The 57,671-nt window shown below is 68.1% G+C and carries 55 protein-coding genes (2 of these 55 cut by a window edge); 40 read left to right on the top strand and 15 right to left on the bottom strand.

What is annotated here, in order from left to right:
- The 5 genes in view from QF777_05525 to QF777_05505 are tightly spaced (at most 18 nt apart) and all read right to left on the bottom strand, a layout consistent with a single transcriptional unit that may run on beyond the window.
- Positions 1-85, bottom strand: partial view of an acyl-CoA dehydrogenase family protein gene (locus tag QF777_05525; protein MDP6911008.1) — the start only. It extends 1,049 nt beyond the left edge of the window; the window shows 85 of its 1,134 coding nt (coding positions 1-85); its start codon is at positions 83-85; its stop codon lies off the left edge, out of view.
- 11 nt (positions 86-96) lie between these two features.
- Positions 97-582 (bottom strand): MaoC/PaaZ C-terminal domain-containing protein, encoded by a 486-nt coding sequence (locus QF777_05520; protein MDP6911007.1) that lies wholly within the window; start codon positions 580-582, stop codon positions 97-99.
- Complete coding sequence (locus QF777_05515) at positions 579-1,121, bottom strand: MaoC family dehydratase N-terminal domain-containing protein (GenBank protein MDP6911006.1); 543 nt, start codon at positions 1,119-1,121, stop codon at positions 579-581. The genes QF777_05520 and QF777_05515 overlap by 4 nt, the downstream gene beginning before the upstream one ends.
- On the bottom strand, positions 1,118-2,287 hold the full coding sequence (locus tag QF777_05510; GenBank protein ID MDP6911005.1) for a CaiB/BaiF CoA-transferase family protein: 1,170 nt from the start codon (positions 2,285-2,287) through the stop codon (positions 1,118-1,120). The genes QF777_05515 and QF777_05510 overlap by 4 nt, the downstream gene beginning before the upstream one ends.
- A gap of 18 nt (positions 2,288-2,305) precedes the next feature.
- On the bottom strand, positions 2,306-3,499 hold the full coding sequence (locus QF777_05505; GenBank protein MDP6911004.1) for an acyl-CoA dehydrogenase family protein: 1,194 nt from the start codon (positions 3,497-3,499) through the stop codon (positions 2,306-2,308).
- Between the two features lie 69 nt (positions 3,500-3,568).
- Here QF777_05505 and QF777_05500 point away from each other — a divergent pair, with 69 nt between their 5' ends.
- Together QF777_05500 and QF777_05495 are read left to right on the top strand one after the other, a co-directional pair.
- On the top strand, positions 3,569-4,975 hold the full coding sequence (locus QF777_05500; GenBank protein ID MDP6911003.1) for an OB-fold domain-containing protein: 1,407 nt from the start codon (positions 3,569-3,571) through the stop codon (positions 4,973-4,975).
- Between the two features lie 24 nt (positions 4,976-4,999).
- Complete coding sequence (locus QF777_05495; GenBank protein ID MDP6911002.1) at positions 5,000-6,196, top strand: acetyl-CoA acetyltransferase; 1,197 nt, start codon at positions 5,000-5,002, stop codon at positions 6,194-6,196.
- A 10-nt stretch (positions 6,197-6,206) separates the two neighbouring features.
- On the opposite strand, the gene QF777_05490 is transcribed toward QF777_05495, so the two are convergent.
- Both QF777_05490 and QF777_05485 read right to left on the bottom strand, forming a co-directional pair.
- A complete protein-coding gene (locus tag QF777_05490; protein MDP6911001.1) occupies positions 6,207-6,914 on the bottom strand; it encodes a maleylpyruvate isomerase family mycothiol-dependent enzyme in 708 nt (235 codons plus the stop codon).
- A 27-nt stretch (positions 6,915-6,941) separates the two neighbouring features.
- On the bottom strand, positions 6,942-7,868 hold the full coding sequence (locus QF777_05485; GenBank protein ID MDP6911000.1) for a PAC2 family protein: 927 nt from the start codon (positions 7,866-7,868) through the stop codon (positions 6,942-6,944).
- Between the two features lie 104 nt (positions 7,869-7,972).
- On the opposite strand from QF777_05485, the gene QF777_05480 reads away from it, so the two are divergent.
- Genes QF777_05480 through QF777_05470 form a run of 3 tightly spaced genes read left to right on the top strand, consistent with a single transcriptional unit; the run spans position 7,973 to position 12,235 of the window.
- Positions 7,973-9,211, top strand: a complete 1,239-nt coding sequence (locus QF777_05480; GenBank protein ID MDP6910999.1) for an MFS transporter — start codon at positions 7,973-7,975, stop codon at positions 9,209-9,211.
- Positions 9,212-9,240: 29 nt separating this feature from the next.
- Positions 9,241-11,580 carry an arylsulfatase gene (locus QF777_05475; protein ID MDP6910998.1) on the top strand — a complete coding sequence of 780 codons (2,340 nt, stop codon included), beginning with the start codon at positions 9,241-9,243 and terminating at the stop codon, positions 11,578-11,580.
- Positions 11,581-11,611: 31 nt separating this feature from the next.
- Positions 11,612-12,235: an isochorismatase family protein gene (locus QF777_05470; GenBank protein MDP6910997.1), complete on the top strand. Its 624-nt coding sequence runs from the start codon at positions 11,612-11,614 to the stop codon at positions 12,233-12,235.
- 31 nt (positions 12,236-12,266) lie between these two features.
- Here QF777_05470 and QF777_05465 read toward each other — a convergent pair whose 3' ends face one another.
- The gene (locus tag QF777_05465) at positions 12,267-13,538 is read right to left on the bottom strand and encodes a SulP family inorganic anion transporter (protein MDP6910996.1); all 1,272 of its coding nucleotides are present in this window, start codon (positions 13,536-13,538) and stop codon (positions 12,267-12,269) included.
- Between the two features lie 23 nt (positions 13,539-13,561).
- On the opposite strand from QF777_05465, the gene QF777_05460 reads away from it, so the two are divergent.
- From QF777_05460 to QF777_05445, 4 genes are read left to right on the top strand one after another with little or no spacing between them, the layout of a single operon-like run.
- Positions 13,562-14,410, top strand: a complete 849-nt coding sequence (locus QF777_05460; GenBank protein MDP6910995.1) for an NUDIX domain-containing protein — start codon at positions 13,562-13,564, stop codon at positions 14,408-14,410.
- Positions 14,411-14,428: 18 nt separating this feature from the next.
- On the top strand, positions 14,429-14,929 hold the full coding sequence (locus QF777_05455) for a hypothetical protein (GenBank protein MDP6910994.1): 501 nt from the start codon (positions 14,429-14,431) through the stop codon (positions 14,927-14,929).
- Positions 14,913-15,584: a DUF3159 domain-containing protein gene (locus QF777_05450; GenBank protein MDP6910993.1), complete on the top strand. Its 672-nt coding sequence runs from the start codon at positions 14,913-14,915 to the stop codon at positions 15,582-15,584. The genes QF777_05455 and QF777_05450 overlap by 17 nt, the downstream gene beginning before the upstream one ends.
- Positions 15,581-16,432 (top strand): SDR family oxidoreductase, encoded by an 852-nt coding sequence (locus QF777_05445; GenBank protein ID MDP6910992.1) that lies wholly within the window; start codon positions 15,581-15,583, stop codon positions 16,430-16,432. Before QF777_05450 ends, QF777_05445 begins: the two co-directional genes overlap by 4 nt.
- A 34-nt stretch (positions 16,433-16,466) precedes the next feature.
- Here QF777_05445 and QF777_05440 read toward each other — a convergent pair whose 3' ends face one another.
- Positions 16,467-17,690, bottom strand: coding sequence for a cytochrome P450 (locus QF777_05440; protein MDP6910991.1), 1,224 nt, complete (start codon positions 17,688-17,690; stop codon positions 16,467-16,469).
- A gap of 98 nt (positions 17,691-17,788) precedes the next feature.
- Here QF777_05440 and QF777_05435 point away from each other — a divergent pair, with 98 nt between their 5' ends.
- Positions 17,789-18,775 (top strand): alcohol dehydrogenase catalytic domain-containing protein, encoded by a 987-nt coding sequence (locus QF777_05435; protein MDP6910990.1) that lies wholly within the window; start codon positions 17,789-17,791, stop codon positions 18,773-18,775.
- A gap of 22 nt (positions 18,776-18,797) precedes the next feature.
- Here QF777_05435 and QF777_05430 read toward each other — a convergent pair whose 3' ends face one another.
- Positions 18,798-19,376 carry an HD domain-containing protein gene (locus QF777_05430; protein MDP6910989.1) on the bottom strand — a complete coding sequence of 193 codons (579 nt, stop codon included), beginning with the start codon at positions 19,374-19,376 and terminating at the stop codon, positions 18,798-18,800.
- 317 nt (positions 19,377-19,693) lie between these two features.
- Between QF777_05430 and QF777_05425 the strand changes: the two genes are divergently transcribed.
- Entirely contained in the window at positions 19,694-20,644 is a 951-nt protein-coding gene (locus tag QF777_05425) for an ABC transporter ATP-binding protein (GenBank protein MDP6910988.1), read from the top strand.
- Complete coding sequence (locus tag QF777_05420) at positions 20,637-21,482, top strand: ABC transporter permease (protein ID MDP6910987.1); 846 nt, start codon at positions 20,637-20,639, stop codon at positions 21,480-21,482. The genes QF777_05425 and QF777_05420 overlap by 8 nt, the downstream gene beginning before the upstream one ends.
- On the opposite strand, the gene cofC is transcribed toward QF777_05420, so the two are convergent.
- On the bottom strand, positions 21,479-22,066 hold the full coding sequence (cofC, locus tag QF777_05415; GenBank protein ID MDP6910986.1) for a 2-phospho-L-lactate guanylyltransferase: 588 nt from the start codon (positions 22,064-22,066) through the stop codon (positions 21,479-21,481). The genes QF777_05420 and cofC overlap by 4 nt on opposite strands.
- A 22-nt stretch (positions 22,067-22,088) precedes the next feature.
- Between cofC and QF777_05410 the strand changes: the two genes are divergently transcribed.
- From QF777_05410 to QF777_05355, 12 genes are all read left to right on the top strand, one after another.
- Entirely contained in the window at positions 22,089-23,165 is a 1,077-nt protein-coding gene (locus QF777_05410) for an NAD(P)H-dependent glycerol-3-phosphate dehydrogenase (GenBank protein ID MDP6910985.1), read from the top strand.
- A complete protein-coding gene (locus QF777_05405; GenBank protein ID MDP6910984.1) occupies positions 23,162-24,706 on the top strand; it encodes a hypothetical protein in 1,545 nt (514 codons plus the stop codon). Before QF777_05410 ends, QF777_05405 begins: the two co-directional genes overlap by 4 nt.
- Positions 24,707-24,759: 53 nt before the next feature.
- A complete protein-coding gene (locus QF777_05400; GenBank protein MDP6910983.1) occupies positions 24,760-25,452 on the top strand; it encodes a ribonuclease HII in 693 nt (230 codons plus the stop codon).
- Positions 25,453-25,472: 20 nt separating this feature from the next.
- On the top strand, positions 25,473-25,892 hold the full coding sequence (locus QF777_05395; GenBank protein MDP6910982.1) for a hypothetical protein: 420 nt from the start codon (positions 25,473-25,475) through the stop codon (positions 25,890-25,892).
- An 11-nt stretch (positions 25,893-25,903) separates the two neighbouring features.
- Positions 25,904-26,233: a hypothetical protein gene (locus QF777_05390; GenBank protein MDP6910981.1), complete on the top strand. Its 330-nt coding sequence runs from the start codon at positions 25,904-25,906 to the stop codon at positions 26,231-26,233.
- 46 nt (positions 26,234-26,279) lie between these two features.
- Positions 26,280-27,494: a serine hydrolase domain-containing protein gene (locus QF777_05385; protein MDP6910980.1), complete on the top strand. Its 1,215-nt coding sequence runs from the start codon at positions 26,280-26,282 to the stop codon at positions 27,492-27,494.
- Positions 27,494-28,147, top strand: a complete 654-nt coding sequence (locus QF777_05380; GenBank protein ID MDP6910979.1) for an RNA methyltransferase — start codon at positions 27,494-27,496, stop codon at positions 28,145-28,147. Before QF777_05385 ends, QF777_05380 begins: the two co-directional genes overlap by 1 nt.
- A 9-nt stretch (positions 28,148-28,156) precedes the next feature.
- A complete protein-coding gene (locus tag QF777_05375; GenBank protein MDP6910978.1) occupies positions 28,157-28,555 on the top strand; it encodes a hypothetical protein in 399 nt (132 codons plus the stop codon).
- Positions 28,552-29,871: a hypothetical protein gene (locus QF777_05370; GenBank protein ID MDP6910977.1), complete on the top strand. Its 1,320-nt coding sequence runs from the start codon at positions 28,552-28,554 to the stop codon at positions 29,869-29,871. Before QF777_05375 ends, QF777_05370 begins: the two co-directional genes overlap by 4 nt.
- A gap of 34 nt (positions 29,872-29,905) precedes the next feature.
- Positions 29,906-30,718 (top strand): hypothetical protein, encoded by an 813-nt coding sequence (locus QF777_05365; GenBank protein MDP6910976.1) that lies wholly within the window; start codon positions 29,906-29,908, stop codon positions 30,716-30,718.
- Between the two features lie 10 nt (positions 30,719-30,728).
- The gene (locus QF777_05360) at positions 30,729-32,426 is read left to right on the top strand and encodes a DNA polymerase Y family protein (protein MDP6910975.1); all 1,698 of its coding nucleotides are present in this window, start codon (positions 30,729-30,731) and stop codon (positions 32,424-32,426) included.
- 112 nt (positions 32,427-32,538) lie between these two features.
- Positions 32,539-33,066, top strand: a complete 528-nt coding sequence (locus QF777_05355; GenBank protein ID MDP6910974.1) for a phosphoribosyltransferase — start codon at positions 32,539-32,541, stop codon at positions 33,064-33,066.
- A 25-nt stretch (positions 33,067-33,091) separates the two neighbouring features.
- Here QF777_05355 and QF777_05350 read toward each other — a convergent pair whose 3' ends face one another.
- Positions 33,092-34,552, bottom strand: a complete 1,461-nt coding sequence (locus QF777_05350; protein MDP6910973.1) for an amidase — start codon at positions 34,550-34,552, stop codon at positions 33,092-33,094.
- Positions 34,553-34,581: 29 nt separating this feature from the next.
- Positions 34,582-34,956, bottom strand: coding sequence for a helix-turn-helix domain-containing protein (locus tag QF777_05345; protein ID MDP6910972.1), 375 nt, complete (start codon positions 34,954-34,956; stop codon positions 34,582-34,584).
- 73 nt (positions 34,957-35,029) lie between these two features.
- Here QF777_05345 and QF777_05340 point away from each other — a divergent pair, with 73 nt between their 5' ends.
- The 14 genes from QF777_05340 to QF777_05275 all read left to right on the top strand — a co-directional run bounded on the left by QF777_05340 (position 35,030) and on the right by QF777_05275 (position 52,218).
- Positions 35,030-35,902 (top strand): xanthine dehydrogenase family protein subunit M, encoded by an 873-nt coding sequence (locus QF777_05340; protein MDP6910971.1) that lies wholly within the window; start codon positions 35,030-35,032, stop codon positions 35,900-35,902.
- The gene (locus QF777_05335; protein MDP6910970.1) at positions 35,899-36,390 is read left to right on the top strand and encodes a (2Fe-2S)-binding protein; all 492 of its coding nucleotides are present in this window, start codon (positions 35,899-35,901) and stop codon (positions 36,388-36,390) included. The genes QF777_05340 and QF777_05335 overlap by 4 nt, the downstream gene beginning before the upstream one ends.
- A complete protein-coding gene (pucD, locus tag QF777_05330; GenBank protein MDP6910969.1) occupies positions 36,387-38,693 on the top strand; it encodes a xanthine dehydrogenase subunit D in 2,307 nt (768 codons plus the stop codon). The genes QF777_05335 and pucD overlap by 4 nt, the downstream gene beginning before the upstream one ends.
- Positions 38,690-39,958: a Zn-dependent hydrolase gene (locus QF777_05325; GenBank protein ID MDP6910968.1), complete on the top strand. Its 1,269-nt coding sequence runs from the start codon at positions 38,690-38,692 to the stop codon at positions 39,956-39,958. Before pucD ends, QF777_05325 begins: the two co-directional genes overlap by 4 nt.
- Positions 39,955-40,938 carry an N-carbamoyl-D-amino-acid hydrolase gene (locus tag QF777_05320; protein ID MDP6910967.1) on the top strand — a complete coding sequence of 328 codons (984 nt, stop codon included), beginning with the start codon at positions 39,955-39,957 and terminating at the stop codon, positions 40,936-40,938. The genes QF777_05325 and QF777_05320 overlap by 4 nt, the downstream gene beginning before the upstream one ends.
- Positions 40,935-43,565, top strand: a complete 2,631-nt coding sequence (locus QF777_05315) for a molybdopterin-dependent oxidoreductase (protein ID MDP6910966.1) — start codon at positions 40,935-40,937, stop codon at positions 43,563-43,565. Before QF777_05320 ends, QF777_05315 begins: the two co-directional genes overlap by 4 nt.
- Positions 43,566-43,570: 5 nt before the next feature.
- Positions 43,571-44,614 carry an amidohydrolase family protein gene (locus tag QF777_05310; protein MDP6910965.1) on the top strand — a complete coding sequence of 348 codons (1,044 nt, stop codon included), beginning with the start codon at positions 43,571-43,573 and terminating at the stop codon, positions 44,612-44,614.
- 13 nt (positions 44,615-44,627) lie between these two features.
- Positions 44,628-45,629 (top strand): LLM class flavin-dependent oxidoreductase, encoded by a 1,002-nt coding sequence (locus QF777_05305; GenBank protein MDP6910964.1) that lies wholly within the window; start codon positions 44,628-44,630, stop codon positions 45,627-45,629.
- Positions 45,626-46,957, top strand: coding sequence for an 8-oxoguanine deaminase (locus QF777_05300; protein ID MDP6910963.1), 1,332 nt, complete (start codon positions 45,626-45,628; stop codon positions 46,955-46,957). The genes QF777_05305 and QF777_05300 overlap by 4 nt, the downstream gene beginning before the upstream one ends.
- Positions 46,958-46,988: 31 nt before the next feature.
- Positions 46,989-47,225, top strand: a complete 237-nt coding sequence (locus tag QF777_05295; GenBank protein MDP6910962.1) for a thiamine-binding protein — start codon at positions 46,989-46,991, stop codon at positions 47,223-47,225.
- Between the two features lie 138 nt (positions 47,226-47,363).
- Positions 47,364-48,443 (top strand): BMP family ABC transporter substrate-binding protein, encoded by a 1,080-nt coding sequence (locus tag QF777_05290; protein ID MDP6910961.1) that lies wholly within the window; start codon positions 47,364-47,366, stop codon positions 48,441-48,443.
- Positions 48,444-48,596: 153 nt separating this feature from the next.
- Positions 48,597-50,192, top strand: coding sequence for an ABC transporter ATP-binding protein (locus tag QF777_05285; protein ID MDP6910960.1), 1,596 nt, complete (start codon positions 48,597-48,599; stop codon positions 50,190-50,192).
- A 32-nt stretch (positions 50,193-50,224) separates the two neighbouring features.
- The gene (locus QF777_05280) at positions 50,225-51,289 is read left to right on the top strand and encodes an ABC transporter permease (protein MDP6910959.1); all 1,065 of its coding nucleotides are present in this window, start codon (positions 50,225-50,227) and stop codon (positions 51,287-51,289) included.
- On the top strand, positions 51,286-52,218 hold the full coding sequence (locus tag QF777_05275; GenBank protein MDP6910958.1) for an ABC transporter permease: 933 nt from the start codon (positions 51,286-51,288) through the stop codon (positions 52,216-52,218). The genes QF777_05280 and QF777_05275 overlap by 4 nt, the downstream gene beginning before the upstream one ends.
- 30 nt (positions 52,219-52,248) lie before the next feature.
- Here QF777_05275 and QF777_05270 read toward each other — a convergent pair whose 3' ends face one another.
- Both QF777_05270 and QF777_05265 read right to left on the bottom strand, forming a co-directional pair.
- Complete coding sequence (locus QF777_05270) at positions 52,249-53,517, bottom strand: PLP-dependent lyase/thiolase (protein ID MDP6910957.1); 1,269 nt, start codon at positions 53,515-53,517, stop codon at positions 52,249-52,251.
- Positions 53,518-53,531: 14 nt separating this feature from the next.
- Positions 53,532-55,115 carry a pyridoxal-phosphate dependent enzyme gene (locus QF777_05265; GenBank protein MDP6910956.1) on the bottom strand — a complete coding sequence of 528 codons (1,584 nt, stop codon included), beginning with the start codon at positions 55,113-55,115 and terminating at the stop codon, positions 53,532-53,534.
- Between the two features lie 136 nt (positions 55,116-55,251).
- Here QF777_05265 and QF777_05260 point away from each other — a divergent pair, with 136 nt between their 5' ends.
- The gene (locus tag QF777_05260; GenBank protein ID MDP6910955.1) at positions 55,252-55,974 is read left to right on the top strand and encodes a hypothetical protein; all 723 of its coding nucleotides are present in this window, start codon (positions 55,252-55,254) and stop codon (positions 55,972-55,974) included.
- 70 nt (positions 55,975-56,044) lie between these two features.
- On the top strand, positions 56,045-57,671 hold the beginning of the coding sequence (locus tag QF777_05255) for an error-prone DNA polymerase (GenBank protein MDP6910954.1). 1,724 nt of this gene lie beyond the right edge of the window; only the first 1,627 of its 3,351 coding nucleotides appear in the window; its start codon is at positions 56,045-56,047; the stop codon falls past the right edge of the window.

Genomic DNA, 57,671 nt, shown 5'->3' with positions numbered 1-57,671 from the left:
CACGTACCGAGTCCGCGGCGTCGGCGCACAGGCTGCGCACGGCCTTTCGCAGCATGTCCTGTTCGTCGGTGAAGGCGAGGTCCACGGTCGGGTCTCCTAGGGTCGCCAGGCATCGCCACGGCGAGCCCAGGGATTGTCGTTCTCGTCGAGGGGGAGGGCCACCCGGGTGGCGCACGTGGTGGCGGCCACCTCGCCCACCATGAGGGCCACGTCCAGGTCGACCCATCCGCATCCGGCATCGTCGACCTCGGTACCGGTGACGGTGGACGTGAAGACCATGTGATCGCCGGGAAACACCGAGGTGTTCATGCGGAAGGTCATGCGGCCCAGTCGGCCGGTGGGCCCTGTCCAGTCGGTCACGTAACGCTCGAACCAGGCTGCCTGATTCGGGGTATTGAGGAAGATGTCCTGCGTCCCGTTGCGGTTAATGGCGAAGTCACGGTCGTGGTGCATGGGTCGCCAGTCCCGTGATGCCAGTGCGCCGAGCACGACCGTGGTGGCCGTCACGTCGACGCCCAGACCGGGCAGAGTGTCACCGATCGCGACGTCACCATGGACCAGTCGAGTCACGGGTCGGTTCACGAGCCGACTCCTTTCTCGGCGTCGGCGCGGCGGTAGCCGAAGGCCGTGTAGGACTCCACGCCCAGCAGGGTGTCGTCCTGGTTCAGGTACTCCACGTCGATGGTCCAGAAGCGACCGTGGCCCAGTCGGGTCGTCTTGGGTTCGCTGACCGATCGGAGGATCTGGCGGGACCGGACCCGGTCGCCAATGCGGACCGGGTCGTGGAACGTGTTGGTGTTCGACGAGATGATGGCCTCGGGCAGGTGGAGGTCGTCCTTCAGGTCAAAGTGGGCTTGCAGGGGGACCGCTGGTTCGGTGCGGCCCGGCGACCAGTGGTGGGGGCGGAACCAGACCGACAGCATGGTCGGCGGGGCGATCGGTCCGTCGGTGAGGTTGTCGGCCACCGTCTCGTCCCAGAACAGCGGGTTGCCGTTCTCGACGGCAGCGCACGTCGTCCAGATGTAGCCGTGCTCGACCGGGAAGCCGCCCTCTTCCTCGTACTGGACGAGCCCGATCCGGTCGGTGACCTCTTCGGTGATCGGGGCCAGTTCCGTGCTCATGCAATTATTCCTTCGGCTCGCAAGGAGGCCAGTCGGTCGGCACTCACACCGACGGCGGCCAGGATCTCGTCTGTGGCCGGCAAGGCCATGTCGTAGACGGGTAGATCGGCAGCGTCGACCTGCCCGGCTAGTGGGGCGGCCACCTGGGCAATGGTTCCGGCCGTTGGGTGGGTGACCTCGGTGAACGCCCTCCGGGCCCGGAATTGCTCGTCGGTTAGGAGTTCGGGTACGTCCAGCACCGCGGTGACGCACGTGTCGGCCGGCCCTAGGAGGTCTACCCACTCATCGCGGGGGCGCGAGGCGAAGGCCCCCGTGAAGTCGGCCCGCATGGCATCGACCGCATCGTCGTCGTACTGCAGTCCGGCCCACTGGTCGCAGCCCAAGATGCGACACAAGTTGGCGAAGAAGCGGGGCTCGATGGCGCCCACGGCCAGCCAGCCGCCGTCGGAGGATTCGTAGAGGTCGTACCAGGCGTAGCGACCGGTGAGCAGGCCGTGGCGGGGTCCGGGCTCGGTGCCGTCGGCCAGGTATTCGTCGATGGCCAGCGACATGAGCGACAGGACTCCGTCGGCGATCGACACGTCGAGGTGGGTGCCCTTGCCGGTGGTCGCCCGGGCGGTCAGTGCGGCACAGATGGCGGCCACCGCGTGCAGGCCACCGCCCGCGCTGTCGGCCACTGTCGCACCGGGAAGTGCCGGGCTGCCGTCGCTGCCACGGCCCGAGCAGTGGAGGTAGCCACCCACGGCCAGATAGTTGAGGTCGTGGCCCGCCCACTGGGCCCGGGGGCCGGTCTGGCCGAAGCCGGTGGTCGAGCACAGCACGATGCGGGGATTCACGGTGCAGAGGGCCTCGTAGCCGATTCCCAGACGGTCGACAACGCCGGGCCGGAAGCTCTCGATGACAACATCGGCATGGGCGGCCAGTTGCAAGAAGGCGTCGCGTCCTCCGTCGGACTTGAGGTCCAGCAAGGCTCGGCGCATGCCCCGGTGTGCGCTGTAGGCGTAGGCCGGTGGGTTGATCTGCACGTCGGCGTCACGCGGAACCGGCCCCACCTTGATGATGTCGGCACCCCAGTCGGCCAGCCAGCGGGAGGCGCGCACCGCGGGCCCCACCGAGGCGAGGTCCAGCACGGTGATTCCGTCGAGAAGAGGGCGGTCGGTCGTCATGGTTGGATGCCCGTCGGGCTAGAAGTTCTTGGGGAGGCCCAGGCCGCGGCGGGTGATGATGTTCTTCTGCACCTCCGAGGTGCCGCCGCCAATGGTGTCCAGCACGGTGTACCGGTAGGTCGACTCGGCTCGCCCCGCCATGGGGGCTTCCTCGGTGCCGACCCGAAGTTGGGTGCCTGGACCGCCTAGGTCCATAGACGCGTCGGCGAGCGTCTTGGAGAACTCGGTGGTGAACAGCTTGTACTCCGAGGACTCGATGGTCGGCGGTGCGCCACCGTTGGCCTCTGCCTTCACTGAGGCGTCGACGACCCGCAGGCCCATCCCCCGGGCTACCTCGGCGGTGGTGGCCAGACGGGCGATGCGTGAACGCACCTTCGGATCGTCCTTGAGTGGCTGGCCGTCGCGGCAGGCCGAGCGCACGTGGTCAATCAAAAGGTCGAGGCGCTGCTTGATCGGCGAGAAGGTGAACATGGTGAACCGCTCGAGGTCGAGGGCCTGGGAGATGTATTGGAAGCCGTGGTCGAGCTGACCGACTACGTACTCGTCGGGGACGAATACGTCGTCGAAGAAGACGTCGTTGGTGCGCTCGTCGCCCATGGTCCAGATGCCCTGCACGGTGATGCCGGGATGGTCCATTGGCACGAGGAACAGGGTGATGCCCGAGTGCTTGGGGGCGTCGGGGTTGGTGCGGGCGCCCACCCAGTACCACTCGGCGAAGTGGGCCGACGTGGTCCAGGTCTTCTGGCCGTTGAGGGTCCACCCTCCCTCGGTCTCGACGGCCTTGAGCTTCATGGCCGCCGCGTCCGAGCCGGCCTCGGGCTCGCTGTAGCCGACGGCGAATTCCACCTCGTTGGCCAGGATCTTGGGGAGGAACTCCTCCTTGAGGAATTCTGATCCGTGGGCGATGAGGGTTTTGCCGATGATTCCGACGCCCTTGCCGATCTGGGGGCCACCCCGCCCGGCGAGGGCCTCGTTGAGGATGTACTCGTAGACGCCCTCGCCCTCCTGGCCGCCGTACTCTTTCGGCCAGGTGATGCCCAGCCAGCCCTGCTCGCCCATCTTCTTCATCAGCGCTCGGCGTTTGGGCGTGTCGACGATCTGGGCCATGTTCTCTCTGGTGGGGTCAAACACGTCGGGGTCGTCGTTGGCGTTGAGGAAGGCCTCGACCTCGGCCCGGAAGGCCTCCTGTTCGGTGGTGAAATCGAAGTCCATGGGGCGTCCGGTCTTGTGGAAGGTAATCTGACGGTCCGTCAGATCTGTACGGTATCGGAGGGGAGACGCATGAGCATGACCAGAGGAATCCTTGCCTACGGCGCCCACGTGCCGTACCGGCGTCTCGACCGGGCCGAGATCGCATCGGTCATGGGAGCAGGGGGTGGTAGGGGTCATCGTGCCGTCGCCTCCTTCGACGAGGACACCACGACCATGGGTGTGGCGGCGGCCCGCCGGGCGCTGCGGGCGCTCGACAACACAACGCCGGACGCTCTCTGGTTTTCGACGGTTGCTCCGGCGTATTCCGACAAGACCAACGCCACGGTGATGCACGCCGCCCTCCGACTCGACTCCACGATCTCCGCATTGGACTTCGGGGGCGCCCAGCGCTCCGCTGTGGGCGCCCTGCGTGCCGCCCTGACTGCTCCGGGCCGGACCCTGGTCGTGGCCTCCGATATCCGGATCGGCCTGCCGACCGGCCCCGAGGACGGCGGGGGTGGTGACGCAGCGACGGCCATCCTCACCGGATCATCCGACGACGGTCCGCTGCTGGCCGAGTACCTCGGTGGGGCCACGGCCACCGGTGAGTTCACCGACCGCTGGCGAACCCCGGGAAACGCCCATTCGCGTACTTGGGAGGACCGTTTCGGTGAGCAGGCCTACCTACCTCTCGTACGAAAGGCCTGGGCTGATGCCCTAGCCGCCACCGGTCTCACCGTCGATGACGTCGATATCGCCGTGGTCACCGGATTGCATGGTCGGGCCACCAAGAAGGCCGCGTCCGGCCTCGGCGTGGCCGTGGCTGACGACCGGGCGGATACCGTCGGAAACGCTGGAGCTGCTCATCCCTCTCTCCTCCTAGCCGACGTGCTGGACGGGGCCGAAGCCGGCGCCGTGGTTGCCCTCGTGGTACTGGCCGACGGGTGCGAGGTTTTGTTATTTCGGACCACCGATGCGCTGGCCTCCGGCCGGCCGACCCGATCGGTGGCCGCTCAGGTCGACAATCGGACCGACGTCGCCTACACCCGCTACCTGACGTGGCGGGGCTTGCTGGAGATCCAGCCCCCCAACCGGCCCGAACCCAACCGACCCTCCTCGGCAGCTTCCCTTCGGCGGACCGACTGGAAGCACGGCTTCGTCGGAGCAACCGACCGGACCACCGGAATCACCCACCTGCCGCCCAGTCGTGTCGGCATCGCCGGTGGAGCGGTCGACGACATGGACCCGGCTCCCATGGCCGACGCCACGGGCACCATCGCCACCTTCACCGTGGACCACCTCGTCTACTCACAGAGCCCACCGGTGGTTTTCGCAGTGGTCGACTTTGACGGTGGCGGTCGCATGCCCATCGAACTCACCGACGCCGACCCAGCCGAGGTGGCCATTGGTGACCGGGTGGAGATGACGTTCCGTCGGATGTTCACGGCCGATGGGTTGCACAACTATTTCTGGAAGGCCCAGCCCGCTCGGGGCTGACCCGCAGCGGAGAGGAGCGCGCACATGGCATCACACGGGATCCTGGATCGAGTGGCCATCGTCGGGATGGGGTGCACTCCGTTTCGCGAACACTGGGACCGCTCGTTGGACGACCTGCTCATCGACGCCCACGGCCTGGCCCTGAATTCGGCGGGCATAGTCAAGGACGACGTCGATGCCTACTGGTACGGCACGTCGCAGTCGTCGGCCTCGGGCATCTCACTGGCCATGCCGCTTCGCCTCGAGAACCGTCCGGTCACCCGGGTGGAGAACTACTGCGCCACGGGGTCCGAAGCCCTACGCCAGGCCTGTTACGCCGTGGCGTCGGGCGCCTACGACGTGGCCGTCGCCATTGGCGGCGAGAAGGTCAAGGATGGCGGCTACCAGGGCCTCAACGCCTTCCCGATTCCCACAGACGGGACCAATCGAACCCTCACCGCCGCGGCCATGTTCAGCCTGATGCTGCCCGCCTACGCCGAGCGTTACGGAGTCGACGAGGAAAAGCTTCGCTATGTGGTGGCCAAGATCGCCGAGAAGAACCACTTCAACGGAGCTCGCAACGATCTGGCCCAGTTCCGACGGGAAATGTCGGCTGAGGCCATCTGCGAGATGGCCGCAGTGGCCGGTCGCCTGTCGGTGTTCGACTGTGCCGGTGTAGCCGACGGAGCGGCAGCAGCCGTCGTGGTGCCCGCGGAGCGGGCGACGGACTACACCGATGCCCCGCTGTACGTGAAGGCCCTCTCGCTGGTGGCCGGTAACGGGTCGGGTCTCGTGGACCCGGCGTTCGACTTCACCACACTGCCCGAGTGCGCGGAGGCTGCCGATGACGCCTACGCCCAGGCAGGGATCACTGATCCGCGGACCGAACTGGCCATGGCTGAGGTGCACGACTGCTTCACCCCGACTGAACTGATACTCATGGAGGATCTCGGGTTCAGCGAACGAGGCGAGGGTTGGAGCGACGTGCTGGACGGCCGGTTCGCCCTCGACGGGGACCTACCGGTCAACACCGACGGCGGGCTTAAGAGCTTTGGCCATCCGGTGGGGGCCAGCGGACTTCGCATGCATTACGAGGCGTGGCTCCAACTGCGGGGCGAGGCGCCCGCTGATCGTGTTGTGACCACGCTGGACACCCGTAGCCGGGCACTGGTGCACAACCTCGGGGGCTACCCGGGCGAGATTGTGTCCTTCGTGGGCATCTGGGGCACCGAAAAGGACTGACTCCCCGGGGTCAGGGAGCAAGGGCCAGCCAGGCGTCGAGGACGGTCTCGTCGCCGAAGACCTCCAGCGTCGGCTGACGACGGCCCCATACCAGCAGGTTCAGGTCCGAAGCTGTGCCACGTGCCGCAGCATCGCCCTTGGCGTGCTGGTGTTCCACCACCAGTTGCTCACTGGTCGACGACAGCAGCCATTCGCCGTCGCCATCGGTGCGGTGCAGGTGCAGGGTCGAGGAGGGATAGCCGCCCACCGGGCCGCCAAGTTGGTGTCGCCACGCCACGTCGAGGATCTCGTCCACGCCGTCGTGGGCCAGTTTGGCATCAAGCGGAGCGGCGTCACCCACGGCGTTTTCGGCGTCCCAGCGGTGGATGTTGTTCTCGTGGGCCATACGTCGGACCACCCAGCTTGCGGTCCGGTCCTCCTCGGGACACCAGTTCCAGCATGGCGCCGTCGGCTCCACCGAGGCCAGCAGGGCCACCAGGCGGCTCAGCCGGTCGCTGGCTGTCGAGGGGTCGTCGGGGTCGGGCCGGGCCGGCTTGTCCGACGAGGCGGCCTCTATCTGGGCGGCCATGAAGCTCCACACCCCGGCCATGTGGTCGACCAGGCCAGCGGCGTCCCAGTCCGGACAGTGCTCGATCCGGGCGGAAGGATCCAGTTCGGCGGCGGCCAGCAGGGACCGCCCTTCGCGTTCGACGGCGGTCAGGAGAGTGTTGCGGTCCATGGGCTCAGTCTCGCCCACCAGACCGGTTCAGTCCTCGTCGGGGTCTGTGGCCCCGTCGGCCAGCCCGTCCTTCCGGTCGACGCGTTGATCCTGGTCGCGCAGGAAGGCCTCCAACTCAGCGGCCAGGTCGTCGCCCCGGGGCATCAGGTCCTCGCTCTGGTCGACCTGGGCCTCAAGACGTCGTACGTGGGCCGTGACCTCTCCGTCGCCGGCCACCGCCTGATCGACTCGGACCTGCCATTCCGATGCTGGACCGTCCAGGTCGGCGAACGCGGTGTCCACCCCGCTGACCTGCTCGAAGCGTCGGAGCAGGGCGCGGGTTGCCTTGGGGTTGGGAGAGTCCGGCAGGTAGTAGGGCACCGACACACGCAGCGAGATGACCGGAACACCGGCCCGGTCCAGGGTGTCGTGTAGGACGCCGACCACGCCGGTCGGTCCCTGGTAGGAGGGTCGGTCGAGGCCCAGGCGTTCGGCCAGTTCCTGGTTGGTGCTGCTCCCGGTGACCGCTGGGGGACGGGTGTGGGGCGACATGCCGCTCATTGATCCAAGCGTGACCACCAGCTGGGATCCCGTGCGGGTCGCCGCGGCCCGGAGCGCGCCGGTGAACGTCCGCCACCGCAGGTGAGGCTCGACGCCGGCCACTAGCACCAGGTCTCGTTGGCCCTCCGGGGTACGGGCGGCCAGTACTCGGTTGGATGGCCATCGGACCCGTCGGGCGCCACCATCGTCGAACTCGACGATCGGCCGCTCCTGGGTGAAGTCGAAGAAGGTCTCGGGATCGACGTCGCCCACCTCGGCGCTGTCCAGGCGTTCGATCAGCCATTGGATGGCTGAGGTGGCCGATCCGGCGGCGTTGAACAGTCCGCGAAATGCCACCACGAGGATTGGTCGGTCCAACTGGTCAAGCAACTGGTCGTCAGCCGTCCAACGCAGTTCGATCGGGTCGGTCGTCACCGGGACAGGTTCGCAGATGACGGCCTCTGATCGGTGACCGGGTGTCCGCGCTGGGGTCGGAGCCCGGTCGGAGCCCGGGAGGTACCGCATGGGACCATCAGCCGGTGCACGATGTCTCCGATCCTTCCCGGCGTCGACATCCCTACCGGTGGGTGCTGTTCAGCGGAGTGTGCGGCGTCTACTTCGCCTTCGGGGTGGTGGCCATGTCGATTCCGCCGTTGGTCGGCGAGGTGCGAGAAGATCTCGACCTGAGCCGTGGCGCCATGGGTCTGGCCCTAGGCGCCTGGCAGCTCGTCTACATCGTGAGTGCGCCAGTCGGCGGGCGTCTTCTGGATCGACTGGGCGTCCACCGGGGGGTATTGCTGGGGGCCTTGGTGGTGGCGATCAGCGGTGTGGCCCGGGCGGCGGCTGGCGGCCTGAGCACGTTCCTACTGGCCATTGCCCTATTCGGCATTGGTGGCCCACTCATTTCAGCCGGTGCACCCAAGGCGGTCGGTTTGTGGTTCGGAGAGGAGCGAGAACGCCGGTTGGCCATCGGCACCTATAGCACGATGCCGGCCATTGGTGGCATGGCCACGCTGGTACTTTCCAACTCGGTGTTCATGCCGCTCACTGGGTCGTGGCGCACCACGGTGCTGATCGAGACGGGTGTCGTCGTGGTGGCCGCCGCAGCGTGGTTGGTCGTGTCCAGTCGGGCGCCCGAGGCGCCGATCCGGGTGGCCCCGGCCGATATGGCCAATGCGGCGGGTCGACGGATCTTGCTGGCCGATCCCGAAGTCCGCACTGTGCTGGTTCTCGGCCTCGGTGTGTTCTTCGTGGGCCACAGCCTCAGTGGGTGGATGCCCGAGGCGCTCCGGGAGCACAGCGGGTTCTCGGCCATGGCGGCCGCCAACTGGGCGGCCCTCGGCGGTCTGGTAGGCGTGCTGGCCTCGATCCTCGTGCCGAGGCGCACCGAGCGGGGCCGGATGCCGAACACCATGGCGGCCATGTTCCTCCTGATCGCCGTCGCCCTCGTCGCCCTGCTGCTCCTACCCACGTCTCTGGATCCGCTGCCGGTAGCCGTCGCGGGGCTTCGGTCGGCGCTGGTTCCGCTCATTCTGATCGGACTCATGGAGTCGGAGTCGGTAACTCCGGCCAACACCGGGGTGGCCTACGGGCTGTGGTTCGCGGTGGCTGAGATCGGTGGGTTCGCCGGACCGTTCGTGCTGGGTGCGGTGGCCGACTCGTCAGCCGGGTTCGCCGGGGCGTTCGGACTGGTGGCCGTGGTCTGTGTGGCCCTGCTGGTCCCGACCGCCCGGCTCCGACGGTTCAGCGGTCGGCCGGTAGGTTCGGACCTGACCTGATGCCCCGTCAGGACGATTCCGGGAGGGACATGACTAGCGACCATCCGGTGGGTCCGAGGGCCTACGAGAAGTTTTCCTACGACGGATTCGATGGAGAGGTGGGCCGCATCATGTCCACATCGACCCCGGCGTGGACCCGACCGCCCACCGCCCCTGACGGTGCCCCCAACGTCCTCGTCGTCCTGGTCGACGACCTGGGTTTCAGCGACGTCGGCTGCTTCGGTTCGGAAATCGACACGCCACACGTCGACCGTCTGGCCGCCGAGGGCCTTCGGTACGTGAACTTCCACGTCAACCCGATGTGCTCGCCGACCCGGGCTTCGTTGCTGACCGGATTGAACCATCATCTGGCCGGGGTAGGCACGGTCTGCCACATGGAGCCCGGCTTCCCGGGTTACGCGGCTTCCATCCGCAGCGACGCGGTGACCATGGGAGAGGTGCTGCGCGACGCAGGTTGGTCCAGCCTCATGGTCGGCAAGTGGCACCTCTGCCCAGATAGCCAACTCACCGAGGCTGGCCCGAAGGACGGGTGGCCGCTCCAGACCGGGTTCGACCGCTTCTACGGAATCCTTGACGGGTTCACGAACTTCCATCAGCCGCATCGCCTCTACGAAGACAACCACGCGCTGGACGTCGACGACTTCCCCGACGACTACTACTTCACCGACGACCTCACCGACCGGGCGCTGAGCATGGTCGGCGAGATCCGCGACGGGCACCCCACGAAGCCGTGGTTCCTCTACTTCTCCCACGGCGCCGTTCACGCCCCACTGCAGGCCCGACCCGGTGACCTAGAGAAGTACCGGGGTAGGTACGAGGCCGGCTGGGACGAGGTGCGACGACTCCGCTTCGACCGGCAAAAAGCCATGGGCATCTTCGATGACGACGTCGTGCTGCCTCCCCGAAACACCGAGGAGAACTACGCGGTCCGGGCGTGGGACGACCTAACGGTCGCCGAAAAGGAGGTCTTCGCCCGGTACCAGGAGGTGTTCGCCGCCATGGTCGACAACGTCGATCAGAACCTCGGGCGTCTCCGTGACGGACTGGAAGCCATGGGGGAGTGGGACAACACCGTGGTGGTGTTCACGTCGGACAACGGCGGCAGTCGAGAGGGTCTAGACAACGGCACGTCCGCCTACTTCCGGACCCTCCTCGGCCAGACCCGACCCAACCCCCTGGATTCGATGGAACTGGACCATTCACGCATGGACCTGCTAGGTGGCCCACAGGCCCTGGCTCACTACCCGTCGGGTTGGGCCATGGTGTCGGGCACCCCGTTTCGGCTCTACAAGATCAACACCCACCAAGGTGGCCATCAGGTGCCGTTCATCATCTCGAAGGGAGCGGGCCTAGCTGGCGCCGGTGGGATCCGTCGCCAATACCAGCACGTCACCGACCTGCTGCCCACCGTGCTGGACCTGGCCGGGGTGGCCATGCCCACCACGAAGAACGGGGCCCAGGTCCCGCCGGCCGCCGGTTGCAGCTTCGCCGGATCCCTGGATGACCCTGGGGTCGACAGCACCCACCCCGAGCAGTACTACGAGCAGATGGGGCACCGGGGTTTCTACCGGGACGGCTGGTCGGCGGTGACGTGCCGTCAGGCCCGAACCCCGTTCTCGACCGAACAGTGGGAGCTCCACCACTTGGCCGAGGATCCCACCGAGTCACGGAATCTGGCCTACGAGCATCCCGAGAAGCTGGCCGAGCTAGTGGCCGCCTGGGAGGACGCGGCATGGGCCAACCAGGTGTTTCCTCTCGACGAGGGAAACAACGTCAAGAACCTGATGCGGCCCCCATGGAACGCCGACACCGTGGTCGAGACGACCTTCCGGCCGGGCAGACCGACGACGGAGCGGTACCGGTCCCTCGCCCTCATCAACTTCCGATCCTTCGAGGTCGAAGTGTCGTTTGACTTTGCGACGGGCGACCGGGGCACGTTGGTGGCCCACGGTGACCAGGGCGGCGGGTACGCCCTCTACGTGGTCGACGACCAGCTGATGTTGGCGTGGAACGGCTACGGCTCGATGGCTGAAGTAGACGGTGGATTGCTCACTACTGGAGCGGCCTCCGTGGTGCTGGCCGTGGAGGCATTGGGCGACCTGAAGCTCGACGTTGAGTTGCGGGTCGACGGCGAGGTAGTGGGTGGTGCCCGTGACCTCCCGGTACTGACCGCCATGGCCCCCTTCCAGGGCATCGACGTGGGCATCGACCGGAAGTCGCCGGTCTCGTGGGCCATCCGGCAACGATTCGGAACCTTTGCCTGGACGGGCTCGCTCGACGGCGTGACCTACCGTCCCGGAGAGGAGGCACCCGATGCGGGTGCCCGCTGGCTGGACGTCCTTCGCGAGGCCGGCACCAAGTTCGAATAGCCCGGCGAGGCCGGAGAAGGGAAGATCGGTCATGGGCATGGATCTTCAGGACCTGGTGGATCCCGCACACACCGCCCTGTGCGTGGTCGAGTGCCAGAACGGTGTGGTGGGCGAGGCGTCAAACATGCCCGCGGTGGCTGATGCGGTGGCTGCCTCCGGGCTCCTGCCCCGTCTGGCGGTCCTGGCCGGTGCTGCCCGATCGGCGGGGGTACGAGTCGTGCACTGCACCTTCCACGCCCACCCCGACCTGTGGGGTGGCAACCGGAACTCCCGCCTGTTCGCCGCTGGTCGTCGGGCCGAGGTGCAGCAGTACGTGGGCACCGAGGCGGTCGAGCCGGCTGCTGAGATCGGTTTCGTCGAGGGGGTCGACGTCATCGTGCCCCGGTTCCACGGGCTGTCGCCGGTGGCCGGCACCGGGTTGGCACCCATGCTCGGAAACGAGGGCGTGACGACCGTGGTGGTGGTTGGAGTGAGCCTCAACGTGGCCATCCCCAACGCGGTGTTCGACCTGGTCAACGAGGGCTTCCAGGTGGTGGTCCCGGCCGACGGGTCAGTGGCCACGATGCCCGGCTACGGCGAACAGGTACTGGAGCACACATTGGCCTACATCTCGACGCTGACCGACGTGGCCACCCTCGTCGAGGCGTGGTTGTAGCCGGGGCTGGAGGTTGTTTCCCGGGTTTTGGTTATCGGATCTCAGGTCGTCTGGCCGCCCGGCGGGTCCGTAGGCCCACGGCGAGCGAGAGCAGGATCCCCACCAGTACGCCCTGTTCAACTCGAGGGGCTAACGCCAACGTGGCGAAGAAGGTGACCCACGCCACCAGGGCAGCGGCCGGTGATCGACGGACCATGGAGACGAGGGCCACCGGGCGGACGAGCCCCACCACCGCGGCGATCACCACCCCACCGAGGGTGGCCCGGGGTAGCGGAGCGAGCACGTCGGCGAACGGCAGGAAGGCCAGCACGGCGGCCCCGGTGACCAGACCCGACCACCTCGTCTGGGCCCCAGTCAGGCGGTTCAGCGACGAGCGGCTGAACGATCCGCCCACCGGGAAGGCGCCGGACACCGCTGCAGCCACGTTGGCCACGCCCTGACTCACGAACTCCCGATCGGCGCTCCACCGATGTCCATCCTCCTCGGCGAACACCCGGGCAATGGACGCCGGCTCGGCGTAGCCGACTAGCGCGATGAGCACGCCGCCGACAAGGAGGGTGCCGGTGGATCCCCAAGGAAGGTCCAGCGAGAGGTCGGGCAGCCCGGTCGGCACCTGGCCGACCACCGGCCCGGCGTAGTCGACGATCCGGCTGATCACCACTCCTCCGACGACGGCCAGCAGGGCGCCGGGGAACAGGCGGTGGATGACCTGCCGACCGGCCAGTACCAGCAGCACGGTGGTCGCGGCGATCACCACCGAGGCAACCTCCCACTGGCCGACGTGGCCCAACGACCAGCCGGCCCGCCACAGCACGCCGCCGGTGGGGGCGGCCGCCCCGAGTGCCTTTGGGAGCTGCGAGGCGAGGATAAGGATGGCGGCCGCCGAGGTGAACCCGGTGACGACGGGATCACGCATGAGGTACGTCACCACCCCGAGTCGGAATACTCCGAGGAGTAGCCGCGATACCCCGACCAGCAGGGCGAGCAGGGCGGCCATGGCCACGTAGTCGGGAGTGCCGACCTCGGCCAGACCGGCCAGGGCACCGAAGGTCAAGAGGCTAGTCAGGGCCACCGGACCGGTCTGCAGGTACGGCGACGAGGCGAAGAAGGCAGCCAGGATGGGCGGCAGAGCCGAGGCGAACAGGCCGAGATGGGATGGCAGGCCGGCCAGTTCTGCGTACGCCATGGACTGGGGGACCAGCACCATGGCCACGCTCAGTCCGGCCAGCAGGTCGGCCGGCACGGGCCTCGACGGTGGTTCGGCCAGTGATTCGGCCCGGTCGGCGGTCTGGTCGTCGGACATCGGTCCGACCCTAGGATCGGCGGGTGGGCCGCGGAGGATCGGAGCAGGGGTCAGCCGGCCCGCACCGCGACGAGATCCCCACCGATGACGTGCCGATCCGATCGGCGGCCACCGTGGTGCTGCTCGACGACCGCCCCGACCTGCACGTGCTCGCGCTGCGTCGCACCGACGCCTCTACGTTCGTGGCCGGGTACACGTTGTTCCCCGGGGGAGCGGTGGACGACGGCGACCACGACGCCCGGTGGGGGGACCTGTCCTCGGGTGCTGTGGGAGCACTTCCAGGCATGGACGATCCCCTCTCGTACCGGATCGCCGTGGTGCGGGAGACGATCGAGGAGATCGGGGTTGCCGTCGGCATCGCCAACGAGGCAGTGGCCGCCGATCTGGTGGCCCGCCGCCACGACCTGGAGTCGGGTGCGGTGTCGCTGGCCGACCTCGTATCCGCGGCGGGTTCCCACTTGGACCTGTCGGGCATCCATCCGGTCGCCCGCTGGGTGACACCCATGCCCAGCATCAAGCGCTATGACACGGCGTTCTTCGTGGCCCGGGTGCCGGCCGGGTCCCGACCTGTGGTCGATGGCCGTGAGGCCGTACACGCCGAGTGGTGCCGACCGGCCGACGCGCTGGAGCGTTGGAAGGCGGGCGAACTCACGATGATCAGTCCGACGATCGCCATGTTCCAACGCTTGGCCTCTTGGCGGACGGTCGACGAGGTACTGGCGGCCACGACTGACGCACCCGTTCGACACGTCCGGATACTCGACGATTCGACCACCCCGGTCCGCTTCGAGGGCGATGACGACTATGACGCTCCGGGTACGAGGGCGACGCTCGGCTGGGTGTGGCTGCCGGCCGGCCCTCTGGGGGGATAGGCCCCGTAGCCTGAATCCATGGCCGCACCCTCGTACGTCCCCCAGCCCGTCGTCCGGCCCACCAGTTGGGCCTATTCGGGACCACGCCGTCGCCTAGGTGCGTGGCACGCCGATCGACCGGGTGAGGTCGTGGGAGGTCAACCGCGTGGTGAGCGTCTGGGCCACCCGGGCCCCGATCAGGGCTACGCCCTTCGTCTGGCCAGGGGCTTCACTGCCCGCCTCCAACTGGGGTACGGCGAGCATGCCGCTGACGTGGTCGCCGGTTGCGTCGGCGTCGCGCTGAAGCGGGCCGCGCTGTTCGGTCGTGCCCCCATGGCCGGTGATCTCGAGCTGGCCTTCTCGATCTTCGGGTTTCTCGACGAGGCACCCACCGGCGACCAGCTCGACGAACGACGGAGCCTGTTCGCTGAGGTATCGCACCACCACCACTACACCGAGGTCCGGCGGATCGCCGACCGAGTGCCTGAGAGCGTGCTGTGGCTGGGCGCGGCCGCCGCCCGCGATGCCTTCACCGTCTGAACCGGTCCGGCCGGATCCCACCCGGCCCGACCGCAACCGGGTCCTCGACTCGGTCCTGCCTATTGCCCTGTTCATCGGGCTGGAACGAGCCTGGGGGCTGGCTGCCGGGGTGGCCGGCGCCACGCTGTGGAGCATCAAGGTCGTGTTGGGTCGTCGCCGTCGTGGCGAAGAGGTCGGTCGCTACCTGCCGATCCTCGTGGCCTATCTGGCGGTCCGCGCCATTGTCGGCATCGCCACGGATTCCGACGCCGTGTACTTCGGCATCGGGATCGGCACCAAGGCAGCCGTCGGGGCAGCACTCGTCGGCACCGTGGTGGTCGGTCGTCCATTCTTGGTCCGCTACGCCCACCTGGCGGTGCCCTTCGACCGGGCCACCCGGGACCACCCCCGCTACCGGCAGGTCATGGGCCATCTCACTGTCGCGCTGGGTTGCTACCAGTTCTTGACGTCGGCCTGGGACATCTGGCTGTTCAACCAGACGTCGGCCAGTGGCTACGTGCTGATCCGGTTCATCGTGGGATGGCCGATTGGGACGCTGGCCAGCATGGTTGCCATTTTCTGGGCCGATCGAGCTCTTCGACGGGTGCCCGGATACCCGGGAATCCTCGACCTGCTGGCTCCGCCCGAGGACGACGACGAGGAGGAAGACGCATGACTGACGGAGCGCTTCGTGGCATGGGGGCACTGGTCACGGGTGGTGGCACGGGTATCGGACGGGCTTGTGCCGAGGCGCTGGCTGCCGACGGAGCCGTCGTCACCATCTGCGGGCGGACCGAGGATCGCCTCGTTGACGCCGTCGACCAGATTCGTACCGGTCACGGGGGAAGCGTGCATCACGTGGTGGCCGACGTGACCTCCGAGGATGACGTACGTGCGGCGGTGTCGGCGGCGGCCGCCAATGCCGGGAATCTCCGGGGCGTGGTGGCAAACGCCGGGGGCGGTGGCGGGCTACGCCCACTCCACCTCCAGGAAGTCGACGGGTTCGAGGCCGTGCTCCGACTCAACGTGGTCGGCACCATGCTCTGTCTGAAGCACGCGGTTCCCGAGATGGTGGAAGCCGGGGGCGGATCGTTCGTTGGCATGTCGTCGATCGCCGGACACGTCACTCATCCGCATTTCGGCGCCTATCCGGTAGCCAAGGCGGGGATCGAGGAGCTGATGCGTAATGCGGCCGACGAGTTCGGAGCGTCGGGGGTGCGGTGCAACACCATCCGGCCCGGGTTCATCGCCACCGAACTCATGGACTTCGTACCCCGTGACAGTGAGGTCTTCGCCTCCTACGTTCGCAACACGCCCTTGGCCCCAACGTTGACGACCGGGGTGGGGGAGCCGTCCGATGTGGGAGCCCTGGCCCGATTCCTGATCGGCCCCGAGTCGCGGTGGATCACCGGGACGGCCATCAACGTCGACGGCGGGCAGGGCCTGCGTGCCGGGCCCGACTTCTCGTCGTTCCTCGCAGCGATGGGTGATGACGTCTTGCGCGGCCATCGACCTGCTGACTGATTCGCCGGAGCTTTCTGCCCAGAAGCGAGCCGGGTCAGGCGGGCCTCAGTTCGAGATGGGCTTCGCTCATCCCGTAGACGAACGAGTTGGGCATCTCGACAGGAGTGGTGCCCGGGGCGATACGGATCTCGGCCACCCGGGCCACGAACTCCTCAAAGAACGAGCGGATCTCCAGGCGGGCCAGAGCGGCGCCCAGACAGAAGTGGGTGCCGAAGCCGAAGGCAATGTGGTGGTTTGGATAGCGGGTCACGTCAAACGTCTCCGGGTCGTCGAAGTGAGCCGGGTCGCGGTTGGCCGACGAGTACATGAGGACCAGCTGGTCGCCGGACCGGATGTTGTGGCCGTGCATCTCCACGTCAGTAGTCGCCACCCGACACATGTTGTGGATGGGCGTCACCCATCGGATGAACTCCTCCACGGCAATGGTCAGGTCGGCACCGTCACGTAGCAAGGCCCACTGGTCGGGGCGCCCGGCCAACTCAACGAGCGTGCGGGCAATGACCGTCCGGGTGGTCTCGGCGCCACCGTCCAACAGCAGCAGGCAGTCCGGGATGATTTCGTGAAGGCCGAAGGCGTGGCCGCCCATGGCCTTGGGCCCCTGGCGTTCCCGGTCGATCCAGACCGACATGACGTCGTCCATCGGACAGCCCTCGATGATTGTCGGCCGCTTGGCCTCGTAGAGCTCGGCACACGCCCCGGCGAACTCCATGGCGGCTACGACGCCGGCCTCGTCGTGGTAGCCAGGGCCGCCGCCCAGGGCGATGGTGCGTTCGGACCACTCCTGGAGCTTGGGCCACATCTCGGGTCCGAAGCCCAGTAGCAGACCGATCATCTGGGCGGGGAGTGGAGCGGCCAACTGGTTGATGGCCTCCACCCGGCAGGTGCCGTCCGCGCTGGCATCGGCGAGAGCGTCGTCGATCAGCGCGGTGACTGTTTCGCGTACGTGGTCTTCCCAGCGGCTGACGGCCCGGGGGGTGAAGCGGCGCGACACTACGTTTCGACGCAGCATGTGGTGGGGGTCGTCTAGGCCGATGATCGATCGGTCGGCGGGGATGTTGGGCCGGTAGCCCCTGGAGCCGTCGCCCGCGTTGGAGAAGGTGGCCTTGTCGCGTTCGATGGCCACTATGTCGTCATAGCGCGACACGCCCCACAGGCCGTTGGTTTCGTCGCGGTGGAGCGGATCCTCGTCGCGGAGCCGAGCGTAGGTGGGGTACGGGTCGGTGACGTAGAAGTCGCCGTCCAGCAGGTCGATGCCCATGATTGGACCCTACGGTCGGGTACGTGGCGGCTCGGGGTCGGGGCGCAGGGAACCATCAGCCGAGATGGTCCGATGAGAAGAATGAACGAGGAGGCGCGGTGCGAGGAGTTCGGACGGTCGGTGGGGTGTTCGAGTTGGTGGAGGTGCCTGAGCCCGAGGGCGACGGAGTGCTGGTCGAAGTGGCCTCGGCCGGCATCTGCGGATCGGATCTCCATATGGCGGGCTTCGGCCTGCCCACCACGTTCGGCCACGAGGTGGCGGGACGGACCGCCGACGGCACCGCGGTGGCTATTCGACCTACCCGGACCTGTGGAACCTGCGATCGATGCCTAGTCGGTGAGGTTCAGCAGTGCCGCGACATGGCGCTCTACGGGCTGGCTGTCGACGGGGGCATGGCCGACCGTGTGATCGTTGATTCGTCGTGCTTGGTGGCGCTACCCGAGGGGCTCTCGGTGGCCGATGCCTGCCTGGTCGAGCCGGTGGCCGTGTCGGTGCACGCGGTGGCCACCGCGGACATCGTGGCCGGGCATCGGGTGCTGGTCGTCGGGGGTGGGACAGTGGGACTGACTGCGGCAGCTGTGGCCCGGGCCGTGGGTGCCGATGTCGACGTCTCAGCCCGCCACCCCCATCAGCAGGCGGCCGCTGAACGTTTGGGGGCGGGCACGGAGGCATTGGGGGAGTACGACGTGGTGGTGGAAGCCGCGGGTACCGAGGGGGCGCTGGTCACGGCCATCGACCACGCCCGGCCCGGGGGAACCGTGTCGCTGCCCGGCGTCTACTGGGACGGTCTGGCGCTACCCAACGTGATGACCATGTTCCTCAAGGAGGTCCGCTTGGTGCCGTCGTCCATGTACGGCTGCGCCCGCGGGGTGCACGCCCATGGAGCGTCGGAACCGGGAGCAGTTCCGGGGCCTGATGCCGACCCGGCCGGCGAGTTGCGTGTGGCGGCTCGCCTGCTGACCGATGTGCCCGACCTGGCTGCTGCCGTGGTGACCCACCGGTTCGGCCTGGACGAGGCCGCTGAGGCATTCCGGGTGGCCGCCGATCGTTCCGCCGGCGCCATCAAGGTGGTCCTCGAACCCTAGGAGTGGTTTCTGGGCGTGGTCGTCAGGCGAGAGTCATGGACGGCAGTGGAAACCGGCTGTCGCGGGCGAACAGGGCTCGCACCATGGGTTCGAAGTCCTCGAGCGCCATGGTGTCGTGGTTCCGCTCGAAGCAGTTCTGGTCGTAGTCGGCGCAGAAAGCCGCGCAGTCGTCGAACCACTGGTGGTCCCGGAACTGCTCCCGGGCATCGGGGTCGGCACCCAGATGATGGAAGTAGTAGTACCCCTGAAACACGCCGTGGTGCCGGATGATCCAGTGCGTCCGGTCGGTGACGTAGGGCCGGAGGATGTCGGCGGCCACCGCGCTGTGGTTCTCCGGCGCGATGGGGTCGCCGACGTCGTGGAGCAGGGCGGCCACCACCATCTCATCGTCCTCGCCGTTGCGTAACGCCCGGGTGGCACTCTGCAGACTGTGCTGGAACCGGTCCACCGGGTAGCCCAGCAGCGGGCCGGCCATGGCCTTGAGCGTGCCCAGGACGTGGTCGGCCAGGTGCTCGGCCTTGTGGTCGGCAAGCTCGCGCCCGATGAGGGCGTAGTCCTCGGGCGTGCCGTCCACCATGTGTTCAAAGCTCACGGTTTCCATAGCCGAGCAGTCTGGCAGGTGATCGATGGAGCGGGGAGAGATCGGTGGGTGCCCGGGTGGAGGCGGTCGTGTCAGCCGTCTGACGGGCGGAGCCTCGGCGGCGGGACGAGGTCGAGGGCCGGTAGGGATGGCCTTCCGGGCTGGGCCGGATCGGTCCCGGGGCGAGGCGCCCGAGCCCGCAACGCCTAACTGTGGAATTGTGCCTACGTCGAGTCATCGAGTTGCCGTCACTAACGGTGACGCCAACGTCATCTCGCCCTGAGCGGGGGATCGTCATCCACTCCCGACGTCGGGGCCGGCTGGCTAGCCTCGCCGCCGTGTCCGCTTCCCCTGCCCTGACCGTGTCCGGGCTGTGCAGGTCCTATGGCGACGTCCGTGCCGTTGACGGCCTGTCGTTTCAGGTGGAACCCGGTGAGGTGTTCGCCCTGTTGGGGCCGAACGGTGCCGGCAAGTCGACCACCGTAGAGATCCTCGAGGGGCACCGATCCCGGGACACCGGCACCGTGCAGGTCCTGGGGCATGATCCGGGTGCATCCTCGGCGGCCTTTCGAGATCGGATCGGCATCGTCCTCCAGGAGGTGGGCATTGAGCGTGAACTGACTGTCCGCGAGGCGCTGGTGCACTACGGCGCCTGCTACTCGCGGCGCCGTCCGGTCGACGAGGTGCTGGAGTTGGTGGGCCTTCACGGACTGGGGGACCGACGGACCCATCGGCTTTCGGGTGGCCAGAAGCGACGGATCGACCTGGCACTGGGCATCATTGGCGACCCGGACGTGTTGTTCCTCGACGAGCCGACCACCGGGTTTGACCCGTCAGCCCGACGACAGGCCTGGGAGATGGTCGACGGGCTGCGGGCGTTGGGCACCACGATCGTGTTGACCAGTCACTACATGGACGAGGTCCAGGAGCTGGCCGACCGGGTGCTGGTCATCACCGGTGGTCGGGCGGTTGCCGAGGGCACGCCTGACGAGTTGCGCGGTTCGATGGACCGCGAGACGGCCATCCGGGCCCGGTTCCCACTGGAGGCCGACGGCACGGTCGACGACCTGCTGGGCGGGCTGTCGGGGCGGGCCACCGTGCGTGGCGGTCGCCTTGAGGTACGGACCGAACAGCCCACCGCCGACCTGCACCGGCTCACCGCATGGGCCATGGAGCGAAAATTGGAGCTGACTGACCTGGAGGTTGTTCGGCCCACGCTCGAGGACGTCTACCTGGATCTGGTCGGCGGCGCCGGCGAGGCCGACGTCGGAGGTGGAGGCCATGGCTGACCGGCTTGGACGGTTACCGTCGCCGCTGGGCCTGCTGATCCACCAAATCAGCTACCAGAACCGGGTGTTTCGCCGGGTGCCCATCTCGGCGTTCTTCACCCTGGCCTTCCCGCTCATGTTCCTGCTTTTGTTCGCGGCGATCTTCGGCGATATCGGCATCGGTGGGGGTCGTGAGGTCTCTGCGGCCCAGTTCTACGCGCCGGGCCTGGCCGTGTTCACCGCTGCGTCGGCCACCTACACGAACATCGGCATCTCTACGGCCATCACTCGTGATGAGGGGATTCTGCGGCGTGTTCGCGGTACCCCGCTGCCCAGGTGGGTGTACCTCGGGGGAGTCGTCGGTTCGGGCGTGAGCATCGCCGTGTTCGGTGTGCTGCTCATGCTGGCCGTCGGAATGATCGTCTACGGCGTGGAGGTCGACCTGAATCGGGTCCTTCCGGTGGTTGTCACCTTCGTGGTCGGTACAGCCTCGTTCGCCATGCTCGGCCTGGCCCTGGCCGCCGTCGCCCCGTCGGGTCAGAGTTCGCCGGCGTTGGCTCAGGCCACCATGCTGCCGATGGCCTTCGTGTCAGACGTGTTCGTGCCTCTGGGTGACGATCCGACCCGGTGGTTGCAGGTGGTTGGCGACGTGCTTCCGCTCAAGGCCTTCGTCGAGGCCTTCTTCACGCCGTTCGATCCGTACCACAGTGGTTCGGGGTGGGAACCGGCGTTGTTGCTGCGGATGGCCTGCTGGGGAGTGTTCGGCGCCTTGGTGGCCGCCCGTCGGTTCCGGTGGGAGCCCTCGGTGGGTTCAGGCCGGTCGCGTCGGTCACGTCGAAACACGCCCGTCGACGGCTAGTCCGCAGGTTGGAAGCCGAGGAGCCCGTCGAGACCCTCGAGGTCAGCCGGGTCGTCGACGTCGAAGGCCAGGTCGGGGTCGTGCAGGCTCCTCCACGGCAACCCCAGGCGTTCAGCCTCGGCCACGTGCGCGGCGTACGAACCCGGTCCGTAGGCGAATCGGAATCCGGCATCGGTGGGCACCGAGAGCACCGGGGTGCCATCGAGATTCCGGTCCGGCACCAGAGTGATGCCCTGAGTGGCCGCACAGTGGTCCAGTCGGGTGGCCCGGGGAAGGTCGGCGTGGGCGATCACGACCTGTGGCACACCGTCGGCGGCCAGGGCAGCCACTCCGGCCTCCACGGCCCGGTTCAGGCCCGGCCCGTGGACCCGGATGACTGCGGCGCCCACCGAGCGGGCCCAGGCGTCGACCCCGTCGTCGTCGCAGACCACGGTCACCGGCAGGGGTGCCGCCGCGGCGACCACGGTGGTCGCCATGGCTCGGGCCAGGTCGGCACGACCATTGGCATCGACCGCTCCGGCAAGGCGGCCCTTAGCGTCGGTGAAGGCCTTCACGGGGATCAGTACGCCGATGGGTCCGGACATTGCGACACCCTAGGGTGACGCCATGACGCCCTCATCTCCGGCCGACGCGCTCGGCCTCGAGCCCGCGGCTCGGCCCGTGGAGAGGGTGGTCGTCATCGGTGCCGGGTCCTGGGGGACCACAGTGGCCGCTCTCTTGGCGCCCGTAGTGTCGACCGTGCTCTGGTCGCGACGATCGGAGGTGGCCGCTGACGTGGCCGCCGGGCGGGGAAACCGCCGCTACCTCGGGGGCCACGATCTGCCTCGTGAGTTGGAGGCCACCGACGACCTGCTCGGCGCGGTGTCAGGTGCCGATCTGGTGGTGGCTGGCGTGCCCACCCACGGCTTCCGGTCCACCCTCGTCAGAGCGGCGCCTGCCCTCGGCGCGGACGTGCCGGTGATCAGTCTGGCCAAGGGCTTCGAGCAGGGAACCGGCCTTCGTATGACCCAGGTCATCGCCGAGGTGCTGCCCGGCCGACCGGTCGGAGTGCTGACCGGGCCGAACCTGGCTCGGGAGATCCTCGAGGGACGGTCTGCGGCCACCGTGGTGGCCGCCACCGATCCGTCGGCCGCCGTGACTCTCCAGGGTCTGCTGGCTTCGGACCGTTTACGGGTCTACACCAACGACGATCTGGTGGGTTGTGAAATCGGTGGCGCAGTTAAGAACGTGATCGCCCTGGCGGCCGGCATGGCCGAGGGGCTCGACACCGGCGACAACGCACGGGCCGCTCTCATCACCCGGGGACTGGCCGAGATGAGCCGACTGGGGGTGGCCCTCGGGGCCGACTTCCAGACGTTGGCCGGTCTGGCTGGGCTGGGTGATGCCCTGGCTACCTGCATGAGCGGCCAGAGTCGCAACCGATGGGTCGGCGAGCAGGTGGGTCGAGGCGCATCTCCCGATGAGGTACTTGCCGGCATGGATCAGGTGGCCGAGGGCGTCCGGGCGGCTGGAGTGGTCTGCCAGTTGGCCGGCGAGGTCAACGTCGAGGTCCCGATTGCCGCGGGTGTCCACAGCGTGTTCGAGGAGGGCCGATCGCCGGGCGAGGTCTGGGCGGACCTGATGGCCCGCCGACCGGCCGCCGAGATCGAACCACCCGAGAGCGGTGACGCGAATTTCTCATGACAGGTTCTCCTAGGACGGGCCTCACCTCACGTCTGGCGTTCTGGCGCGTCCGGCCCGCTGATGGGTCACCCGGACTGGCCGGGACGCGGGTCGGCACGTGGGACGGCCCGTTGGCGGTGGTCGATTCACGGGCCACCGTCCAGCCTCTCGGTGATGGGGATGGCAACGGATGGCAGGTCGAATGGTGGATTGGAGCGGATGACCGCTGGTACGCCCCGGAGGTGGAGGCAGCGGTCCGTCAGGTCAGGCTCGGGGCGGCACCGGTACTGGAGACACGGATGCGGGTGTCGGGTGGAGACATCGTGGCCACCACGTGGGCTGCCCAGGCCGATGGCTCGGCTGGGCCGGCGGTGGTTGTGGAACTGGCCAATGAGACGCCCGCGCCGGTGGCCGTGGCGGTCACCGTCCAGGCCTCGGCGGGCGGCTGGATCCGACGACTGTCCGTGGACGGTCGTCGACTCATGGCCGACGGAGCCGCCGCCGTGGTGGTCGACCGGGATCCGGGCCGGTTCTCACTGGTGGATGCCGGCGGGGACCTGTGGGCCGAGGTGACCGGAGGCCGGGCGGTCGAACAGGCGCCGGACCCGGTCCGTTGTCGGATCGGCGCGGCGGCCGGCGCCCTTGTCGTACCCCTCCCGCATCGGACGGCGTTGCGGTTCGCGGTGCCGGCCGGGGATCTGGTGGACAACCCATCGGCTGTGCTGCCGGCTGTCGAGCGGGTGGTTGCCGCCTGGGCGTCCCGACTAGAGATGGCGGCCACCGCCGATGTGCCCGAGGGTTTTGATGCGCAGCGGGCTTTGGTGGACCTCCTACTGGCCGAACCGTCAGCCTCCGTGGTCGTTGAGTTGGCCCGTTGGGGATTCGGCGAGGAGGCGGCCCAACGGTTGCAGTCGGGTTGGCCGGATTCGGGTGCCGACCGACTTCGTGCCGCTGCCGCCCTGTGGGACCTGACCCGTGATCCGGCGTTGTTCACACGCGCGCTAGTCGGAGTACCGCTCGCCGATGGGTTGGACGGGATTATCCGAGCCGGTGGAGACGGCTCCGAAGCCCGCCGGGCCGTAGGGGCCCTCGCGGGGCTGTTCGAGTCGCTCGGTGACCACACGGCTGCTGCCGACGCTGCCTCTCTCGGCGAGATGGCGTCCCCGGTTGAGGACGCCCCGCTAGCGGTCGACGCGGGCCCGGCCGCCGAACTCCGGATGCTCGCTGACCGCCTGGTGCGACGCACCACAGACGGCCTGGACCTGTTGGTCGACGTGCCCGATGCCTGGTTGGGTCAGCCTGTCGAGGTCCTCGGTCTGGCCACCCCCGTCGGTCGACTGGGGTTCGCCGTGCGGTGGCATGGGGAACGTCCGGCCCTTCTGTGGGAGCTTGAGGCCCACCCGTGCCCGGGCCCCGAAGTCGGTCCGGTGGTGCTTCGGGTGCCGGGTCTGGATCGGGCGTTCTCTAGCACCGGTGCCACCGGAGAGGTGTTGTTGGCCGCGCCGGCCGGCCGGATTCCTCCCCGGAACAGCATTCCTGCCGAGGGTGGTTCGTTCACCTGATTTTCCGACTTCGCATTCTCGGGCTCATGGGGCCGGGCTCATAGGGTCAGGGCATGGCCGGACGGACCCGAATGCGCGCCGCGTTGCGGGGGAAGGCCCCCGGCCTGAAGGCCGAGAAGGAACTGTGGGCCGACGGCTACGCCGTGGTAGCCGGCATGGACGAGGTGGGCAAGGGCTCGTGGGCCGGCCCGCTGACCGTGGGGGCTGTCGTCGTCAACACGGACCGCCGTATAACCGGGGTCCGTGACTCCAAGATGCTTACCGAACCGGAACGTGAACTACTCGTGGATCGCATCACCGGATGGGCCACCGCCTGGTCGGTTGGCCACGCCAGTAACGACGAGTGCGATGAGCTGGGGATGTCGACTGCCCAACGCCTGGCGGCCCGGCGGGCGTTGGACAACCTCGGCGTGGAGGTCGACCAGGTGCTCCTGGACGGCAACTGGGATTTCGTAGGTGGAGGACGGGCCCGGACCATCGTGAGGGGTGACGCCACCAGCCTTTCGATCGCCGCGGCCTCCGTAGTGGCCAAGGTCACCCGGGATCGGATCATGCGGGGCGCCGAGGCCCGCTTCCCGGGTTATGGGTTCGCGGCGTCCAAGGGTTATCCCAGTCCCGTTCATCGTGAGGCTCTGGCCGAACGTGGTGCCACGACGTTTCATCGTCGGTCCTGGTCGTTTATGGACGGTCTGCCCGAGGTGGGTGAACCGGCCCGGGGCCGGGCTGGGGTGGCCCGTCTGTTCTGACCGCCGGTACCGTTTTGGCCATGCGTGGAACCGTGCGACTCCTCTGGTTGACCTTGGCGTGGACAGCCATTGTCTGGGTGGGCCGTATCCGCAACGTGGTCGGCGACGACGAGCTGACCGCCGGGGCTCAAACCTGGCAGATCGTGGTGGCCCTGATCTTCCTCGCGCTGGGCGCTCTGGTGGCCACCGTCCCCCTCGGGCTCTGGCACCGCCGCCCGCTCGGGTCGACCCGTCTGGTGGCGATGTTTTGCCTGTGGACCATCGTCTTTTGGACGGTGCGCGGTGGCGGCATGGTATTCGGTGACCATGAGGTCGGCTTCAAGGTGGTTCACACCGTGCTGGCCCTAGTTTCCATCGCTCTGGCTGGCGCCCTCTACCGGGCGGACCGGGACCTGGTCGGGGAGCCGTCCGCCGACCCTGTGATGGGCGTCGACCGCTAGCCTGCCCAGCCATGGGTCAGCCGATCACCGTCGTTGTCAAGCCATCGTCCCGAGCCGGGGTCGTCCGGTACGAGACCAACCGTGCCCTCACCGGTATGGGTCACGAGCGCTTCCGTGCCGGTGACGAGATTTCCGGAGGTACGCCCACTGACGAGTTGGCCCGCCGGCTGTTCGCCCGCGGCGGCATCGCCGGTGTACATGTGAACGGCAACGTCGTGACGGTTGAGTTCGCCGACGCAGGCGCCGACGGTGTCGAGGACATCATCGCCGGCCTTTACCTGTACTGGGTGGAGGGTGTCGAGGTGCCGAGCGACGACGAGTTGACCGGCGCCGTGGGCTGATCCAGCCCCGTTGAGATCCGACATGGGGCACGTCTCGAGCCTCGAAATGCACGACCCCGCCGGTCTGGGGTTCGATCCTGACCGGCTACAGCGGGTGGCTGACTTCGCTGGCGCCTTCGTGGACGACGGTCGCATGGTCGGTACCGACGTGCTGGTTGCCCGCCACGGGCAGGTGGTCCTGCGATCCACGGCCGGTCTGGCTGACCGCGAGCATGCCGTACCGGTCGCCGACGACAACCTGTGGCGCATCTTTTCGATGACCAAGCCCGTTACTTCGGTGGCCATCATGCAGTTGATTGAGGAGGGTCGCGTCCGCCTCCGGGACCCGCTGTCGCGGTTCCTCCCCGCCTTTGCCGAGATGACGGTGTTTGCCGGGGGGACGGTGGAGGCCCCCGAGACGGTGCCCGCCGAACGATCCATCACGATCGCCGACCTGCTCACCCACACCTCCGGCCTGAGCTACTCGATCCTCAACCAGCACCCGGTGGATGAGTTGTACCGTCGGGCCGGGATCGACGCCCTGGATCGGGGTGGCTCCCTCGCCGATCGGATCGACCTGCTGGCCACGCTGCCGCTGCGGCACCAGCCGGGGACCCGGTGGTCGTATTCGATGGCCACCGACGTTCTGGGTCTGGTCGTGGAAGCCGTCGATGGACGACCGTTCGACGAGGCGTTGCATGCCCGGATACTCGAACCGCTGGGCATGGTCGACACCATCTTCCGGGTGTCTGATGATCGGCTGGGCCGAATGACGTCGTGCTATGCGTTCGCCCCGGGTTCCGAGCCGACTCTTATCGATCCGGGCCCAACCACGGGTTTTGGCAAGGTGTCGTGGCCCAGCGGTGGGGGAGGTCTGGTATCGACCATGGCCGACTACCACCGCTTCTGCGCAGCCCTCGTCGGTGGCGGTGCACTGGATGGTCAGCGGATCTTGGGCAGTCGGACGGTCCGGCAGATGTTCGTGAACCACCTGCCGGGTGGCGCACACCTCGACGAGGTCGGCGATCCGCTCTATACACCGGAATTCTTTGCCGGCTGCGGGTTCGGCCTGGGATTCGCCACCGTGGAGGATCCGGCCCGTGGTCGGTTCCTGGCCACCCGGGGCGAGGGTTCGTGGGGTGGCATGGCCAGCACCGCCTTCTGGGTGGATCCGACCGAGGGGATCCACTGCGTGTTCCTGACCCAGTTGCTTCCGTCGTCGACCCACGTGTCGTTGCGCTGGGACCTTCGCACGCTGGTGAACCAGGCCCTCGTGGACTGATGTCTGAGCCAGCCCCGGAGCCAGAGGCGCAATCGGTGCCGGTGGGCGTGGGCCCCCATTCCGAGCCATGGCCTGAAGACCTCCGCTTGGATCCCGAACTCCTGGCGAGAGGCGACCGACGCAACGTGGCCGACCGCTACCGCTACTGGACAATGGAGGCCATCGTCGACGACCTCGACGGCCATCGGCATCCGTTTCACGTGGCCATCGAGAACTGGGAACACGACCTCAACATCGGGACGGTGGTCCGCACCGCCAACGCCTTCCTGGCTTCCGGTGTGCACATCGTCGGGCGTCGCCGCTGGAACCGGCGGGGGGCGATGGTGACCGACCGTTACCAGCACGTTCACCACCACCCGACGGTCGAGGACCTGGTGGCGTGGGCGGCCACCGAGGACCTTCCCCTCGTCGGCATCGACAATCTGCCGGGATCGGTGCCGTTGGAGTCGACAGGCCTGCCGGAACGGTGCGTGCTGGTGTTCGGCCAGGAGGGCCCGGGGCTGTCCGACGCGGTGCGGGACGCGGCGTCGGTGGTCTGCTCGATCGCCCAGTACGGCTCGACGAGATCGATCAACGCCGGGGTGGCATCGGGCATCGCCATGCACGCCTGGATCCGTGATCACGCCGGGTTGCCGCCGGGAAATGGGGCTTAGCCTGTGGCGGTGAATCTTCACCGGGTTGTCGTCCTCGTCCTGGCGGTTTCGTGGACCTTCGCGCTTGCCTCCTGTGCCGGGTCGACGAATCACGACCATGGTCACGACACTGGTTCGTACGTGGTCGATCCGGCCGAGGTGACCGTCGATGAGCGCTTCGAAGTCGAGGTGCGGGATGGCCTGGTGGTCGGAGGCGTTCCGAGGTTCGAGGTGTCGACGGGGCGGGTGGTATCGGTACTCCTGACGGTCGACCGGGTCGATCAGGTCCACCTACACGTCTACGACGCGTTCGCTGATGTCGGACCGGGGGTGGAGGCAGAAGTAGTGGTCCGGGCTGCTGTCCCGGGCGTGTTCGAGGCAGAACTGCACGGTTCGGGTCTGCGGGTGTTCGAACTCGAGGTCTCGTGACCCACACGCTGATGCTGGCCCATGGTGTCGGCGGTCGGACTGACCTGCCGCTCTCGGCTTGGCAAACCGGATGGTCGGCCGCGGCGGCTCTGCTGGCTTCCTTTGCCGTCCTCGGACTGGCGTGGCATCGGCCACGGCTCCGGGAGTTGGCCGTCGGGAGAGTCGTGGGGTCGGGGTTGGCTTCGATCGGCACCCCGGTTGGGGTCGCCGCGCGTTGGATCGTGGGATTCGGAGCGGTGGTCGTGGTCACCGCCGGCCTAGTAGGGGTCGACGATGTGGCCGCCAATCTGGCTCCGGTCACGGTGTACGTGGCCTTCTGGGTGGCCGTGCCGATGATTGTGGTGCTGGTCGGGCCGTGGTGGTCCTCGGTCAGTCCGTGGGAGGCGGCGTTCCGGTTTGTCGACCGGCTCCGAGTCGGCCGGAAGGGACGAACAGAGGTCCTGCTCGCCGGACGGTACGACGGCTGGCTGGCCGTGGTACCGGTGGCAGCGTTTCTGTGGCTCGAGCTCGTGTACCACGATGGAGCCCGTCCCCGGGTGCTGGGTTGGGCGGGGCTTGGTTACACGGTGGGGCTGGTGGGGATGGCCCTCCGGTGGGGAACCGGTGTGGCCCGGCGGTCCGAGGGATTTGGTGTGCTGTTCGGACTGTTGGCTCGACTGTCGCCGATTGGACGGGCGCCGGAGACCGGCCGTCCGGTCATTCGGCTCCCGCTGGTGGGTGCCGCGGTAGATGATCTCCGGCCATCGGAGGTTGCACTCCTCCTGGTGGTACTAGGGGGGACAGCCTTCGACGGCGTGTCGAGGACTCGGTTCTGGGGTGATGTCTCGGCGGGCCACACCGGGTGGGGTGCCACAGCGGTAGGCACGGTGGGGCTCGTCTGGGTGGTTGTTGTTGTTGCTGTTGCCTGGCAGGTGGCGGCCCGGCTAGGAGATCATCTGACCGGTGGGGCGGGATTCTCGACGCGTTTCGGTCACTCGTTGTTGCCCATCGTGATCGGCTATCACGTGGCTCACTACTTCTCTCTGTTGGTCCTCGAGGGGCAGCAGTTGGGAATCCGGGCGTCAGACCCCTATGGGAGGGGATGGGATCTATTCGGTACGGCCGGCGACGCGGTGAACTGGACTCGGGTCTCCCCGGCCACCGTGGGGTGGGTACAACTTGGGGCGATCGTGGCCGGCCACCTTGGTGGGGTGCTCCTGGCCCACGACCGTTCGATTGAGTCGTGGCGGCCGTCGATCGCCTTGCGTAGCCAGTACCCGCTGTTGATGGTGATGGTCGTGTACACGGTGCTCGGTCTGGTCCTGATGACGGGTTGACCGAGGAAGAGAACCCCTTGCTCTAATCGAACATATGTTCGATACTGGGGATGTGTCCCATCCCCTTCCCCGGAGCCTCCTAGCCGAAGCCGAGCCCTTCGATGACCTGTTGCCGGAAGAGGCTTTTCCGGGGGATAGCTCCCCGGGAGAGGTCGGGTCGAGGCCGGTGCTGTGGGCCGTGCCGTCTCTGGCCGAGGCAGCCCGTCGGGTCCGGACGACCACGCTGGCCGTGGATCGGGCCCTCCCGGTGCTTGAGGCTCTCGACGGCCTCCTGCCCGACGGCCTCCGGCGGGGCGTCACCGTGGAGGTGTCGGGCACCGGGGCCCGGTCGGTGGCCCTCGCTCTGATGGCTCGGGCCACCGGGACCGGGTCGTGGGCTGTGGTGGTCGGTGACGGTGATCTGGGCCTTGCCGCAGCGGCCGAGGTCGGGGTGGCACTGGAACGTCTCGTGGTGGTGGACGCCCCGGGCCGGGAGCAGTGGGCCCCGGTGGTGGCCACCTTCGTGGGGGCGGTCGACCTGGTGTTGGTCTCGCCCAGGCACCGGCCGTCGATAGGTGACGTTCGACGCCTGGCAGCCCGTTGTCGGGAGCGGGGGTCAGTGCTGGTCCGTCTATCCTCGGAGTCGTCGGGGTTTCCCGGGGTGAGCCGTTTGGTTGGCGACTGGCCGGGCCGCCTGGACCTCCGGTTTTCGGTCGATGAGGCTGTCTGGGACGGGCCCCACGGGGGGCAGGGCCGTCTCCGGTCCCGCCGGGTGGAGATATCGGTCACCGGTCGGGGTCTCCCGACGGAGGGACGCCGGGACACGCTCCTCCTCCCGGGCCCGAGCGGCGTTCCCGCTCATCCGTGACCCTCCGCTGGTGGGCGGGTCGGCTGTGACCTCGGCCGCCGTTCGGACCCTCGTGGTGGGTTGTCCCGACTGGCCCTTGGTCGCGTTGGGGGTGGCCTCCGACGAATCGGCGCTGGTGCTCGGGGCGGGGCGGGTCGTGGCGGCCACCGGGCCGGCCCGGGCCGTCGGGGTGGCTCTGGGGCAGCGTCGACGTGAGGCTCAGTTCCTCTGCCCGGAAGTCCGGGTGCTAGCCCGTGACGAGGGCCAAGAGGCCCGGAGGTTCGAAGCTGTGGTCTCGGCCCTCGGGACGGTTACCCCGTGGGTGGAGGCCCGGCGACCTGGTCGATGTTCGTTCGGGGTCCGGGGTCCGGTCCGACTATTCGGTGGGGAGTCGGCCTTGGTGCGCCACACCGCCGAGGTGGTGGACGCCGCCGTTGCTCGGATCGGAGCAGGGGTGCCGGTGGGTGCGGCTACGGGCCCGGGGTGTCAGATCGGGATGGCCGATGGCGCATTCGCCGCTGATTTGGCGGCCCGTAGCGGTGGGGCGGCTCCGGAGCACTCGGTGATCGTTCCCCGGGGTGGGAGTCCGGCCTTCCTGGGCCCCATCCCTGTCGGGGTGCTGCTACCAGTCGGGTCGTCAGTTGGGTCGGCGGACGGGTCCTCGGACCTCGTTGACGTCCTGATCCGTCTGGGTTTGACCACCCTGGGGGCGTTCGCCGCCCTCCCGGTAGCCGATGTGCTGGCCCGATTCGGTACCGACGGCCTTGACGCCCACCGTCTGGCTTCAGGGATCGATGACCGCCCGGTGGGTCATCGTCCAGCGCCACCGGACCTGGCGGTGTCAATGGCTTTCGACCCACCGGTGGACCGAATTGACCGAGTCGCCTTTGCTGCCCGATCTGCCGCTGAGGCTCTCCACGAGCGGCTTTCGGCTCGGGGGATGGCGTGTACCCGGGTGGTGGTCGAGGCCGAGACCGAACACGGCCAAAGGGTGTCCCGCCGTTGGCGTGACGAGGGGGTGCTGGGTTCGGTCGCGGTGGCTGACAGGGTCCGGTGGCAGTTGGAGGGATGGTTGCACGGTCCTCCGGCGGTTCGCCCCACGTCGGGCATCACGCGGTTGGTGTTGGCCCCCGATGAGATCGTCCCGGCATCAGGCCGCCAGTTGGGGTTCTGGGGTGGGGTCTCGGCGGCCGATGAGCGGGCCGGGCGGGCGTGCGCCCGGGTGGTGGGGTTGATGGGTCCAGGGTCGGTGAGGATTCCGGAGTGGCGGGGCGGACGGGATCCCGACGACAGGGTGGTCCTCACGCCGTTCGTCGAACCGCTTGGGGAAGGCGGATCGGTTAACTGCCCGGGAAGGGGAGGGAAGCCGGAAGTGGAGCCCTGGCCAGGTGCCCTACCGGGACCGTCCCCGGCGGCGGTCCATCTCGAGCCGGTGGTCATCGATGTAGTGGATGCCGCAGGGGCACCGGTAGGTGTGGATGGACGAAGCAGGCTCTCGGCGCCGCCTGACCGTCTGATCGTCCCGCAGCCACCCGTTGGGTCTCGTCCGGTTGTGGCTCCGGGGGAGCGGGTCGTGGCATGGGCCGGGCCGTGGCCGGTCGACGAACGTTGGTGGGATCCCCTGCGACGCCGCCGCCGGGTCCGGCTTCAGGTGGTGACGGCCGACGGCACGGCCCTCCTGGTGGTGCTGACCGATGGCCGGTGGACGGTCGCCGCCACCTATGACTGACAGTTCGTGACCAACGACCGGAATTGATGCCCGGGCGCCCTGACCCGGCTCCGGCCGATCGGTCGCTCAACGGGTAGGTTTCCCGGCCACGAGCACGGAGGACGGAGCGGACGTGGCAGTGGAGCACCAACTGAAGGAACCGGTACGCGAGGAAATGGACTGGCCGATCTACGGCACGGCGGTTCGCGAACTGGCACAGATGGTGGCCGATGATGGCTACCGGCCCGACATGATTCTGTCCATTGCCCGGGGTGGCCTCTTCGTGGCCGGCTCGCTGGGCTACGCACTGGCTGTCAAGAACCTCTACGTAATGAACGTCGAGTACTACACCGGCGTCGACGAGCGTCTCGACATTCCGGTGATTTTGCCGCCCTATGTCGACTGGGTGGACCTGGGCGACAAGAAGATCCTGATCGTCGATGATGTAGCCGACACCGGTCACACGTTGGCCCTGGTGCACGAGACGGCAACCGAAGCGGTAGCCGAGGTGCGTTCTGCAGTGCTGTACCAGAAGCCCCAGTCGGTGGTCGACTGCGAGTACGTCTGGCGCCACACTGATCAGTGGATCAACTTCCCGTGGTCGACCGAGCCTCCAGTGGTCGACCTTCAGGGCGCTGGCACCGCCGTCCTAGACGCCTGAATATCTCGAATCGTCGGAGCCCGGATCAGGCATGGATGGGGGCCCGGTGGGCCGACCAGTTGATGGCCCGCTCCAGCTGGCCACCCACGGAGAGCAACTGGTCCTCACGGCCGTAGGCGCCGACCAACTGGACGCCGATGGGTAGGCCGTCCGATGAACCGAGCGGCAGCGAGATGGCTGGCTGGCCGGTGCAGTTGAACGGCGACGTGTACACCGAATAGGGCAGCGATCTTTTCGAGCCTCGCACGGGGTCGTCGTCGGTGGGCGTGAGCTCGCCGATACGGGCCGGTGGCTGGGCAGTGGTTGGCGTCAACAACACGTCAAAGTCGTTCCACCACTGCGCCATGGAGCGGCGCCAGCCGCCGAGAATGGACTGGGCCCGGGAGAAGTCGGGGCCGCTGTAGCCCTCGCCCCGCTGGGCCATGGCCCAGGTCCCGGGTTCGACGTCGTCGGCGGTGACGGTCCGACCCAACTGTTCGCCGAGGATGGACAGGCTGACCACGGCGCCCACCGACCAGTTGACGGTGAAGGCCCAGGCCAGATCCTTGAGTTCGCCGAGGTGCAGGAAGGCCTCCGGCCGGGACTCGACCACCTCGTGGCCCAGATTGGAGAGCAGGTCGGCGGTGCGGCGGGTGGCCGCCTCGCAGTCAGGGTGGGTCTCGTTGCGATGGTTGTCGGGCATGAGGCCGATCCGGAAGCGACCCGGGTCGGCGTCCACACATCCGGCGTAAGGCCGCCCGTGATCGGGAGCCACCACGCCATCACCGGCGAACGGGATGGCCGTGGCGTCGAGGATGGCTGCCGTGTCACGGACGGTATGGCTCACCACGTGCTGGCACGAGAACGACCACTCCTCCCTTGGACCATTGGAGATCCGACCCCGCGATGGCTTGAGGCCGACCAGGCCGCACATGGCGGCCGGGATCCGGATGGACCCGCCCCCGTCGCTGGCGTGGGCGGCCGGGAGCATGCCAGCGGCCACTGCGGCGGCTGCACCTCCGGACGAGCCTCCGGTGCTGTGGTCGGTGCTCCACGGATTGCGGCTGGGCCCGTAGGCATGTGGTTCGGTGGTGGCCACGAGGCCCAGCTCAGGGGTGTTGGTCCGGCCCACGATGACGAAGCCGGCCTGCTTGTAGCGGGCGACCAGATTCGAGTCGACTTCTCCGGTGAATTCCGCTTCCTTGAGGGCCTGGACTCCGGCGTGGTGTGGTTGCCCGGCCTCGGTGGCCCACAGGTCCTTGATGAGCATGGGTACGCCTCGGAACGGCCCGTCGGGCAGGTCGGGTGAGGCCGCCAACTCGAGGGACTGGTCGAACTGCTCATGGATGACCGCGTTCAGATCGCCGTCGAGGCGTTCGATCCGGTCGATGGTGGCCTCCACCGCCTCGACCGGTGAGAGTTGCCCGCTGCGGATTAGGTCGGCCAGGCCGACGGCGTCGATCCGTGCCAACTCTGCATCGGACTTAGGAAGGGATGGGCTGGTCATGGCCGCGGACCGTACCGGAGGCCCACGATCTAGCCTGCTTCGGCGCGCTCCAGGTAGTTGTAGACGGTGAAGCGGCTCACCTCGAGCGCCTCGGCCACGTCCTCCACGGACTTACGGAGGGTGAACGCTCCCCGTTCGTTGAGGAGCGCCACGGCCTCCTGCTTCTGGGAGCGATCCATCTCGGCGCACGGATGGCCCATGTCGTGTTCGACCTCGGCGATGAGGGTGAGAAGGGCGTTGTGTAGGTCCAGGTGTGGGTCGGGCCGGCGGACGGCGGCAACCACGACGCCATTCCACACGACCTCGACGTCCTCGCCGTCGGCTTCGGCCGGTGGAACCAGCGCGCCCCTGAGTGCCTCGACGACTGGCCGAAGCGCGTCCAGGAGTGGGTCGGAGGTGGCCACGGGGGCACCCTAGCCCCGACCCCTTAGTTGACAAAATGTTGACGAATGGGGCGCGGCACGGCAGCATGTTGGGGTGCCGGTGACCATTGCGACATCCATCGACGACGCCTGCGCGTCCCTGGCTGCCCACCCCGATGCACTGGTTCTGGCCGGTGGCACCGATCTCATGGTCGAGGTGAACCGTGGGGTCCGCACGATCGGCCACGTGGTGGCCGTAGATCGGATACCTGAACTCCGGGGATGGAGCCTCGAGGGCGACCGTGCTGACGTCCTACGCCTCGGCGCCGGGACTACGTGCACCGACCTTGCCGAGCCGGCCCTCGCCTCGTTGGTGCCCGCTCTGGCCCAGGCAGCCCGCACCGTGGGCTCCCCGCAGATCCGCAACGCGGCAACCCTCGGCGGAAACTTGGCCACTGCGTCACCCGCCGGCGACACCCTGCCCGTGCTTGCCGCACTGGACGCCGAGATCGAGTTGCAGTCAGCCGGTGGAGCCCGTCGGCTGCCGCTGGACGAGTTCGTGACCGGGGTGAAGGCCAACGCCCTGATCCCCGGCGAGCTCATCACGGCCATCCGCGTGCCGGTCCTCGACGGCCCCCAGGAGTTCCTAAAGGTGGGAACCCGCAACGCCATGGTCATCGCCGTGACCTCCCTCGCCCTGGTGGTGGACCGGCCGGGCCGCAACGTCCGAGTGGCCCTCGGTTCGGTGGCTCCGGTCCCGCTGCGGGCCGTAGAAGCCGAGGTGCTAGTGGCCGAGCGGCTCGATTTCGAGAACATGGCCTCTCCGGATTCCGACCTCGTGGACCGTTTCGCCGACCTGGTGGCCGATGCCGCCCGACCCATCGACGACCACCGCAGCTCTGCGGCGTACCGACGACACGCCGTGCGCGTCCTGGCCCGCCGGGCCATCCTCCGGGCATTTCCCCGGTCCGCACCGGTGACGGCATGACGAGCGTGGACGGTTTCTCCCTGTCCATCAACGGTGAAAACCGCTTGGTAGTCGATGCCGTGGCCGGCGAGAGCCTGCTGTTCGTGCTGCGCGAGCGCTTGGGTCTGGCCGGGTCCAAGAATGCGTGCGAGGAGGGTGAGTGCGGCTCGTGCACCGTTCGCCTCGACGGGGAGACGGTGTGTAGTTGCCTGGTGCTGGCTGAAGCGGCCGCCGGACGCGAGGTGGTGACCATCGAGGGCCTCGGCTCGGAAGGCGACCTCTCCGACGTGCAGCAGGCGTTCCTCGACGCCGGAGCCGTGCAGTGCGGATTCTGCACACCCGGTCTGCTGATGGCCGTCGACGCCCTACTCGATGACGATTCCAAGCCCGACGACCTCACGGTACGCGAGGCCATCTCCGGCAACCTCTGCCGCTGCACTGGCTACGGCCGGATCCTCGATGCTGTCGACCGGGCCGCCGCGGCCCGACAGGCGGAGGCCACCCCATGACGGTGGTTGAGACCGGTGCCCGGACGTCGGGCGGCCCCCGGATAGGCGAGAACGCACCCCGCCCTGACGGCGTCCCCAAGGTGACCGGCGGCTTCGCCTTTTCCAGCGACCTTCATCACGACCGGATGCTGTGGGGGGCCACGCTCCGGTCGCCGCACCCCGCGGCCCGGATCGGGGGCCTCGACACGAGTTCGGCGCTGGCCATCGACGGAGTCCATGCCGTCCTCACCCATGAGGACGTGCCCGGTAGCCCCACCTTCGGACTCGAGCATTGCGACCAGCCGGTGCTGGCCTGCGACGTGGTGCGTTACGAGGGCGAGCCGGTGGCCGTGGTGGCCGCCGACCATCCCGACACGGCGCGCCGTGCCCTAGCGGCCATTGTCGTGGACTGGCAGCCCACCGAGCCCTTGGTGGATCCGGCGCTGGCCGAGACCGCCGATCCGATCCATCCCGACGGCAACGTCATACGGCGTATCCACCTGCGTCATGGCGACCAGTCGGCCGCCGACCGTGACGACCTTGTGTCCGTCGAGGGCACCTACGAGGTGGGCATGCAGGACCAGGCATTCCTCGGCCCTGAATCCGGCATGGCCGTTCCTGACGACGACGGTGGCGTCGACCTGTACGTGGCCACCCAGTGGCTGCACGTCGATCGCGACCAGGTGGCGGCCTGCCTCGATCTGCCCCACGAGAAGGTTCGCCTGACACTGGCTGGCGTAGGCGGGGCGTTCGGTGCCCGAGAGGACCTCAGCCTCCATGTGCACCTGTGCCTGCTGGCGCTACGCACCGGGCGACCGGTGAAGATGTCCTACGGCCGCGAGGAGAGCTTCCACGGTCACGTGCATCGCCATCCAGCACGGATGTGGTACCGGCACCACGCCACGACCGACGGAGACCTCGTGCGCGTCGAGGCCCACCTCTTGCTGGACGGTGGGGCCTACGCCTCGTCCAGCAGTGCGGTGATCGCCAACGCCACCTGCTTCGCCGCCGGCCCGTACATGGTCCCATCGGTCGAGATCGAGGGTGTGGTGGTCCGCACCGACAACCCACCGTGCGGGGCCATGCGGGGCTTCGGCGCCGTCCAGACCTGCTTCGCCCACGAGGCCCAGATGGATCGGCTGGCTGCCGCGCTGAACATGGATCCCGTGGCCCTCCGGCTGCGAAACGCACTGGAACCGGGGGACCGTCTGGCCACCGGCCAGGTCATCGCCGGAACGCTCCCGGTGGCCGAGGTGATCCGGGCGTGTGCCGGCCACCCATCGGGCGCACTCGGTTCCGACGAGCCCATGGCTCGCCCCGGTGGTGCCGGACGAACCGCGGATGCCCAACATGTGGTTCGCGGCGAGGCGGTGGCCGTGGGCTTCAAGAACCTGATGTTCTCAGAGGGCTTCGACGATTCGAGTGCGGCGCGGTGCGTGCTCCACCACGGCGTGGCCACCATCACCTGTGCGTGCGCCGAGGTTGGTCAGGGATTCGTGACCCTGGCCCGTCAGATCGCCGGCGAGGTGTTGGGCGTGGACGAGGTCGTCCTAGCACCGGTCGAGACAACGTCCATCGGTTCGGCAGGCTCCACGTCGGCCAGCCGCCAGACCTGGATGTCCGGCGGGGCCGTGCAGATGGCCTGTGAGACGGTTCGCCGCGAGCTGTTGGCCGGGGTGTCCACCGCCCATGGCGTGTCGATCGACGACCTCGTGCTGGCCGATGGTCGGATCGTGTCGCTGACCGGAGACCTGGATCTCTCCCTTGAGGGGCTGACCGTCGAGCCGGTAGAGGCCGAGGTGGTCCACCGTCACGCCCCCACGTCACCACTCGATGGCGACGGGCAGGGTGACGCCCACGTCTCGTTCGCCGTCTCGGCCCACCGGGCCATCGTCGATGTCGATCCCGACCTGGGGCTCGTGAAGGTCGTCGAGCTGACCACTGCCCAGGACGTTGGCCGTGTGCTGCATCCGCTGCAAGCCCTCGGCCAACTGGAGGGGGGAGCGGCCCAGGGCGTGGGCCTAGCCGTCATGGAGGAGGTCCAGGTCACCAACGGACACATACGCAACGCCTCGTTCACCGACTACCTGATCCCCACGGCGTTGGACATGCCGCCCCTCGAGGTGGCCGCTCTGATCGAACAACCCGAGCCCGGGGCCCCGTTCGGTGCCAAGGGAATCGGTGAGCCGCCGTCCATCTCATCGACCGCAGCGGTGGCCGCGGCCGTCCGCGACGCCACCGGCCTCGCCCTGCCACGAGTACCGATCCGGCCGTCCGACATCTGCCTAGGTGGCAACGCGTTGACCGCGGAGGTCATCGCATGACCAGGGACCGGAGCGCTGCACTACGTATCGACGGTGACCGCCTGATGCGACGCATCGAGGACCTGGCAGCCATCGGCCCCATCGATGGTGGCGGCTCGTGCCGTCTCGCCCTGACCGACGACGATCGGGCTGGCCGAGACCTGGTCGTCACGTGGATGCGTGACCTGGGTCTGGACATCTCAATCGATGGGATTGGCAACGTGGTCGGGGTGCGGGCCGGACGGATCGATGGGCCGCCGACCATGACGGGTAGCCACATCGACACCGTCCAAACCGGCGGTCGTTACGACGGGAACCTCGGCGTGTTAGCCGGCCTGGAGGTCATCGAGACCCTTGAAACCAATGCCATCGAAACCGAGCATCCGGTGGCCGTGGGTTTCTTCACAGACGAGGAGGGCGCCCGGTTCCCGCCGGACATGCTGGGCAGCCTTGTCTACGTGGGCGGCATGGCCGTCGAGGAAGCACTCGACATCGAGGGCATCGACGGTGCCGTCGTGGGCGTGGAGCTGGATCGCATCGGCTACCGGGGCACCTCGCCGTGTCCCGGCCCATCACCCCGGGCCTTCGTAGAACTACACGTGGAACAGGGCCCGGTTCTCGAGGCCGAGGGTGTCACCATCGGAGCGGTGACCGGCGTTCAGGGCATCTCGTGGACCGAGCTGACCATCACCGGCCAGTCCAACCACGCCGGGACCACCCCCATGGCACTGCGCCACGATCCGGCCTTCGTGGCCGCCAAGGTCACAGCCCACGTGCGTGAGCTGGCCACTCGCATGGGCGCCATGGGGGAGGGTCGACAGGTGGCCACCGTGGGCCGGATCGAACTGAACCCCAACCTGATCAATGTGGTGGCCGCTTCGGCGTCCATGACCGTGGACCTTCGCAACACCGACGAGGCCCTCCTTCAGGAAGCCGAGTCCGACCTGGCCTGCTTCGTGGCCGAAGCCGCGGCGGCTGAAGGCGTGACCGTCGCCCAACGCACGCTGGCCCGCTTCGAACCGGTGGCCTTCGATAACCGGGTGGTCGACACGGTGGCCTCGGTGGCCACCGATCTGGGCCACTCGATCCGACGGATGCCGTCGGGTGCCGGCCATGACGCCCAGATGCTGGCCCGCGTGTGCCCGACCGGCATGGTCTTCGTGCCCAGCCGCGACGGGATCAGCCACAATCCAGCCGAGCACACCGACCCGGCCGACCTGGTGGCCGGGGCCGATGTCCTGCTCCAGACCATCCTCGCCCTCGACCAGGATCCACTAGACCGATGACGCGCTCCCTCACCATCGGGGCCGCCCAGGTCGGCCCCATCCAGTTGGCCGACACCCGAACGATGGTCGTCGAGCGACTCATCGGCCTGCTCCGCGAAGGAGCCGAGGCCGGGTGCGACCTGGTGGTGTTTCCTGAACTCACCCTGACGACCTTCTTTCCGCGGTGGTGGGTCGACGACCTGGCTGAAGCCGACCGGTTCTACGAGACCGAGATGCCCGGCCCCGAGACGCAACCTCTGTTCGATGAGGCCCGTCGCCTCGGCGTGGGCTTCCACCTCGGGTATGCCGAACTCACGCCCGACGGGCACCGCTACAACACGGCGATCCTCGTGGAACGAGACGGCACCGTCGTGGGTCGCTACCGCAAGGTCCACCTCCCCGGCCATGAGGACCATGAGCCTTGGCGGGCCTTCCAGCACCTGGAGCGCTACTACTTCGAGGCCGGCGATGGATTCGACGTGCACGGTGCGTTCGGTGGGGTTGTTGGCATGGCCATCTGCAACGACCGGCGATGGCCTGAGACCTACCGGGTGCTGGGCCTCCAAGGCTGCGAGCTCGCCCTCATCGGCTACAACACGCCGATCCACTACGCCCCCGATCCCGACCAGGACCGTCTTCAGGGCTTCCACAACGGGTTGGTGCTCCAGTCCGGCGCCTACCAGAACGGCATGTGGGTGGTCGGCGTGGCCAAGGCCGGGTGCGAAGAGGGCTGCGACCTGTTGGGCGAGAGCGCCATCATCGCCCCGTCGGGCGAGGTCCGGGCAGCAGCGGCCACGGTGGGCGATGAGTTGGTGGTGGCCACCGCCGACCTGGACCTGTGCGCCAAGTTCACCGAAACACTCTTCGACTTCGACCGGTACCGCCGCCCCGAGGTCTACGGCCGCATCACCACCCAGCGGGGGCCCGAGGTACCTGCTCACGTGCAGGGCGCCCTGAACGATCAGGCCGACCGGAAACGAGATGAGGGGGACCGGTCGTGACGACCTTCGACCTGAACGGCACGACGGTGGAAGCCTCGGTCGACCACCCCCATCTGCTGGCCGCGCTACGCGACGAACTGGGGGTGACCTCACCCAAGGACGGTTGCTCACCCTCCGGTCAGTGCGGTTGTTGCACGGTTCTGGTGGACGGCAAGGCGCGGGTGTCGTGCCAGACGTCGATGGACAAGGCCGACGGTGCGTCGATCACCACGCTGGAGGGTCTCGACGAGGACGAGCGGCAGCGGTACGCCATGACGTTCGCCGCCCACGGCGCTCTGCAGTGCGGCTTTTGCACCCCGGGCATCGTCATGCGGACCAAGGCGCTACTGGATAAGGCATCCAGTAAGGGAAAGGCATTGGAACGCGACGACGCGGCCCGGCACCTGGGCGCCCACCTATGTCGCTGCACCGGCTACGTGAAGATTCTCGACGCCGTGGAGTCCCTGGCCGCCGGCGAGGTGCCGGTACCCCTGCCCCGCGGAGGCGTGGGATCCAGCGGCATCAAGTTGGAGGCCTGCGAACTCTCCCTCGGCGATCGACCCTACGTCGACGACCTCTTCCCCGAGGGTCTGCTACACGCGGCACTGCGGTTGGCCGACCATGCCAGGGCCGACATCGTACGCATCGACACCTCGGCCGCTGAGGCGATCGACGGCGTCCATCGGGTGCTCACGGCGGACGACATCCCCGGAGCCCGTCGGGTCGGCATCATCCACACCGACTGGCCGGTGATGATCCCCGAGGGGGGGCGCACCTCGTACCTCGGCGACGTGCTGGCCGTGGTGGTGGCCGACGACCGTGAGACAGCTCGCCGGGCCGCCGAGATGGTGACCGTCGAGCAGGTGCCGCTGACCGTGTACAGCGACCCGGTGGTGGCGGTGGCCGCCGACGAGGACGCCGTCTGGGAACTGGACGGCAACGTGCTCTCGGTCTCGACCTATGCCCGCGGTGACGTAGAGGCCGCGCTGGCCGGGTCCGTCCACGTGGTCGAGGAGGTCTTCCAAACCCAACGCATCGAACACGCCTTCGTGGAGCCCGAGTCGACCCTCGCCGTGCCCACGGTCCTTCCCGGCGACGACCCGTCCGGGGAGGGGAGCGAGGACCAGCCCGGCTTGTACGTGTACTCCGGTGGCCAGGGCGTGTGGGACGACCGCAACCAGATCGCCTCGGTCCTCGATGTCGACACATCGAGGATCACCGTGGAACTGGTGTCCAATGGCGGGGCGTTCGGCGGTAAGGAGGACATGTCCAACCAGGCCCACGCGGCGCTCGCCGCCTGGGTCACCGGGCGTCCCGTCAAGTGCACGCTGTCGCGTGAGGAGTCGCTCCTCATGCATCCCAAGCGCCACCCGATCCGCATGGCCTACCGGGCGGGCTGTGATGCTGACGGCAGGTTGACCGGCCTGTGGGTACGGATGATCGGTGACTCTGGCCCCTATGCGTCGGTCGGCATGAAGGTTCTGGAGCGAGCCGCCGGACACGCCAGTGGCCCCTACGTGTTGCCCACCATCGACGTGGAGGCCACCGCGGTGCGAACCAACGGCCCGGTCTGTGGCGCCTTCAGGGGCTTCGGGGCCAACCAGGCCCAGTTCGCCATGGAGGGCGTGCTAGATCGCCTCGCCGAGAAGGCCGGTATCTCCGGCTGGGAGATCCGCAGCCGCAACGTCATTTCCCCGGGAGTGGTGTGGGGGCCGGGTCAGATCATGGACGACGGCTGCCTAGGGGCCCGGGCGTGCCTGGACGAAGTGAAGGACGCCTACGACGACGCGGTGGCCGATGGCCGACCGGTCGGTCTCGGCCTGGGCCTCAAGAACTCGGGCCTAGGCAATGGCTTCAAGGAAGTCGCGCGGGCCGTTGTGCACTTCCGCGACGACGGCCGGGTCGAGGTGCGGCACTGCTGGACCGAGATGGGCCAGGGCGTCGACACCGTAGCCATGCAGGTGGCCGTCGAGGAGCTCGGTATCGATCCGGAATGCATCGACGTGATTGTCGACACCACCCGGGAGCTGGGTGCCGGACAGACCACGGGCAGCCGGGGCACCTTGATGGGCGCCGGATCGGTGGCCGACGCCTGTCGCAATGCCAAGGCCGACGGCTGTCGGATCGGCGTCGACTATGAGGGGGAGTACCGGGTCGACTGGACTAACTCGCTCAACGACGGTGTCGAGAATCCGATCATCCACTCCACGTTCGGCTACGCCGCCCAGCTGGTCGTGCTCGACCCGGAGACGGGCGATGTCGACCGGGTGGTGGCTGCCCACGACGTGGGCCGGGCCGTCAACCCGATGCTGTGCGAAGGCCAGGTGGAGGGCGCGGTGCACATGGGTCTCGGGTATGCCCTCACCGAGGGGTTCCCGGCCGACAACGAGGCCCGCCCACGCAACGAGACCCTGCGCAGTCTCGGGATCATCCGCCCCAAGGACATGCCTGACGTCGACGTGCGCCTCGTCGAGTCACCCCAGCCCGACGCCCCCTACGGGATTAAAGGCGTGGGCGAGATCGGTCTCGTCCCGACCGCCGGGGCGGTCGCCGCGGCCCTCCACGCCCACGACGGGATGTGGCGCCACTCGTTGCCCATGGCGGCACCGGACCAGCAGGAGCACTGGGCCGACTGGGACGGACGCTGAGTCCCGTGGATGCCGCAGACGGAGCGACGAGCCCGGGCCTGGTCTGCGCGCACCACCACCTGTACTCGTCGCTCGCTCGGGGCATGCCCGCCCCACCCCGCACGCCGGCCGGCTTCACCGACATCCTGGAGTTGGTCTGGTGGCGACTCGACCGGGCACTGGACCTGGAATCGATCCGCTGGTCGGCCATGCTCGGTGCGGTGGAGGCCCTGGAGCGTGGTTGCACGGCGATCATCGACCACCACGAATCGCCCGAGGCCATCGACGGGTCACTCGACGTCATTGCCGAGGCGTGTGCCGAGGTGGGCGTCCGGGTCTCGTGCACCTACGGGATCACCGACCGTCACGGCGCCGACGGAGCCCGTCGAGGTCTGGCTGAGAACGAGCGGTACCTGCGAGCCGGGGGTCGGGGCATGGTGGGCATCCACGCCGCCTTCACCTGCAGCGACGCCAGCCTCGAGGCGGCTGCCGGCCTTGCCGCCGACCTGGGGGTCGGCGTCCACGTGCATGTGGCCGAGGGGACCGCCGACGTCGGAGCGGCCGACCGCCTGCGGCCGCTGGCCACCGACGACTGGCTACTAGTCCACGGTGTGCATCTCGACGACGACCACGGCCTGGCCGGGACCTTCGTGCACAACCCCCGGTCGAACATGAACAACTCGGTGGGTTACGCCCGCCCGACCCGGTTCGCCAACCCGGTAGCACTCGGTACCGACGGCATCGGGGCCGACATGCTCGACGAGTTCCGGGTGGCCTACGTGCGCCACCGCGAGGACGACGTCACCGCCTCGCCCGAGACCGCCTGGGGGTGGTTGACCACCGGCTGGGATCTGTTCCCCGAGGCCCGCAACGACCGGGTGACCTGGGATTACCCGCACATGGACCCCTGGCGGTTGGCCTTTACCACGGGGGTCGGTCCCCGCACCGTGGAGGTCGACGGCGCGGTCGTGCTGGCTGATGGTCGACCCACCCGGGTCGACGCCGACGAGGTTCGGGCTCGGGCTGCCGAACAGGCGGTACGCCTACACCGTCGACTCGAAGAGATCTGAGAGAGGAAGCAACATGACCCGACTGGCTATCTACCTGCAGGATGCACATCCCATTACGGAAGCGATGCAGTACGTCACGTACGCCGAACAACGCGGCTTCGAAGCCGTGTGGCAGGCCGACTCGAGACTGGTCCGTGACGCCGTGGTCCCCATGGCGGCCTTTGCCACCTGCACCGAGACCATCAAGATCGGTTCGGGGGTGGTCGACTGCTGGACTCGTAACCCGGCCCGCCTGGCGTCGACCTTTTCGACGTTGGACGACCTGGCCCCTGGTCGGATGATTCTGGGCATCGGTGCGTGGTGGGAACCACTGGCTAGCAAGGTCGGCGTGCAGCGTCGGAGACCGTTGACCGCCATCCGGGAGACCGTCGAGGCGTGCCGGCTTCTGCTGGCCGACGAGACAGTCACCTACGACGGCGAGTTCGTGCACCTTGATGGCGTGGAGTTGGACTACGTGTACCAACAGCGTCGCCCGAAGGACGTGCCGATCTACATCGGTGCTACGGGTGACAAGATGCTCGAACTGACCGGCGAGATCGCCGACGGTGTCGTGCTCAACTATCTGGTGTCGCCCGAGTACAACCGGAAGGCCATGGATCGCCTGGCAGACGGGGCCGCCCGGGTGGGCCGCTCGGTCGACGACCTGGACCGCCCCCAGTTGGTGGTGTGCTCGGTGGCCGAGACCAGGGCCGAGGCCCTCGACGGTGCCCGCCTCATGGTCACCCAGTACCTGGGTCAGCAGCCCCACATCATGAAGGCCTCCGGTGTGCCCGAATCGCTACTCGAGGAGATCGGTCGGGTCCTGACCTGGCCGGCCACCCACGAGCAGGTGAAGGCCGCTTCAAAGCTGGTGCCCGACGACGTGGTGCAGATGATCTGCGCGGCAGGCACGCCCGACGAGGTCCGAGAAAAGGTGGGCCAGTACATGGCCGACGGTTGCACCTGCCCCATCCTCTATCCACTGGGCCCCGACGTCCGGATGATGATCGACACCTTCGCCGACTGGACTCCATGACCACGTTTCCCGCTCGAGAAGGTTCATCGGTGCCCGAGGATCGACTGGTCCTGCGGGGTGCCCGTCACCCCGGCGACGTGGCCATTGTGGATGGTCGGATCACCGCGGTGGGCATCGTGGCTCCGGAGTCGGGCGACAAGGAGGTGCACTGCGAAGGCGACATCATCACCGCTGGTCTTGTCAACACGCATCACCACTTGTACCAGTGGATGACCCGGGGTCGGGCCACCGGTTGCGACCTCTTCCAGTGGTTGGTTGAGCTGTACCCAGTGTGGGGCCGGCTCTCGGTCGATGACGTACGGGCTGCCGCGTTAGTCGGCCTAGGTGAGTTGGCAGCTACCGGCTGCACCACCGCGTCGGACCACCACTACCTGGTGCCGGGCGGCGACGACACGGTGTTTGACGCCATTGTCGATGCGGCCCGGACCGTCGGCATCCGCCTGCACCTGTCGCGGGGGTCCATGGATCTCGGCGAGAGTGCCGGCGGCCTACCGCCAGACCACGTGGTCGAGGACCGCGACGCCATCCTGACCTCTACCGAGTCGGTGATCGCGCGCCACCACGACGGCGACATGGTGTTCGTGACCGTCGCCCCGTGCAGCCCGTTCTCAGTGACCACCGGACTCATGGTGGAGTCCGCCGAGTTGGCCCGAAGCTACGGCCTACGCCTTCACACCCACTTGTGCGAGACCATTGCCGAACAGGAGCACTGTCTGGAACGGTTTGGGCGACGCCCCGTGGAGATGCTCGATGAATGGGGTTGGGTGGGAGATGACGTGTGGCTGGCCCACGGCATCCACATCGACGACGACGAGATGGCCCGCCTGGGCTCGGCCGGCACGGGCATCGCTCACTGTCCGTCGTCCAACGCCCGACTGGCCGCCGGCATGTGCCGGGTCGCCGACCTGCGAGCCGCCGGCTGCCCGGTGGGTCTGGGCGTCGATGGCGTGGCGTCCAACGAAGTTGGAGGACTATTCCCCGAACTCCGGCAGGCCCTCTACACCGCCCGATTGAGAGAGCGGCGTCCCGATGCTTTGATGCCGGCCGATGTGGTGGAGATGGCCACGACAAGCGGTGCGGACTGTCTGGGCATGGCCGACACCGGTCGCCTCGCCGTGGGCATGCGGGCCGATCTGGCGGTGTGGCCTGGCGACGACTTGGGCGACATGGCCGACCCGGTGGCCGGACTGGTGCTGGGGCCGGATCGTCGGGTCCGCCACCTTCTGGTCGGGGGGCGTGCCGTGGTGACCGATGGAGAGCTCGCCGGGGTGGATCTTCGGACTGCCCACCGAGACCTGGCCCAGCGAGCCCGGGCCCTCTGGGACTGACGCACCGCTAATCATGGGCCATGATGAGTCCATGTCGACGGTCGCCGAGTTCACCATCGAACCCTTCGTGGAGGGAGACCCCGGCCCCCATGTCAAGGCGGCCATCGCGGTGGCCGAGGCAGCCGGGTTGGATGTCGAGGTCGGCCCCTTCGGGACCGCCGTGGAAGGTGAGACGATCGCCGTGCTGGACGCAGTCGACGCAGTGGTCCGTGCCGCGGTGGCCAACGGCGCCACCCGGGTCAGCCTGCAACTCACGGTGGCCGGTTGACCTTCGGATCGGAGCTGCAGTTCAGGTTCTCCGCCTGTTGTGGCGCGTATTGATGAAACGTGGAATGATCGCCGACGAGCCGTCCTGGCTCTCGACGGGCCATATGGGCCCGGACCGGGGCGGCCAGAGGGAGAAATGATGCGACGCCGAATTGCCGGCCTGTTGGCCGTCGTCCTGAGCCTTACCTTGGTGGCCACGGCCTGTGGATCCGATGACGAGGACGCCACCAAGGCGGCCTTCATCTACGTCGGACCGGTGGGAGATGCCGGGTGGACCTACGCCCATGACCAGGGTCGAGCCGCGGCAGCAGCCGAGACCGGTGTGGAGACCGCTTATGTAGAGGCCGTGCCGGAGGGCACCGCCGACTTCGGCAACCACGTTCGCGATTTCATTGATCAGGGCTACAACGTCATCTTTGGCACCTCGTTTGGTTACATGGACGACATGGAAGCCCTCGCCGACGAGTTCCCCGACGTCGTGTTCGACCACATCTCGGGTTACAAGGCCAACGGCACCAACTTCGGAAACAGCTTCGGGCGCATGTACGAGCCCCGCTATCTCTCCGGCATGGTCGCCGGTTCAGCTACCTCGTCGAACCTCATCGGCTACGTGGCGGCCTTCCCGATTCCCGAGGTCATCCGGGGCATCAACGCCTTCACCCTTGGTGTCCGTGAGATCAACCCAGCCGCTCAGGTCGAGGTGGTCTGGACCAGCACGTGGTTTGATCCGGTGGTCGAGGGTGACTCGGCCCAGGCGATGCTCGACAAGGGTGCCGACGTGATTGCCATGCATCAGGACTCCACGGCAGCTGGCGAGAAGGCCGAAGCCGCAGGCGCTCGTTGGGTGGCCTACAACTCTGATATGAGCGCCCACGCTCCGGCGGCCCACCTCACGGCGCCGGTCTGGGATTGGGGCCCGCGCTACGCCGAGGTCATCGGGCAGGCCACGGCCGGCACGTACGAGGGTGGCTACTACTGGGGTTCGATGGCTGACGGCACGGTCGACCTGGCGCCCATCGCCAGCGACGTGGACGCATCCGTGGTCGCCGCGGTGGCGGAACGGAAGCAGCAGATCATTGACGGTTCGTTCCATCCGTTCCAGGGTCCGATCAACGCCCAGGACGGCAGCGTGCTCGTGGCGGCTGGCGAGACGATGAGTGACGGCGACATGCTGGGAATCGGCGTCTTCGTCGAAGGGGTCGTCGGCTCCGCCGGCTGATTCTCACCCTGACGTCCATCCCCTACCAAGGGGGACCAGACGAACGCGGCGCCGGCGGGGATGACCCGCCGGCGCCGTCACGTCCGACTTGAGATCGCCCGGCAGGGCCTTTCGTCGAGACCATTTATCGAGACTGGAACCGCAGGACCACCGATGACCGAACCCCCGCACCCGACCGGCCTCGCCAACACCTCGGAGAAGCCAGATGGGGTCGCGCCCGCTGATGGCCCACCCGCCGTTGAGCTACGGGACATCTGGAAGCGATTTCCCGGCGTGGTGGCCAATGCCGGTGCCCACCTGCGGGTCCGTCGGGGCAGCGTGCACGCTGTTCTCGGCGAGAATGGTGCCGGGAAGTCGACCCTGATGAACGTCCTGTCAGGCGTCTACCGGCCTGACGAGGGCGACGTCCGCATCGACGGCATGGCCCACCACTTCCGCACACCGGCCGACGCGTTGGCTGCCGGGGTGGGGATGGTCCACCAGGAGTTCCGGCTCGTGCCGTCGTTCACGGTGGCCGAGAATGTCGTGCTGGGGGCCTGCGAGCGAATCGTGCGACGCTCGGCCGTCGAGTTGGCGGTCGGGGCACTAGCCGAACGCTTTGGTCTGGCTACCGAACCCAACCGGCCGGTCTGGCAACTCTCCATGGGCGAGCGCCAACGGGTCGAGATTCTCAAGGCGTTGTGGCGCGACGCCAGAATCCTGATTCTGGACGAGCCGACGGCCGTCCTCACCCCGGGCGAGGCCGATGAACTGGGCGCCGTGTTGCGCCACATGGCCGACGACGGCCGCACCGTAGTGTTCATCAGCCACAAGCTCCACGAGGTGATGGGCTTCTGCGACGAGGCCACCGTGCTCCGGGGCGGGAAGACGGTGGCCGCCTCGCTATCAGTGGCCGATACCGACGCCTCCGAACTGGCTGGACTCATGGTCGGAGCGTCCCCGGTCATTACCGAACGGCCCCCTCTCCGCGAGGCCGGCGAAGTCCGTCTCGAGGTGCGTGATCTCCGGTGTCTCGACGATCGTGGGCTGAACGGCCTCGAGGGCATGGACCTCGCCGTACGTTCGGGGGAGATTGTGGGTATCGCCGGGGTAGCCGGCAATGGCCAACGCGAGTTGACCCAGTGCATCGCCGGTCTGCGGCCCGTCGAGTCGGGGACGATCCACCTGATCGGTGAAGACCGAACGGACGCCACCCCGCGCCAGCGGTTCGCAGACGGGTTGGGCTACATCCCCGAGGACCGCCTCGGTGTGGGCCTGGCGCCCCGACTCAGCGTGACGGACAACGCGGTGCTACGGACCTACGGCCGTCACCGCCGTGGTCCGTTCCTGGATTTCGCGGCGGCGGCCAGCCACTGCAGGGACCTCGTCGATCAGTTCGGCGTGCGTACCGGCCCGCTGGACGAGCCGATCGCCGGGCTGTCAGGCGGCAACCTCCAACGTCTGCTGGTTGGGCGAGAGTTGGTCGACGGCCCTCGGGTCGTGGTGGCCGCCCAACCCACCCGGGGACTCGACGTTCAAGGGGTGAAGGCCATCCAGGACCTGCTGGTGGGCGAGCGCGACGCCGGCGCGGCGGTCCTGCTCATCTCCGAGGACCTCGACGAGTTGTTGACGCTGGCCGATCGCCTGCTCGTGATCCACGCCGGTCGGATCGTGGCCGAGTTCGATCCGACGACCGCTGAACGCCACGCCATCGGCGAGGCGATGGTCGGTCATGCCGTACCGGCCGATGATCAGGTGGCCAACCGATGAATCGGCCAATGGGAAGACGGGCGGGGAGGCCGGTGCTGGTTCGCCGTGAACAGGTGCTGCGGGGCGGCCAACCACTGGCCTTCGGTATTGGCTTGGCTGTGGCCCTCGTGGTGGGCATTGTCCTGCTGGTCGGCTCGGGCCACGATCCGATGCGCGTCTATGAGCGGATGTTTGAGGCTTCCCTGGGTGACCCCCGGGCCTGGTCGGTGACCCTCAACCGGGCGGTGCCGCTGGGCCTCGCCGGTTTGGCGGTGGCCGTGGCTGGGTCCATGGGCCTGTGGAACATCGGCGCCGAAGGCCAGATCATGGCTGGCGCCGTCGGTGCGGCCTGGGTGGCTCGGATTGGCGGGGAGTGGCCGTCACCCCTCCTCATCGCGGCCATGCTCGCCGCCGCCATCCTCGGTGGCGGCCTGCTGGCCCTCGGTCCGGCCATTGCCCGGGCCCGGATTGGCGTCAACGAGATCATCACCACCCTCATGCTTAACGAGGTGGCCATCCGTCTCGTCCAGTGGCTGGTCCACGGTCGGTGGAAGGACCCCGATTCCCACAACTTTCCCCTGGCCCCGATGCTGCCCGACAACGCCCGGCTGCCCGGCCTGTTCGAACGGGCCCACGTCGGGGTGGTGCTGGCTGCCATCGTGATCCTTCTGTTTGGTGTGGCGTCCAGCCGCACAGCGTGGGGCTACGAGTTACGAGTCGCCGGATCCTCGGGGGCTACGGCCCGCTATGCCGGGATCTCGCTGGAACGCAAGATTCTGACGGTTCTCGTCCTTTCCGGTGGTGTAGCCGGATTCGCTGGAGGCATCGAGCTAAGTGGCACCTCTGATCGGATCACCGAAAGCCTGTCCAACGGCTTCGGGTTCGCCGGCATCATCGTGGCCGCGCTGGCACTGATGAGACCGTCGGGCGTCGCAGCGGTGGCCGTGTTGTTCGGGGCCGTGCAGATCGGCGGACAAAGCATCCAGACCATGGGCGTCTCGTCATCGGTGTCGACGATCCTTCAGGCCTTGATCTTGTTCGGCGCTATCGCTGCCGGGGTGTTGAGCCGATACCGGGTCGAGATGGTGGCCGGCGACACGACGGAGGTGACGTCGTGAACGAGGCCTCGCTGATCGGGTTGTTCGAGGCCACGGTGTCATTCGGTGCTCTGCTCTACCTAGCCGCCCTGGGCGAGATGATTGCCGAGAAGGCGGGGATCCTGAACCTCGGAGTGGAAGGGATGATGGCCATGGGCGCGGTCACGGGCTTCGTCGTCGCCCTCCAGACCGGCAACCCGTGGGTGGCCCTGGTGGCAGCGGTGGCCGCCGGAGCGATGATCGGCCTGCTCCACGGGTTTTTCACCGTGGTGCTGGGTGCCGAACAGGTGGTCTCCGGGCTCTCGCTAACCATCCTCGGCCTCGGCCTGGCTGCCTTTGTGGGGCGTGGTTCGGTCGGCGAACCGGCGGGGGCCGAGATGGTTTCCGTGGACTGGGGCCCGTTGTCGGATATCCCGTGGGCTGGGCCGATCCTGTTCGCCCAGTCGCCGTTCGTCTACCTGGCGGTCATCACGGGCTTCGTGACCTGGTTCGTTCTGTGGCGCACCCGCCTCGGCCTGGCCATCCGAGCCGCCGGCGAGTCGGCATCCACCGCGGATGCCGCTGGCCATTCGGTAGTTGGTATCCGCCTGGCGGCGGTCGCCACGGGCGGTGGACTAGCCGGAGCGTCGGGCGCCTACCTGACGCTCTCGCTTACCCCCCAGTGGGCTGACGGCATCGTGGCCGGACGGGGCTGGATCGCCGTCGCGCTGGTCATCTTTGGAGCGTGGCGTCCGGGCCGAGTTGCGGTCGGGGCGCTCCTGTTCGGGCTGACGCTGGCGCTTAAGACCCGGTTGCAGACCTTCGGCGTGGACTTTTCGCCGATCCTTCTGTCGATGCTTCCCTACCTGCTGACCATCAGCGTCCTGGTGGCCATCTCGATCCGGTCGCGAAATCGGCCCTCTCCCGCACCGGCGGCACTAGGCATCGCCTACCGCCGCGAGGAGCGCTGAAGCCCTCCCCCCCCGACTTCTGGGGCGCCGTCAGGAGCGGGGCCCTGTCAGGGCCCGTTCGACCCCGGTGAGCAGGATCACGACCTCCTCGTCGGCCTCGATGCAGCCGTCGCGTCGTGCGGCAAGCAGCCCGGCGAGACCCGCTGTGCCGGTGGGATCGGCAGGCACCGAGGTGTGGGTTCTGACCAGTCGGTGGGCCTCGACCACGTCGGTCTCGAGGGCTACGACGGGACCGCCGGGCACCGGCCCGAGCAACATGTCGTGCACCACGGGCCGCCAGTCGTAGGCGACGTCATCGAGGATTCCGGTGGCGGCCGAACCTGGATCGTCCCATGGCCACATATGGGGTCCATCATGCTCAGCCAAGGCGGCCACGGGGTCGTCGGCGTCGGCGACCCGGTTAAAGGCTCGAGCCAGCGGCGCACAGCCTTCGGTCTGGACGGCGACCAACGGCGGCCGGCCGCCCGGGAGGACGTCGGACCCACCGAGATCCACGGCATCGGTCAGGGCCTGGACGATGCTGCTAGCCAAGGCGGCGCCACCTACCTGGACGAGGAGTCGGGTGGGGGAGCGGTCGTGGGCCGTGAGGCCGGTAACCAACTCGAATCCCAAGGTGCGACCACCATCGATGGTCCACGGGGCCTCGATGCCCTGGCAGGTGAACGGCACGGCACCGGTGGCCACCAACTCCCGGAACCGCAGGATGCACGGATCGCCGGCCTCGCCGTCGCGACGCTGGCAGACCCGGACGTCGGCCCCGAGGTCGTCGAGGCGATCCAGAACCGTGATGTCGGCCCACGTCGGTACGTGGACGGCCAGCGGGCGACCGGCGGCCCGGGCCACGATGGCGGCGGCCAGCGCAGCATTCCCGCACGAGGAGATGGCCAGGGTTGTATCGGTGGGAACCTCGTCGACAAGTAGGTGGAGGGCCAGTCCGAACAGGTGGCGGGCCTTGTGGCTGCCTGACACGTTGCCCGTCTCGTCCTTGGCCCAGATGCCGCCCGTCTGGCCGATGGCATCGGCCAGCGCGATCTGTCGAACCAGCGGGGTGGTCCGGAAGCCGTGGCCGTCGACGGCGGCCACCGCGTCGTCGAAGCGACGGACGGTGTCCACGTATCGGGTATCGGACCAGCCCGCGGCGATGGCCCGGTGGTGTGACCAGAGCAGTGTCCGGAACGCGACGAACGGGTTGGTGTCGTCGGTCAGACGGCCAGTCGGGAGGGCGCCCAACTCGGGCCAGGTGGCGCTGGGAGGTGCCCCGAGCCAGCCAGGAGGCCGGCCGACAGGGACGGGACTCAAGGGATCGTCCCCGATCAGTCGGCCAGCACCCCGGTGCGGCCGTTGAACTCGTCGATCATGGTGTCCCACGATGGAGCGAAGGTTTGGATGTGTCGCCAGAAGTCCTGGTTGCGTCGCACCTCGAAGTCGGCGAAGTCGACGCCGTGCTGTTCGACCCACGTGTAATAGGCGAGGTTGAAGATCCGGTTGCGACCCGTCTCGGTCAGGACCTCGACGTGGTCGGTGTCGGCCCCGAGGAGGTGAGTGTCGATGGCCGTCCCGGCTTCTGCGCCGCTGAATCCGGCGGCGTATCGGCCGGCCATCATCGACTCGCGCTCGCTGCCGTACATTTCGCCGCCGTCGGTGGCCACGGTGACCAGGGCGTCGTCGGGGCCCAGGTCCAACTCACGGGACACCTTGATGGACGCTATGACGTTGCAGAGGCTGGACAGGCCGAAGTGGCCCAGAGTGTTGAGCACCGCGTCGTCCACGCCGGCGGCCGACAGGTGGGCACGCCCCTCGGGGCTGGCGAAGGCCACCCCCAACTCGTCGCACGCCCGGTCCGAGACACCCACGACCACGTCGGTGTTGGTGACGTTGTGGATGAACGGGATGTGCTTGTCGCCGATGCCCTGAATGTTGTGCTCTCCATAGCCGTTGTAGAGCATGGTCGGGCATTCGACGGCTTCGACCGCCGCGATACGGGCACCGTGGTCGGCCTTGAGTCTCTCGCCGGCGGCCAGAGTGCCCGACGAACCCGAGGCGGCCACGTAGCCGGCCAGTCGGAGCCCGGGGTGCTGGGCGGCGTGATGGAGGTAGAGGTGCTCGAGGGCCCGGCCGGTCACCTCGTGATGGCCGACGTGGTTGGCGAACTCGGTGAACTGGTTGAGGATGAAGTTGCCGGGATCTTTCGCCAGCTCGTCGCAGGCGTCGTAGATCTCCTTGACGTTGCTCTCTGAGCCGGTGGTTCGGATCACGTCGCCCGGATCGGCAATCCACTCCTCCAGCCACTCAAATCGTTCACGACTCATGTTCTCGGGCAGCACGGCCACGCCGCGACAGCCCATGAGACGAGAGATGGCCACGCCGCCCCGGGCGTAGTTGCCCGTGGACGGCCAGATGGCTCGGTGGAGAGTCGGGTCGTACTCGCCGGTGACGATCCGGGGCACCAGACAGGCGTAGGCCGCCAGCACCTTGTGAGCGCCGATCATCGGGAAGCGGTTGCCGAAGGCCACGATGATGGGCGACGGGACGCCGGTCATCTCGGGCGTCAGGACGACGTGTTCGGGGACGTCGACCAGGCCGCCGTACAGGTCGTTGTACCAATGGACCCGGTAGAGGTTGCGGGCATCGGCCGCATTGCGATCCACGCCGGCCAAGGAGGCTCGGATGGCGTCGGGGATGGTCGACGGATCCCCCATCTGGGCAAACGTGGGAAGCGCGATGCCCTGGGTGCGGAAGCGTTCGACGCTCCGCTGGTAGCCGACCTCGTCGACAATGCCGGTGGCCAGGCCGAACCGGGCCGGATCGAAGGTAGCGGGGTCGAACTCGACGGCGTCAAACGAGCCGATACCTACGCTCGAGTTGTCACTGGAGATGGCGTTGGAAGAACTGCTCATGGACGCAGGTTAGCCATTCTGGGTCAGTGAGATTGACAAAATGTCAACATCGAGGCTGGCCGGGAGTGACGGATGTCGCGTCACGGATTGGTCGGGGTGCCACGGTTCGGAGGCGACGCGATGCGAGGCTGGGGGGGTGACTCGTCGAGTGCTTGATCTGGTGCTCGCGCTCGCCCTCGTGGGGGCGGGCGTGGTGGTCGCCGCGCGCGTTGCCGAGCCCTCGATGCGACCGGTGCTCTACCCGCCGTCCGCATCGCCGTCGCCTGCGCTGCCGACCCCGACGATTCCGGCGACCACCGTTGTGCCCACCACTACCGCCGCACCGGGGACCACCACCGTTTCGCCGGTTGCTGCAGCGACTACCACGGTTCCGCCCGCGACGACGACCACGACCACCGCGGCGCCGGTGGACGAGGAGGCGGTGCTTACCGCCTCCTATGTCTGGGGTCGCAGCACGGAAGCCGTGCTGCTCCAGACAGTGTTGGGCGTCGAGGCCGACGGCTGGTACGGACCGGGGACGCGGGAGGCCCACCTGGCCGAGAATGCGGTCCGGGGCTTGTCCGTCGATGCCGTCCCGGCGCCACCCACCACCACCACCACGACCACGACCACCACCACGACCACCACCACGACCACGGCAGCGCCGACGACTACGGCGGCTCCCACCACCACAGCAGGGCCGACGACTACGGCGGCTCCCACCACCACGGTGCCGCCGCCCAGCACCACTGCGGGGATGTTTGGTGGCCTAGGTGCCAATCTGGTGGCCCAACTTCTGGGCCAGCCGTGCATCGCCGACGGTGACCTGAGTGACTGTGGCCCGGAGGTCGATGCCCTAGTCAAGGGGCTCGTCGAGTAGATCCACTGTCCTCCGAGGACGGCCCCATCAGTCAGTTGAGTATCGAACAAGTGTTCGATACTGTTCGAACATGGACTGGTCCAACTCCGGGATGCCGTGGCGAGAGTTGGAAGGTTGCCTATCGGATCGCCCCTTCGCTCCGGCCCCTCGTTGGACGCCCCCACCGGCGCCTACCGGACCACGGTCTCCCGTCGGCCCCTCCTCTTCTGTCGACCAGACTCCGAAGGGCGAAACGGGCCCTCCCTACGCGGAACTTCACTGCCACTCCCACTTCAGCTTCCTCGATGGGGCCTCGTCACCCGACGAGTTGGTAGCCGAGGCGGTACGCCTCGGGCTAAGTGCCCTGGCGCTCACCGACCACGACGGCTTCTATGGGGTAGTGCGGTTCGCCGAGGCCGCCCGGACCCATGGCCTGCCCACTGTCTTCGGCAGTGAGCTTTCCCTCGACGTGCCCTCCACCAACGGGTCGGCCACGCGGTCGGCTCGGACCGGGACGCCTGACCCGGCGGCCACCCATCTTGTCGTCCTGGCTGCCAATCCAATCGGCTACGCCCGGCTGGGAACGGCCATTGCCGAGTCCCAACTGGCCGGGGAGAAGGGTCGACCCCGACTCTCGTCGGACCGTCTGGCCGAACTGGCCGGCGCTGATCCCCACTGGACAGTGCTCACTGGTTGCCGCAAGGGAGCTGTTCCCGCAGCGTTGGAGGCCGACGGTCCGGCGGCGGCCCGTCGGGCACTGGACGACCTGGTGGACCGGTTCGGCCGTGATCAGGTGGTGGTCGAACTCTGGGACCACGGGCACCCACTGGACGTCGAGCGCAATGATGCCCTGGCCGATCTAGCCACCGCTGCTGGAGTGGGTCTGGTGGCCACCAACAACGTCCACTACCACCGGCCGGCCCGCCGCCGACTGGCTACCACGATGGCCGCTATACGGGCCCGACAGCCGCTGGAAGAACTAGATGGGTGGCTTCCGGCGGCCGGCACGGCCCACCTTCGTTCGGGGGCCGAGCAGGCCCACCGCTTCGCCCGATGGCCGGGCGTGGTGGCCGCCGCCGACGAGTTAGGGCGCCGCTGCGCCTTCGACCTCGGGCTGGTGGCTCCCGGTCTGCCGCCGTATCCGTGTCCCGACGGGCTCGACGAGATGGGCCTCCTCCGACGGCTGGCCACCGCCGGAGCCACTGACCGATACGGGCCCCGCGACGCCGAACGGGTGGTCGGGGCGTGGACCCAGGTTGACCGGGAGTTGGGCATCATCGGCGAGTTGGGTTTCCCGGGCTACTTCCTCGTCGTGCACGACATCGTGTCCTTCTGTCACCGGTCCGACATCTACTGCCAGGGCCGGGGATCGGCGGCCAACTCCGCTGTCTGTTATGCGCTGGGTATCACCAACGCCGATGCCGTGGGTCTAGGCCTGCTGTTCGAACGCTTTCTCTCTCCGGAACGCGAGGGCCCGCCGGACATAGACCTGGACATCGAGAGCGGTCGACGCGAGGAAGTCATCCAGTACGTCTACGACCGCTACGGCCGGCAGCACGCCGCCCAAGTGGCCAACGTCATTACCTACCGGCCCCGATCAGCGGTGCGTGACGTAGCCCGGGCGCTGGGCTACGACCCCGGCCAGCAGGATGCCTTCGCCAAGGGTCTGGATCGTCGGGCCCGGATCCAACCCACCCCCGGAAAGGAGACGGATTCCG

The sequence above is a fragment of the Acidimicrobiales bacterium genome, assembly GCA_030747595.1.
GTDB lineage: Bacteria > Actinomycetota > Acidimicrobiia > Acidimicrobiales > MedAcidi-G1 > UBA9410.
The sequence above is the reverse complement of the archived record's forward strand: the minus strand, read 5'-3'. Positions and strand labels throughout refer to the sequence as shown.

Excerpts from the sequence above, each read along its gene's own strand:
- QF777_05515 (MDP6911006.1), bottom strand. The coding sequence starts at position 1,121 with ATGAGCACGGAACTGGCCCCGATCACCGAAGAGGTCACCGACCGGATC.
- QF777_05510 (MDP6911005.1), bottom strand. The coding sequence starts at position 2,287 with ATGACGACCGACCGCCCTCTTCTCGACGGAATCACCGTGCTGGACCTC.
- QF777_05505 (MDP6911004.1), bottom strand. The coding sequence starts at position 3,499 with ATGGACTTCGATTTCACCACCGAACAGGAGGCCTTCCGGGCCGAGGTC.
- QF777_05500 (MDP6911003.1), top strand. The coding sequence starts at position 3,569 with ATGAGCATGACCAGAGGAATCCTTGCCTACGGCGCCCACGTGCCGTAC.
- QF777_05495 (MDP6911002.1), top strand. The coding sequence starts at position 5,000 with ATGGCATCACACGGGATCCTGGATCGAGTGGCCATCGTCGGGATGGGG.
- QF777_05490 (MDP6911001.1), bottom strand. The coding sequence starts at position 6,914 with ATGGACCGCAACACTCTCCTGACCGCCGTCGAACGCGAAGGGCGGTCC.
- QF777_05475 (MDP6910998.1), top strand. The coding sequence starts at position 9,241 with ATGACTAGCGACCATCCGGTGGGTCCGAGGGCCTACGAGAAGTTTTCC.
- QF777_05470 (MDP6910997.1), top strand. The coding sequence starts at position 11,612 with ATGGGCATGGATCTTCAGGACCTGGTGGATCCCGCACACACCGCCCTG.
- QF777_05465 (MDP6910996.1), bottom strand. The coding sequence starts at position 13,538 with ATGTCCGACGACCAGACCGCCGACCGGGCCGAATCACTGGCCGAACCA.
- QF777_05455 (MDP6910994.1), top strand. The coding sequence starts at position 14,429 with ATGGCCGCACCCTCGTACGTCCCCCAGCCCGTCGTCCGGCCCACCAGT.
- QF777_05450 (MDP6910993.1), top strand. The coding sequence starts at position 14,913 with ATGCCTTCACCGTCTGAACCGGTCCGGCCGGATCCCACCCGGCCCGAC.
- QF777_05445 (MDP6910992.1), top strand. The coding sequence starts at position 15,581 with ATGACTGACGGAGCGCTTCGTGGCATGGGGGCACTGGTCACGGGTGGT.
- QF777_05440 (MDP6910991.1), bottom strand. The coding sequence starts at position 17,690 with ATGGGCATCGACCTGCTGGACGGCGACTTCTACGTCACCGACCCGTAC.
- QF777_05430 (MDP6910989.1), bottom strand. The coding sequence starts at position 19,376 with ATGGAAACCGTGAGCTTTGAACACATGGTGGACGGCACGCCCGAGGAC.
- QF777_05420 (MDP6910987.1), top strand. The coding sequence starts at position 20,637 with ATGGCTGACCGGCTTGGACGGTTACCGTCGCCGCTGGGCCTGCTGATC.
- cofC (MDP6910986.1), bottom strand. The coding sequence starts at position 22,066 with ATGTCCGGACCCATCGGCGTACTGATCCCCGTGAAGGCCTTCACCGAC.
- QF777_05410 (MDP6910985.1), top strand. The coding sequence starts at position 22,089 with ATGACGCCCTCATCTCCGGCCGACGCGCTCGGCCTCGAGCCCGCGGCT.
- QF777_05405 (MDP6910984.1), top strand. The coding sequence starts at position 23,162 with ATGACAGGTTCTCCTAGGACGGGCCTCACCTCACGTCTGGCGTTCTGG.
- QF777_05400 (MDP6910983.1), top strand. The coding sequence starts at position 24,760 with ATGGCCGGACGGACCCGAATGCGCGCCGCGTTGCGGGGGAAGGCCCCC.
- QF777_05395 (MDP6910982.1), top strand. The coding sequence starts at position 25,473 with ATGCGTGGAACCGTGCGACTCCTCTGGTTGACCTTGGCGTGGACAGCC.
- QF777_05390 (MDP6910981.1), top strand. The coding sequence starts at position 25,904 with ATGGGTCAGCCGATCACCGTCGTTGTCAAGCCATCGTCCCGAGCCGGG.
- QF777_05385 (MDP6910980.1), top strand. The coding sequence starts at position 26,280 with ATGCACGACCCCGCCGGTCTGGGGTTCGATCCTGACCGGCTACAGCGG.
- QF777_05380 (MDP6910979.1), top strand. The coding sequence starts at position 27,494 with ATGTCTGAGCCAGCCCCGGAGCCAGAGGCGCAATCGGTGCCGGTGGGC.
- QF777_05365 (MDP6910976.1), top strand. The coding sequence starts at position 29,906 with ATGTTCGATACTGGGGATGTGTCCCATCCCCTTCCCCGGAGCCTCCTA.
- QF777_05350 (MDP6910973.1), bottom strand. The coding sequence starts at position 34,552 with ATGACCAGCCCATCCCTTCCTAAGTCCGATGCAGAGTTGGCACGGATC.
- QF777_05335 (MDP6910970.1), top strand. The coding sequence starts at position 35,899 with ATGACGAGCGTGGACGGTTTCTCCCTGTCCATCAACGGTGAAAACCGC.
- pucD (MDP6910969.1), top strand. The coding sequence starts at position 36,387 with ATGACGGTGGTTGAGACCGGTGCCCGGACGTCGGGCGGCCCCCGGATA.
- QF777_05325 (MDP6910968.1), top strand. The coding sequence starts at position 38,690 with ATGACCAGGGACCGGAGCGCTGCACTACGTATCGACGGTGACCGCCTG.
- QF777_05320 (MDP6910967.1), top strand. The coding sequence starts at position 39,955 with ATGACGCGCTCCCTCACCATCGGGGCCGCCCAGGTCGGCCCCATCCAG.
- QF777_05305 (MDP6910964.1), top strand. The coding sequence starts at position 44,628 with ATGACCCGACTGGCTATCTACCTGCAGGATGCACATCCCATTACGGAA.
- QF777_05300 (MDP6910963.1), top strand. The coding sequence starts at position 45,626 with ATGACCACGTTTCCCGCTCGAGAAGGTTCATCGGTGCCCGAGGATCGA.
- QF777_05295 (MDP6910962.1), top strand. The coding sequence starts at position 46,989 with ATGTCGACGGTCGCCGAGTTCACCATCGAACCCTTCGTGGAGGGAGAC.
- QF777_05290 (MDP6910961.1), top strand. The coding sequence starts at position 47,364 with ATGCGACGCCGAATTGCCGGCCTGTTGGCCGTCGTCCTGAGCCTTACC.
- QF777_05285 (MDP6910960.1), top strand. The coding sequence starts at position 48,597 with ATGACCGAACCCCCGCACCCGACCGGCCTCGCCAACACCTCGGAGAAG.
- QF777_05265 (MDP6910956.1), bottom strand. The coding sequence starts at position 55,115 with ATGAGCAGTTCTTCCAACGCCATCTCCAGTGACAACTCGAGCGTAGGT.